The sequence below is a fragment of the Aquamicrobium zhengzhouense genome, assembly GCF_016124105.1.
GTDB classification, from domain to species: domain Bacteria; phylum Pseudomonadota; class Alphaproteobacteria; order Rhizobiales; family Rhizobiaceae; genus Aerobium; species Aerobium zhengzhouense.
In genome coordinates this window covers 57672-114013 of sequence record NZ_JADGMQ010000007.1, presented here as the reverse complement: position 1 = coordinate 114013, position 56342 = coordinate 57672, and the positions used below count along the sequence as shown (strand labels likewise).

The 56342-nt window shown below is 60.1% G+C and carries 55 protein-coding genes (2 of these 55 cut by a window edge); 13 read left to right on the top strand and 42 right to left on the bottom strand.

What is annotated here, in order from left to right:
• From IOD40_RS11565 to IOD40_RS19865, 8 genes are all read right to left on the bottom strand, one after another.
• Window positions 1-667, bottom strand: the 5' portion of a protein-coding gene (locus IOD40_RS11565; RefSeq protein WP_198476689.1) for a PQQ-dependent catabolism-associated beta-propeller protein. 311 nt of this gene lie to the left of the window's left edge; the window shows 667 of its 978 coding nt (coding positions 1-667); it begins with the start codon at window positions 665-667; the stop codon falls past the left edge of the window.
• Between the two features lie 23 nt (window positions 668-690).
• Window positions 691-1923, bottom strand: a complete 1233-nt coding sequence (locus IOD40_RS11560; RefSeq protein WP_198476688.1) for an ABC transporter substrate-binding protein — start codon at window positions 1921-1923, stop codon at window positions 691-693.
• 62 nt (window positions 1924-1985) lie between these two features.
• The gene (locus IOD40_RS11555; RefSeq protein ID WP_198476687.1) at window positions 1986-2423 is read right to left on the bottom strand and encodes a cupredoxin domain-containing protein; all 438 of its coding nucleotides are present in this window, start codon (window positions 2421-2423) and stop codon (window positions 1986-1988) included.
• Window positions 2424-2486: 63 nt separating this feature from the next.
• Window positions 2487-3110 carry a hypothetical protein gene (locus IOD40_RS11550; protein WP_198476686.1) on the bottom strand — a complete coding sequence of 208 codons (624 nt, stop codon included), beginning with the start codon at window positions 3108-3110 and terminating at the stop codon, window positions 2487-2489.
• Window positions 3111-3121: 11 nt separating this feature from the next.
• A complete protein-coding gene (locus tag IOD40_RS11545; protein ID WP_198476685.1) occupies window positions 3122-3970 on the bottom strand; it encodes a quinoprotein dehydrogenase-associated putative ABC transporter substrate-binding protein in 849 nt (282 codons plus the stop codon).
• 74 nt (window positions 3971-4044) lie between these two features.
• Window positions 4045-4506: a c-type cytochrome gene (locus tag IOD40_RS11540; protein WP_198476684.1), complete on the bottom strand. Its 462-nt coding sequence runs from the start codon at window positions 4504-4506 to the stop codon at window positions 4045-4047.
• Window positions 4507-4591: 85 nt separating this feature from the next.
• The gene (locus IOD40_RS11535) at window positions 4592-6409 is read right to left on the bottom strand and encodes a PQQ-dependent dehydrogenase, methanol/ethanol family (protein ID WP_198476683.1); all 1818 of its coding nucleotides are present in this window, start codon (window positions 6407-6409) and stop codon (window positions 4592-4594) included.
• 3 nt (window positions 6410-6412) lie between these two features.
• Entirely contained in the window at window positions 6413-6610 is a 198-nt protein-coding gene (locus IOD40_RS19865; protein WP_210336876.1) for a hypothetical protein, read from the bottom strand.
• A gap of 139 nt (window positions 6611-6749) precedes the next feature.
• On the opposite strand from IOD40_RS19865, the gene IOD40_RS11530 reads away from it, so the two are divergent.
• On the top strand, window positions 6750-7391 hold the full coding sequence (locus IOD40_RS11530) for a response regulator transcription factor (RefSeq protein ID WP_325099723.1): 642 nt from the start codon (window positions 6750-6752) through the stop codon (window positions 7389-7391).
• 7 nt (window positions 7392-7398) lie between these two features.
• On the opposite strand, the gene IOD40_RS11525 is transcribed toward IOD40_RS11530, so the two are convergent.
• The 3 genes from IOD40_RS11525 to IOD40_RS11515 form a co-directional block, all read right to left on the bottom strand.
• Window positions 7399-9666, bottom strand: coding sequence for a hybrid sensor histidine kinase/response regulator (locus tag IOD40_RS11525; protein ID WP_210336875.1), 2268 nt, complete (start codon window positions 9664-9666; stop codon window positions 7399-7401).
• Window positions 9666-10829: an FIST signal transduction protein gene (locus IOD40_RS11520; protein ID WP_210336874.1), complete on the bottom strand. Its 1164-nt coding sequence runs from the start codon at window positions 10827-10829 to the stop codon at window positions 9666-9668. Before IOD40_RS11520 ends, IOD40_RS11525 begins: the two co-directional genes overlap by 1 nt.
• 144 nt (window positions 10830-10973) lie before the next feature.
• Window positions 10974-11351, bottom strand: a complete 378-nt coding sequence (locus IOD40_RS11515) for a c-type cytochrome (RefSeq protein WP_233713950.1) — start codon at window positions 11349-11351, stop codon at window positions 10974-10976.
• A gap of 225 nt (window positions 11352-11576) precedes the next feature.
• Between IOD40_RS11515 and IOD40_RS11510 the strand changes: the two genes are divergently transcribed.
• The 4 genes from IOD40_RS11510 (at window position 11577) to IOD40_RS11495 (ending at window position 14662) form a co-directional block, all read left to right on the top strand.
• The gene (locus tag IOD40_RS11510) at window positions 11577-12020 is read left to right on the top strand and encodes a GFA family protein (RefSeq protein WP_198476680.1); all 444 of its coding nucleotides are present in this window, start codon (window positions 11577-11579) and stop codon (window positions 12018-12020) included.
• 173 nt (window positions 12021-12193) lie between these two features.
• Window positions 12194-13177: an ABC transporter substrate-binding protein gene (locus IOD40_RS11505; RefSeq protein ID WP_198476679.1), complete on the top strand. Its 984-nt coding sequence runs from the start codon at window positions 12194-12196 to the stop codon at window positions 13175-13177.
• Between the two features lie 2 nt (window positions 13178-13179).
• Entirely contained in the window at window positions 13180-13950 is a 771-nt protein-coding gene (locus IOD40_RS11500) for an ABC transporter permease (RefSeq protein ID WP_407649192.1), read from the top strand.
• The gene (locus IOD40_RS11495; RefSeq protein ID WP_198476678.1) at window positions 13910-14662 is read left to right on the top strand and encodes an ABC transporter ATP-binding protein; all 753 of its coding nucleotides are present in this window, start codon (window positions 13910-13912) and stop codon (window positions 14660-14662) included. Before IOD40_RS11500 ends, IOD40_RS11495 begins: the two co-directional genes overlap by 41 nt.
• A 6-nt stretch (window positions 14663-14668) precedes the next feature.
• Here the strand turns inward: IOD40_RS11495 and IOD40_RS11490 are convergent, their stop codons facing one another.
• A complete protein-coding gene (locus IOD40_RS11490; protein WP_198476677.1) occupies window positions 14669-15586 on the bottom strand; it encodes a LysR family transcriptional regulator in 918 nt (305 codons plus the stop codon).
• A 120-nt stretch (window positions 15587-15706) separates the two neighbouring features.
• Between IOD40_RS11490 and IOD40_RS11485 the strand changes: the two genes are divergently transcribed.
• A complete protein-coding gene (locus IOD40_RS11485; RefSeq protein ID WP_198476676.1) occupies window positions 15707-16321 on the top strand; it encodes an FMN-dependent NADH-azoreductase in 615 nt (204 codons plus the stop codon).
• A gap of 90 nt (window positions 16322-16411) precedes the next feature.
• Here the strand turns inward: IOD40_RS11485 and IOD40_RS11480 are convergent, their stop codons facing one another.
• Together IOD40_RS11480 and IOD40_RS11475 are read right to left on the bottom strand one after the other, a co-directional pair.
• Window positions 16412-16909, bottom strand: a complete 498-nt coding sequence (locus IOD40_RS11480; RefSeq protein WP_198476675.1) for a VOC family protein — start codon at window positions 16907-16909, stop codon at window positions 16412-16414.
• A 166-nt stretch (window positions 16910-17075) separates the two neighbouring features.
• The gene (locus IOD40_RS11475; RefSeq protein WP_198476674.1) at window positions 17076-17408 is read right to left on the bottom strand and encodes a BLUF domain-containing protein; all 333 of its coding nucleotides are present in this window, start codon (window positions 17406-17408) and stop codon (window positions 17076-17078) included.
• 229 nt (window positions 17409-17637) lie between these two features.
• On the opposite strand from IOD40_RS11475, the gene IOD40_RS11470 reads away from it, so the two are divergent.
• Window positions 17638-18609, top strand: coding sequence for a UDP-glucuronic acid decarboxylase family protein (locus IOD40_RS11470; RefSeq protein WP_198476673.1), 972 nt, complete (start codon window positions 17638-17640; stop codon window positions 18607-18609).
• Window positions 18610-18612: 3 nt separating this feature from the next.
• Here the strand turns inward: IOD40_RS11470 and IOD40_RS11465 are convergent, their stop codons facing one another.
• Genes IOD40_RS11465 through IOD40_RS11430 form a run of 8 tightly spaced genes read right to left on the bottom strand, consistent with a single transcriptional unit; the run spans window position 18613 to window position 28241 of the window.
• Window positions 18613-19710 (bottom strand): CgeB family protein, encoded by a 1098-nt coding sequence (locus IOD40_RS11465; protein ID WP_198476672.1) that lies wholly within the window; start codon window positions 19708-19710, stop codon window positions 18613-18615.
• Entirely contained in the window at window positions 19707-20801 is a 1095-nt protein-coding gene (locus IOD40_RS11460; protein WP_198476671.1) for a CgeB family protein, read from the bottom strand. Before IOD40_RS11460 ends, IOD40_RS11465 begins: the two co-directional genes overlap by 4 nt.
• Entirely contained in the window at window positions 20798-21931 is a 1134-nt protein-coding gene (locus tag IOD40_RS11455) for a CgeB family protein (RefSeq protein ID WP_198476670.1), read from the bottom strand. The genes IOD40_RS11460 and IOD40_RS11455 overlap by 4 nt, the downstream gene beginning before the upstream one ends.
• Window positions 21931-23004: a glycosyltransferase family 4 protein gene (locus tag IOD40_RS11450; protein ID WP_198476779.1), complete on the bottom strand. Its 1074-nt coding sequence runs from the start codon at window positions 23002-23004 to the stop codon at window positions 21931-21933. The genes IOD40_RS11455 and IOD40_RS11450 overlap by 1 nt, the downstream gene beginning before the upstream one ends.
• 29 nt (window positions 23005-23033) lie before the next feature.
• Complete coding sequence (locus tag IOD40_RS11445) at window positions 23034-25046, bottom strand: NAD-dependent epimerase/dehydratase family protein (protein ID WP_198476669.1); 2013 nt, start codon at window positions 25044-25046, stop codon at window positions 23034-23036.
• Complete coding sequence (locus IOD40_RS11440) at window positions 25043-26236, bottom strand: NAD-dependent epimerase/dehydratase family protein (protein ID WP_198476668.1); 1194 nt, start codon at window positions 26234-26236, stop codon at window positions 25043-25045. Before IOD40_RS11440 ends, IOD40_RS11445 begins: the two co-directional genes overlap by 4 nt.
• Window positions 26233-27234, bottom strand: coding sequence for a Gfo/Idh/MocA family protein (locus IOD40_RS11435; RefSeq protein ID WP_198476667.1), 1002 nt, complete (start codon window positions 27232-27234; stop codon window positions 26233-26235). The genes IOD40_RS11440 and IOD40_RS11435 overlap by 4 nt, the downstream gene beginning before the upstream one ends.
• Window positions 27231-28241: an MDR/zinc-dependent alcohol dehydrogenase-like family protein gene (locus IOD40_RS11430; RefSeq protein WP_233713949.1), complete on the bottom strand. Its 1011-nt coding sequence runs from the start codon at window positions 28239-28241 to the stop codon at window positions 27231-27233. The genes IOD40_RS11435 and IOD40_RS11430 overlap by 4 nt, the downstream gene beginning before the upstream one ends.
• A 129-nt stretch (window positions 28242-28370) precedes the next feature.
• Between IOD40_RS11430 and IOD40_RS11425 the strand changes: the two genes are divergently transcribed.
• The gene (locus tag IOD40_RS11425; RefSeq protein WP_198476666.1) at window positions 28371-29747 is read left to right on the top strand and encodes a UDP-glucose dehydrogenase family protein; all 1377 of its coding nucleotides are present in this window, start codon (window positions 28371-28373) and stop codon (window positions 29745-29747) included.
• Between the two features lie 50 nt (window positions 29748-29797).
• Here the strand turns inward: IOD40_RS11425 and IOD40_RS11420 are convergent, their stop codons facing one another.
• The 6 genes from IOD40_RS11420 to IOD40_RS11395 form a co-directional block, all read right to left on the bottom strand.
• On the bottom strand, window positions 29798-30784 hold the full coding sequence (locus tag IOD40_RS11420; protein ID WP_198476665.1) for a diaminopimelate dehydrogenase: 987 nt from the start codon (window positions 30782-30784) through the stop codon (window positions 29798-29800).
• A 124-nt stretch (window positions 30785-30908) separates the two neighbouring features.
• Window positions 30909-32195, bottom strand: a complete 1287-nt coding sequence (locus tag IOD40_RS11415) for a TRAP transporter large permease (RefSeq protein WP_198476664.1) — start codon at window positions 32193-32195, stop codon at window positions 30909-30911.
• 3 nt (window positions 32196-32198) lie between these two features.
• The gene (locus IOD40_RS11410) at window positions 32199-32690 is read right to left on the bottom strand and encodes a TRAP transporter small permease (protein ID WP_210336873.1); all 492 of its coding nucleotides are present in this window, start codon (window positions 32688-32690) and stop codon (window positions 32199-32201) included.
• An 82-nt stretch (window positions 32691-32772) separates the two neighbouring features.
• On the bottom strand, window positions 32773-33750 hold the full coding sequence (locus IOD40_RS11405; protein ID WP_198476663.1) for a C4-dicarboxylate TRAP transporter substrate-binding protein: 978 nt from the start codon (window positions 33748-33750) through the stop codon (window positions 32773-32775).
• A 37-nt stretch (window positions 33751-33787) separates the two neighbouring features.
• Complete coding sequence (locus IOD40_RS11400) at window positions 33788-34855, bottom strand: Ldh family oxidoreductase (RefSeq protein WP_198476662.1); 1068 nt, start codon at window positions 34853-34855, stop codon at window positions 33788-33790.
• On the bottom strand, window positions 34852-35595 hold the full coding sequence (locus tag IOD40_RS11395; protein WP_198476661.1) for an SDR family oxidoreductase: 744 nt from the start codon (window positions 35593-35595) through the stop codon (window positions 34852-34854). Before IOD40_RS11395 ends, IOD40_RS11400 begins: the two co-directional genes overlap by 4 nt.
• A gap of 165 nt (window positions 35596-35760) precedes the next feature.
• Here IOD40_RS11395 and IOD40_RS11390 point away from each other — a divergent pair, with 165 nt between their 5' ends.
• Complete coding sequence (locus IOD40_RS11390; RefSeq protein WP_198476660.1) at window positions 35761-36777, top strand: GntR family transcriptional regulator; 1017 nt, start codon at window positions 35761-35763, stop codon at window positions 36775-36777.
• Window positions 36778-36787: 10 nt separating this feature from the next.
• Here IOD40_RS11390 and IOD40_RS11385 read toward each other — a convergent pair whose 3' ends face one another.
• The 6 genes from IOD40_RS11385 to IOD40_RS11360 are packed head-to-tail and all read right to left on the bottom strand — an operon-like array spanning window position 36788 to window position 43491.
• Entirely contained in the window at window positions 36788-37486 is a 699-nt protein-coding gene (locus IOD40_RS11385) for a FadR/GntR family transcriptional regulator (RefSeq protein WP_198476659.1), read from the bottom strand.
• Between the two features lie 4 nt (window positions 37487-37490).
• Window positions 37491-38516, bottom strand: a complete 1026-nt coding sequence (locus IOD40_RS11380; protein ID WP_198476658.1) for a four-carbon acid sugar kinase family protein — start codon at window positions 38514-38516, stop codon at window positions 37491-37493.
• Window positions 38509-40122: an ABC transporter ATP-binding protein gene (locus IOD40_RS11375; RefSeq protein WP_198476657.1), complete on the bottom strand. Its 1614-nt coding sequence runs from the start codon at window positions 40120-40122 to the stop codon at window positions 38509-38511. The genes IOD40_RS11380 and IOD40_RS11375 overlap by 8 nt, the downstream gene beginning before the upstream one ends.
• The gene (locus IOD40_RS11370) at window positions 40115-41035 is read right to left on the bottom strand and encodes an ABC transporter permease (RefSeq protein ID WP_198476656.1); all 921 of its coding nucleotides are present in this window, start codon (window positions 41033-41035) and stop codon (window positions 40115-40117) included. Before IOD40_RS11370 ends, IOD40_RS11375 begins: the two co-directional genes overlap by 8 nt.
• A gap of 9 nt (window positions 41036-41044) precedes the next feature.
• Window positions 41045-41959 (bottom strand): ABC transporter permease, encoded by a 915-nt coding sequence (locus IOD40_RS11365; protein ID WP_198476655.1) that lies wholly within the window; start codon window positions 41957-41959, stop codon window positions 41045-41047.
• Window positions 41960-42018: 59 nt separating this feature from the next.
• Complete coding sequence (locus IOD40_RS11360) at window positions 42019-43491, bottom strand: ABC transporter substrate-binding protein (RefSeq protein WP_198476776.1); 1473 nt, start codon at window positions 43489-43491, stop codon at window positions 42019-42021.
• A gap of 330 nt (window positions 43492-43821) precedes the next feature.
• Between IOD40_RS11360 and IOD40_RS11355 the strand changes: the two genes are divergently transcribed.
• The 4 genes from IOD40_RS11355 to IOD40_RS11340 are packed head-to-tail and all read left to right on the top strand — an operon-like array spanning window position 43822 to window position 47993.
• On the top strand, window positions 43822-44994 hold the full coding sequence (locus IOD40_RS11355; protein ID WP_198476654.1) for a sialidase family protein: 1173 nt from the start codon (window positions 43822-43824) through the stop codon (window positions 44992-44994).
• Window positions 44991-45941: a 4-hydroxythreonine-4-phosphate dehydrogenase PdxA gene (pdxA, locus tag IOD40_RS11350; protein ID WP_198476653.1), complete on the top strand. Its 951-nt coding sequence runs from the start codon at window positions 44991-44993 to the stop codon at window positions 45939-45941. The genes IOD40_RS11355 and pdxA overlap by 4 nt, the downstream gene beginning before the upstream one ends.
• Window positions 45938-46867, top strand: a complete 930-nt coding sequence (locus IOD40_RS11345; RefSeq protein WP_198476652.1) for a dihydrodipicolinate synthase family protein — start codon at window positions 45938-45940, stop codon at window positions 46865-46867. The genes pdxA and IOD40_RS11345 overlap by 4 nt, the downstream gene beginning before the upstream one ends.
• A complete protein-coding gene (locus IOD40_RS11340; protein WP_198476651.1) occupies window positions 46860-47993 on the top strand; it encodes an iron-containing alcohol dehydrogenase in 1134 nt (377 codons plus the stop codon). The genes IOD40_RS11345 and IOD40_RS11340 overlap by 8 nt, the downstream gene beginning before the upstream one ends.
• Before the next feature lie 73 nt (window positions 47994-48066).
• On the opposite strand, the gene IOD40_RS11335 is transcribed toward IOD40_RS11340, so the two are convergent.
• The 8 genes from IOD40_RS11335 to ehuD form a co-directional block, all read right to left on the bottom strand.
• A complete protein-coding gene (locus IOD40_RS11335; RefSeq protein WP_198476650.1) occupies window positions 48067-49545 on the bottom strand; it encodes an aldehyde dehydrogenase family protein in 1479 nt (492 codons plus the stop codon).
• Window positions 49546-49857: 312 nt separating this feature from the next.
• Window positions 49858-51228, bottom strand: a complete 1371-nt coding sequence (locus IOD40_RS11330; RefSeq protein ID WP_198476649.1) for an aspartate aminotransferase family protein — start codon at window positions 51226-51228, stop codon at window positions 49858-49860.
• 25 nt (window positions 51229-51253) lie between these two features.
• Complete coding sequence (locus IOD40_RS11325; RefSeq protein ID WP_325099719.1) at window positions 51254-52738, bottom strand: NAD-dependent succinate-semialdehyde dehydrogenase; 1485 nt, start codon at window positions 52736-52738, stop codon at window positions 51254-51256.
• Window positions 52739-52851: 113 nt separating this feature from the next.
• Complete coding sequence (locus IOD40_RS11320) at window positions 52852-53340, bottom strand: Lrp/AsnC family transcriptional regulator (protein WP_198476647.1); 489 nt, start codon at window positions 53338-53340, stop codon at window positions 52852-52854.
• Window positions 53341-53354: 14 nt separating this feature from the next.
• Window positions 53355-54347: a cyclodeaminase gene (locus tag IOD40_RS11315; RefSeq protein ID WP_198476646.1), complete on the bottom strand. Its 993-nt coding sequence runs from the start codon at window positions 54345-54347 to the stop codon at window positions 53355-53357.
• Complete coding sequence (eutB, locus tag IOD40_RS11310) at window positions 54337-55344, bottom strand: hydroxyectoine utilization dehydratase EutB (RefSeq protein ID WP_198476645.1); 1008 nt, start codon at window positions 55342-55344, stop codon at window positions 54337-54339. Before eutB ends, IOD40_RS11315 begins: the two co-directional genes overlap by 11 nt.
• A complete protein-coding gene (gene ehuA, locus IOD40_RS11305; RefSeq protein ID WP_325099718.1) occupies window positions 55341-56162 on the bottom strand; it encodes an ectoine/hydroxyectoine ABC transporter ATP-binding protein EhuA in 822 nt (273 codons plus the stop codon). The genes eutB and ehuA overlap by 4 nt, the downstream gene beginning before the upstream one ends.
• Window positions 56162-56342 carry the 3' portion of an ectoine/hydroxyectoine ABC transporter permease subunit EhuD gene (gene ehuD / locus IOD40_RS11300; protein WP_198476644.1) on the bottom strand. It continues 488 nt past the right edge of the window, so only the last 181 of its 669 coding nucleotides appear in the window; its start codon lies beyond the right edge, outside the window — the gene reads right to left on this strand; its stop codon occupies window positions 56162-56164. Before ehuD ends, ehuA begins: the two co-directional genes overlap by 1 nt.

Below are 56342 nucleotides of genomic sequence, written 5' to 3'. Positions count from 1 at the left end.
CAAAGTTGATCGTGTGCTTGATCTCGAACTTGTCCATGTCGATGACCGAAACCGTCGCGCCGATCTCGGAGGAGACCCAGACCTCGCTGCCATCATGCTTGAACTCGGCATGACGCGGACGGGCATCGACGAGGACGTTCTGCGTCACACGCATTTCTTCGGTGTCGATGAAATGCGCCATGTTAGTCGTCTCGGTGGTGTTGACGACCCAGCGCCCGTCCGGGCTAATGCCGATGCCTTCCGGCTCGACCCCGACCGGAATTTCGGTCACGCGGGTGCGCTTTTCATAGTCGATGACGGTGACGATGTTATCGTCCTCGTTGGAGATATAGATGTAAGGCCGGTTCGGATCGACGCGGATCACCTCCGGATCTGGACCGGAGCTGAGGGTCTGCACCAGTTCGTGCGTCGCAATGTCGATCATATCGACCGCTTCGTCATCACCGCCTGCAACGAACAGGTACTTCTTGTCGTTGCTGAGCGCCATGGCGCGAGGCCGACGGCTGACATTGATCGTATCAACCACCTCAAGGCTGTCGCCATCAATGACCGAGACAGTGTTGTCCTGTTCGTTGGAAACGAAGATCTTCTCCGCATGCGCTGGAACCGCCATCGCCAACACAAGGGCGCCGATCAAGGCCGTCGCTGTTTTCAACCTGTAGGCCATCAATAATCCTCCCAAAAAATCGATTAGTTCTTGCAACCGGTCTCGGCTTCGTCATCACCCAGCGTGTCCAGCAACGTTCGGGGGTGCAAAAAGCCTTCCTGTGGGGACACAGAGACAACCATGCGCGGGCCTGCAACAAGGATCGGCTGGCGTAGCTGGCGATCCCACGACCGGAACGTGACGGGTTCACCCATATAGGCGCCGAGCTGGAAGCTCTCGCCCTTGAGATAGTCGAGCATCGGCCCTTCCTCGACAGAACCCGCGCGTGTCGCCGCCTCTCCAAGAGAGCGTACGGCCACCCATGCCGCATAGTCGACTGGCGACATCCATCGGTTGGCACGCCGCTCAAAGCGGCGGTGAAGTTGTACCGCCCCCCAAGATTCATGGGCGCGATGCCAAGCCGCCGCCGTCAGTCCTTGCGTGCCGCCGACCGGGCGCGGCACCCATGTCTGATGCGGGATGTACTCGCCGAAATAGTCGGTCTCATCGATCACCAGAAGGATGTCGTGATCCTCGAGGTCCTGGAGGAAGACCGGCACTTCACGCTGGATCGCATGGAAGCCGCCTTCCGAGCGGCGCGCTAGCGGTGTGTGTGGCCACTTTTTCTCACTGACAATCTCGGCTCCGAAACGCTCGGCAGATTGCTTCAATGCTTCGGCACCCTGCTCGTCCTCTGGCGTATTGCCAACGACGAGCGCCCAGCGAGTCCACCGCTTGTAGATGAGGAACTGGGCCAGCGCGTCCGTCAGCATCCGGCGGCTCGCAACGGTGTGGTAAAGGTTCGCCCGGCATTCCTCATTGCGCAGGACATTATCTGGTGCTGCAACGTTGAACACCGTGGCATCGCCTGCCGCGTCGAGAAGCGTGTTCAGCTTTTCGCGTGGCAGCGCGCTCAGTATCCACTTGACGTCACCGTTCACGAGTTCGACGGCGGCAGCGGCAACGTCGCCATCACGCGGCAGGATTTTTTCCTCGAGGATGAACTCCTGGCCCATGAAGGTGCCAGTCGCGTTGTTATCCTCGATCGCAAGACGGGCACCCGCAAGACCGTCATCTTCCGCAACGACATCAAGCAGCGAAACAGGCTCCTGCCCGTCAGGTTCAAGCCCGATGAAGCCGATGCGCACCTGATCGTTGGCTGCTGCCAATGCCGTCGCCATCAGAAGCCCTGCAGCCGTCCCGACAAGTCGGCTGCAGACATTTGATGAAAAAAACCGGCGTTCTCGCGACTGTTCGTGAGAATCGTTCAAATACATGGTTCGCGCTCCTCACCCGCGCCGCCTTTCGGCGGCACGCACGCATCAATGCAAAGCTGGAATTATTCGACGATGATCTTGCCGACCATGCCGCGCGATTCCATGCCGCGTACCTTGAACTCGTAAGTTCCAGGACGGACCATAACGAAGAACAGTTCCGCTTCGCCTTCATCCTCGAACTCGATCTCATCGAGACTGGAGGTCTTGATCTCGGCATCACCGACTTCGATCTTGCGGATCCAGATATTGCGGAAGAACTCAGGCGCCACCACGCCGTATTCAAAGTCTGCTGCTGCCTTCAGAACCCAGCGATAACCCTGACCGACCTTGAGCCGGTACTCCTTCGGCTCCATGTAGAAGTCGTTGTCTTCCGATCCGAGAACCAGAGGTTCAAGGCGTTCAAGGCCGTGATAGGCCGGGTCAAGGGTCTGCGCCTGAGCTGCAATGCCTCCGCTGACCAAAAGGCCGACCGCCAAGGTCGCTGCTTTGAAAATCCGCATGCATTCCTCCTTGTTGCTTTCGTTCTAAAAATTCTGGCGCCGATCAAAACCACCAGCATTTGATCACTTCTTGGCAGGCTGCATCGCCCGAACCAGACGGCTCAGCCGCTCTTCCAAAAGGTAAGGCTGTTCACATAGCGCCCGCAGCGAAGCCTGGCGGCTGTCGAACAGCCGCTTCTCCCAGAAAATCTCCTGCTCAAGCCGGGCGATCTTTTCGGCATCCTCAGCACTGCGCGCTGCTTCCAGATCGTCCACGATGGTGCCGATCGCCTCGAGCTGCCGGACCTGGCCGCGGGAATAGCTCCTGATCTTGTCGATGGTGCGCGTTCGCTCCGTGCTGATCTTCTCGAAGAGGCCGGAAAACAGCATCGTTAGCCGAGTATCCTTTTCCTCCTCCGGCATCTGCTGCGCAAACGCGGACACGCGCGCGAGCGCATCTTCCTGCGAGGTCGCACGCGCTACGGCGAAGCGGACCAGCGGGCCAATCTCGCTGTCGCTCCACCACTTCTTGTCGAGGGAGTCGATTGCCGGGCCCCGCCAGATGGCGCTTGCGGAAAGCTCGGGGACAAGCCGTTGCACACATGGCCAATCCGGCGGCCCTCCAGCCGCTCTTTGTGCAAGCGCCGCACCCGGCGCAGCGATCGAGAAGATCGCGACGCCGGCAAATATCCAATTACGCATGCTCATTCGAACCTCCCCTAGCCCTTGCCATCATCGCTGGAGGCCTGAATGAAATTGCCTCGCTCATCGAGCAACGGCACTTCATACTCATGTAGAATATCGTTGATTTCGTTCTGGTACCGGCTGATGAAATCGTTGATCCAGTCTTTCCACTGGGGCTCGTTTCGCCGGATGCCCATCGTGATACGATAGTCCAGACGCGCATCGCCGGCCTCGGCAGGCGCGATCGAATAGACCTTGAGAGGCGGATCCTGACGTGCCGCGAAATAACCGGCGATCGGTCCCCAGATCACCGCGGCATCCGTTTCCCCTGCTGCAACGTCCTTGATCGCGTCGCGGACGGGGTGGACGGTTCGCGTATCTGTGTGAGCACGGTAGAGCTCGATGTTCGCGCCGGACCTACGCAGCGGCATCATGGCTGGCGTGTCATGCACCACGCCGACCCTCAGCCCGCGAAAGCCGTCATCCTTGAGGCTGTTCGGCTCGAAGGTGGAATCTGCAGGGAGCACGACGGAGTAAGTCGAGCGGTAGTAGGAATTTGTGTTCTGAACCAGCCCATACCCCGCGACAATGCCGATGATCACGTCGCAGATCCGCAATTCAAGCGTATTGCGGACAAAGCCCATGACCTGGGGAGCCCAGACATAAGTCAGCGGAAGATCAAGATCTTCAGCCATCAGTTCGGCGATCTTGTTTTCGAACCCCTCGCCGGCCTGATTTGAAAAGGGAAGGTTGTTTCCGTCCGCGCAGACCCGCAAAGCACCGCGCTCTATCAACTCGGGCGGGTTGGCGCTCGCTGCCGACAACATGCCGATCGAAATTGCAGCGAAACCACACAGTAAGATTTTCGTTCTGAAAAAGCTCATGTCAGCGCCAACTCCTACCCGTATTTTCCTCGTCTCAACGAGCCCCCCGCTGACAGGGAACCGCAGCGAGATCATCAGCCCTTCTTGTCTGCCGCCGCTTCTCCATTGTCGGCGTCAAGCGCACGTGGCCGCCCTCGACCCAGACCGCCTTCGGCGCGCGCGCCAAGATAGTTCCACAGATCTTCAATGTGGCTCATCACGCGCATGTCTTCGCCAAAGGATGGCATCACCATTCCCGGCTGCAAGGAGCGGCCACCGGCGATGGTCTGCGCAAAATCTTCGAAAGTGCGGCGCTGGACAGCCCTCACAAGGCTTGGGGCAAAACTGGAGCCGAGACCGTCCGGGCCGTGGCAGGCCATGCATGAGCCGCCATAAATGTTGTAACCCGTCAGGGTGCTCTCATCGACTTTCTTGCCGTCTACAACCGTGTAATTGAACTTGCTTTCGGCGCTGTCTTCTTCCTGAGCAGCGGCGAAATTGATGCCGATGGCCAGCGCTGAGAATATAGCGACGCCAAACAGGGCGGTTTTTTTCATACTTTGGGCTTTCATCGAAAACTGTTCGCAGTGTCACGAAATGGCCGAAGGCAGGCCGCATGAAGCGGCCTGCCTGGCTTTCGGTTTAGCTTTCCGGAAGAGCAAAGAGCGTGAGAACGCCACCGAGATTGGTGTAGTCGGACAGCTGCCCGAAGACGCCAACCGCGCCGAGACCTTCGTCGGACTCCGTCAGGCCAGCGGCCAGACCGATACCTGCCCAGCCTCCGACGCCCGAGAGAACGCCGATATACTGACGGCCTTCATGCTGGAACGTGTTGACGTTGCCGATGACGCCCGACGGGGTCTTGAAGCTCCAAAGCTCCTTGCCAGTTTCCTGGTCGACTGCCTTCACGTAGCCTTCGAGCGTTCCGTAGAAGGCAACGTCGCCACCCGTGGTCAGCGCACCACTCCAAACTGCGAACGGCTCGTCGATCTCCCAGACGGTCTTCATCTCGACCGGATCCCAGGCAATGAAGCTGCCCAGACCGCCATGGCCGCCCAACTCAGTCGGAGACGGATGCATGGCCAGGGTCGCGCCGACGTAAGGCTGACCGGCAACATATTCGACTTCCCATGGCTCATAGTCCATGCAGATGCGGTTGATGCCGGCGTAGATCAGACCCGTCTTCTGCGAATAGGAAGATGGCTGCATGTTCTTGGCACCCATCGCGGTCGGGCAGATGCCAGTGGTGTTTACGTCTACGCCCTGAGTGAAGGTGCTGAACTTCGGATCAAGCACCGGACGACCGGTCTCAAGATCATAGCTCGTCGCCCAGTTGGTCTCCGGAGCAAACTTCTCGATCTTGATCGGCACGCCCGTTTCACGATCGATCAGGAATGCGAAGCCGGTGCGGTCGATGATGTGGAGCGCCTTGCGCTGCTCACCGTCGATCTCCAGATCAACGAGGACGTTTTCGTTGACGCCGTCATAGTCCCACTCGTCAAACGGAACCTTCTGGTAGACCCACTTGACCTGGCCGGTATCTGCGTCACGGGCCATCACCGAAATCGACCACAGATTGTCGGCAGGTTTCCCGTCGACCGCGCGCTGCGCCGGGTTCCAGCTGCCCGGGTTACCGGTCCCATAATAGATCAGGTTCAGATCCGGGTCATAGGTGATCCAGCCCCATGGGGCGCCACCACCCAGCTTCCACTCGCCTTCAGGCCAGGTGGACACGCCCTTGTCGGCTTCGCCAATCGGCTTGCCCATCATCGTGGTGGTGTTCGGATCGAGCAGCACCTCGGAGTCCGGGCCCTGTGAATAGCCGCGCCATTCCATTTCGCCGGTTTCAATGTTGTACGCGGTCATGTGCGCACGCACGCCATATTCACCGCCGGAGATGCCGACGATGACCTTGTCACCAACGACGAGCGGAGACATGGTCTGGGTTTCGCCAATGGTGTGATCGGCGTTCTGAACGCTCCAGAGAACCTCGCCATTGTCCGCGTTGAGCGCAACGAGTTCGCCAGCCGCCTGTGCAATGAAGATCTTGCCGTCAGCGTAGGCGACACCGCGGTTGACGGTATCACAGCACATCACCGCAATTGCGCGCGGGTCCTGATCCGGCTCGTACTTCCACAGCATGCGCCCGGTGTCGATATCGAGCGCAAAAACCTTGTTCGGGAACGGCGTATGAATGAAGATGCGGCCATCGCCGATGTAGAGCGGGCCGCCTTCGTGACCGCGCAGCACGCCGGTCGAAAACTGCCAGGCGACCTGAAGGTTACCGACGTTGTCCTTGTTGATTTGATCGAGCTCGCTGTATCGCTGGCCCTGGTAATTGCCGAGCTGCGTCGGCCAAAGATCAGGATTTTTCTGCAGTTCCAGCAGACCGTCATTTGCATAGGCGCAGGTCGCAGCGAGCAATCCTGCCGTAGCAGAAAGCACGGTAGAAAATTTCATTTCTCATCCTCCCAAGACGCTGACCTTCAGAAGCCGATCGGAGAGGCTGTCGGCGCGTAGGACCAGCCAAGTCGTGCGCAAAAAGGTGTACGCGGCGAAAGACTGACGCTGCAGGAAGTGGTTGTCGATAGCACCTTGGTACAACGCGCGAGCATAGATCCTGTCGTTCCGCCCGTCGCGCATGTATTCGCAGCGCAGCATTTTATATTGCGGCGCATCATTAATCGATTTTAATAGCCCGCACCGAAATATTTCGGTTCGTGTTGCGCGTTTCGTCTCGATTGATATGATCGACGACGGGGGAATACATCATTGTTAATTGGGAGGTAGGGCATTGTTGGTGCTGATTGTCGACGATCACCCGATTGTCTGTTCAGCCCTGGAAGCGACGCTGACGAACGCGCTCTCGTGCCGGGTGATGTATGCACATTCTGCGGCGGAAGCGCTCAAGACTGTCGAGCTGCTGCCAGACATCGATCTTGTCCTTCTGGATCTGAAGCTTCCCGACGTCGAAGGCTTCGACGGGCTTTCCCAGCTGCGTAAGCAGGCTCCGAAGCTGCCCATCCTCGTCATTTCCGGCCTGGAAGACGGAAGGATCGTTCAGTTCGTGCGCGGCTATGGCGCTATGGGCTTCATCAGCAAAAAGGCGAGCGCGGCAGAGGTCATCAATGCGGTGCGCAAGGTGCTGGCTGGTGATACAGCGTTCCCGGAAATGCCGGACGACGGATCAGCGCACGACAGTAACCGGGTACCAAAGCTCATCTGTCGTCTGACGCCGCAACAGCTGACCGTTCTTTCAATGCTTGGCGAAGGCAAGCTCAACAAGCAGATCGCCTATGAGCTTTCGATCAGCGAATCGACGGTAAAGGCGCATGTCTCGGCGATCCTTGGCAAGCTGGAGGTATCGTCGCGCACCCAAGCCGTGCTGATCGCGCAAGGCGGCATGTTCAACAACGCGCCGCACTTCGCCGCCGCAGAGTAAGGCCCGCTCAAAGCTCCAGATGAAGGAGATAGGCGCGCAACTGTGCCGGCTTTAGCGGCTTTGAGAAGTACTCGATGTTGTTGGCCTTGGCGCGCTCCTGAATCTCTCGCGACTGCTCTGCAGTTACCAGGGCCGCCGGTATGTCCATCTTCAGATCGTTCCGCAGGCGCACAACCGCGTCGATGCCATCGACATCTTCATCCAGATGAAGATCGGCGATGATCATCTTCGGCATGATCCCGGTCCCGAGGACAGCACCGAGCATTCTGGAATAGGAGGGAGCAACGATACTGCGGTGGCGCCACTGATCGAAAAGCATGCCCATTGCCCCCGCAACGGCTTCGTCGTTCTCCAGAATCAGCATGTAACGATCATCGCCCGGCGTGGTGGCGAGCCTGACAGGGGCATCGTCATTTGCGCCGTCCAGAGCGTTCCAGCGCGTGTGAAGCTGGCCCGACGGCACCGAAAGGATGAACCTTGATCCGCGCCCAACGGCGGAATGAACCGAAAGCTTGCAGCCCAGCAATGAGGCAGCCCGCCTGGCCGTCGCCAACCCGAGGCCGAGCCCCGGTGGCTGGACACCGGTTGGCTGTCGCAACCTGCGGAATTCTTCGAAGACCACGGCCTGATCTTCAATGGCGATGCCCGGACCGTTGTCGATGATCTCGACGGTAATTCCAGCCTTCCGATGGCGCACGCCGACGAGAACCCGCCCTCCCCGGTCGGAATATTTGATCGCATTGCTGAGAAGGTTCTGAACGATGCTGCGCAGCAGCCGCGTGTCGGAATAGATCGATACCGATGAAGGCACGACGCGAAGCTCGACGCCCTTCTGGCGCGCCTGTGCTGAAAATTCGGTCTGCAGGGTGTCGAAGAGATCTCCCAGCGAGACCAGCGACAGCTTGGTGCGATAGCCGCCGGCGTCCATCTTCGAGATCTCGAGCAGCGCATTCAGCAGCGTTTCGATCGAAGCAAACGACTTGGCGATGTTATCGATCAGCTCCCGGCCGCCCGGTTCGACATAGGGCGACGTTTCAAGCGCCGACAGATACAGCCGTGCGGAGTTCAGTGGCTGGAGAAGGTCGTGGCTCGCAGCGGCGAGGAAGCGCGTCTTGCTGAGATTCGCCGCTTCCGCCGTTGCCCGCATCCGCTCAAGGTCCGCCGTCGTTTCACGATGTCGGCGAACCTCGTCCTGCAGCACACCGTTCAGCTTGAGCAGCTGTTGTGTCCGCTGCTCGACGTGGATTTCGAGCTGCTCCTTGCTCTGTTCCAAGAGGCGCGCGGCGCGCAATTGCTTGGAAACGTCGGTCATCGTCACGACGAAGCCGTCATGGGGCATGTCGCGGAAGTTGAGGACAACGCAGCGATCGCCGGGGAAAATCAGTTCGACGCGCAATGGCGTGCGGCTGTTCTTGTCGCTGATCCAGCTGCGGACTTCCTGACGCAACTTGGCCGGCAGGGCAGCGCGCTGCGCCCAGACCTTTCGCAAAAGCTCGCCAACGCTCTGGCCGGGCTGCACCTCGAAATAGGGCACCTTCAACAGCGTTGCCGCCTGCGAATTCCAGGTGACCAGCCGCGATTGCTGGTCAAACACCGCAACGCCGTGGGCAACGCTCGCCACCGTGCGCGCCAGAAGGCCGGCAGGCCCGCTCATCCCTTCAAGCTGGCTTTCCTCCAGCCGCTTGAAGTGGGTGATGTCGCTCACGGTCGTTACATGGCCGCCATCATCGGTGCGCCGGTCGCTGATCTGGATCCAGCGACCGTCGCTCAGCATCTGCTGGAACTGGCCATTTTCGCGGCCATGCAGTTCCTGGCGCATGGCAATCCACGCTTCAGGGTCTGTGACGGCTTCCGCAATCACACCGGTTTCCGCGGCTGCGCGGATCAGATCCGCAAACCGTGTGCCCGAATGCAGCAGAAGCCCGAGCTCCGGGAAGATGGCCCGGTAGTGCCGGTTGCACAGGACGATCCGGTCTTCAGCGTCGTAGAGGATGAAGCCTTCTGCGATCGCATCCACGGCTTGCTGGAGCTGGCGGCGGGCGATCTTGGCCTCGCTCACCGCCCGGGCGAGCTTCTTGATGCGCCGCTCCACGCCGGTCTCGACGTCGATGACGGGCTGCACCAGCATATAGCCTGCGCGACCGAGGTCGTTCTCGCCGTCCGCGCGTTGCATCAGCGCGTCGCGGATGGTGCGCAGCTTGTGGTTCTCGCGTTGCAGCGCCTCAAGCTGCTGGGATAACCCTAATTCGTCTCTTCCATCGAATGACGCGGTCATCATGCGCGTCCAATCGCTAGGCCGGTCAGTGTCTGGCTGAGGTGCAGAAACTGGAATTGCTCTCCGTAGGTGCTGAAGCCAACCATGCCGTATCGATCAAATATGTCCAGAAGATCGGGCTTGATGCCCCGGCGTTCGGCTTCAAGCCGTCTGAGGATGCAGTCGAAGCAGACGACCCCTTCAAGTCCGCCCAGCCGCTCGTTGAGGCGGTCCATGTTCTCAATGAGATTGTCTCGCATGTCCTCGGGCTCGGCCAGGGTGAGCACGCTGCCTGTGTCGATGGCGCAGTAGAAGTGCAGCGCTCCCTGCGCATCGACCTTCTGGACAGCGCGGATGTGGTAGTCGCCGCCTATTCGCACGAGAAGCGGATGTCCGGCATAAACCTCGGGGGTGAGTTCAGAAACTGGAATGCCGATCAGTCGGGCATATTCCTCCGCCGCCGGCTCCGCATCCAGCGTCTGAACTACGCGCAGTTCCGGATCTGCCGACGTTACCACCACCCGACGCGCGGTCGGCCGAAAATGCTCGATCTTGAAGACCTCGATCCGGCGACGCGAGGCGCCTATCGCCACAAGGGCAGCACCTTCAAGGACCGCGCCGCGGTAAAAGATCTGGGTCGCATCGAAGTTGAGATTGTCGCCCGCCGATGCGCCAAAGATCGGCACTTCCTCAAGTGCCGTATAGGCGCTCGCGGCCACCTGCTCTTCGCGGCGCGCAAGGCCGTCGAGGAGGAGCATGGCAAAAAAGTTCTCCTGCTCCGGCTCGCTCTTGCGCAATAGCTGAAGATAGGCGTTCTCGATCGCTTCACGCGCATCCACCGCTGAGAACTCATGCAGGTCTGTCAGAAGGCAGGTTTCAAAGCTGAACTCCTCGCTGTCGAAAGCGATGAGAACTGCACCTTCGGCATGGTAAAGCTCGGGGGCAAGGCTTCCCGCTGTGGTGCAGCCGACGAGGATGGCGTTTGGATAGGCCGCCGCAAGCGGCTTGACGATCTCGTCGGCGGGCAGGTGGGATGAGACGAAGACGGCCAGGAGCGAGGGATTGTCGCAACCGGCAATGCCCGACATCAGATCCTTCAAAATCTGTGAAGGTTCGCTTGCGGCAGACCACCCTCGCGCCAGGACTGCTGGTCTGGTGGCAGTACCCTCATCTGCATCGGACATGCCCGTTACTTTCAACATCACTGCGATCGCAACCCTCAGAAGCTCGCCTGGCTCATCCGCCTATGATCGAAAGACCCGAATGCCGGGGGATCAGCCCGTCATCCTCGGCGTGATTAAGCCCTGCGAGCGAACTGGACCCGCCGGTCAATCCGCCGAAAGCGTATGAAGATAGGCAATGATATCCGCCATGCGCTTGTCATCCCGAATTCCGGCGAAAGCCATCTTCGTTCCGGCGATCTTGTCGCGGGGTTTGGCCAGGAACTCCGCCATGGTTGCATCGTCCCAAGTCAGCCCTGAATCGCGCATGGCCGGCGAATAATCGTAGCCCTCGGCGGCCCCGGCGGGCTTGCCCATGATGGCGTGCAGCGAAGGCCCGACCCGATGCTTGCCCTCGTCAATGCTGTGGCAGGCGACACACTGCGCGAATGCTCGCTTTCCCTTCGCGGGATCACCTTCCGCGTGCACTCCGCCGGTCAAGAACATGATCCCCACTGCAGCGGATACAAACGTACGAATGCGCATAATTCCTCCTCGTCGCCAAGCTCGCGGCAAATAACCGCCTGCTACAGCAGTTCTTGCAAATCCTCATAAGACTCAAAATTCGACAAAAGTGCCAGTCGAGGAGACGCCAACATTTTGAGCTCATGCGACGTAAGTTCAATTTAACCCGAACGCGGCCAGTGGAATGATCCTGCTGTAGCCATCTAGTCCATGAGTTACGTCACCGATTGATCGGAGGGATCAGACATGACTGTACTGGCCAAAGGCGGATGTCGATGCGATACAAATCCTGTTCGTTTCAGTTACAACAAGGCTCCGGCTGAAGTTCATTATTGCCTGTGCACGGACTGCACCGATATTTCGGGTGGCGCCGTTGCCCTGATTGCCGTGGTCGAGCGAAGCGCGTTCACGATTACCCAGGGCGAAGACAAGATCGCCAATTATGATACCAAGCCAACCTGCCACCGCCGCTTCTGCCAAGATTGCGGCTGTCACATGTTCCTCTATGTAGATGCTTTCCCCGATCACCTGCTGATCCACGTTCCGACACTGGATCGAGATAGCGATGTTGGCGTGAAGCCGGATCGCTGGGTGTTCGTCAATTCGAAGCATCCGCTTGTGACAATTCCGGATGATGGACTGCCTCGCCATCCGGGCTGGGCCGCCAGCGGCGATCCCGTCGCGGCCTGACAAGACGCGCTCCCGAGCCAAGACCACGGGGCCGACGAGATTTTAGCGGTGCATCCGCTTGATCCGTCGGCCCCCGCGCAGAGCATCCTTCAATGGTACTATTCCCCCGAGGAGCTGCCACAAATAGAGTGGCGGAAAGGCTCGTGCATGATACGGGATCAGGGGAGGATACGATGCGCCTGAAACTCTTTGTTGGGGCCATAGCGCTTACAGCCCTTATGACGGCTTCCGTTGCCGCGGCTGAAAGAACCATCCGAATCGGCATACTTCAATTTGGCACCGCCAGTTGGGAGCTGGATACGATCCAGCGCAACAAGCTCGATCAAAAGCATGACATCGAGCTGGACATTGTTCCCTTGGCTGGCACCCAGGCGACGACCATTGCGCTTCAGTCCGGCGAAGTTGACCTGATCGTCTCCGATTGGCTCTGGGTGTCGCGCCAGCGTGCCGAAGGCCAGGATTTCACGTTCGTGCCCTTCTCCTCATCAGTCGGCGCAATCATGGTGCCGGCAGATTCCGACATCGCTGCACTTGGCGATCTGCGCGGCAAAAAGATTGCCGTTGCGGGCGGTCCGCTCGACAAGGGCTGGCTGCTGCTGCGCGGCCTCGCCGAGCGGGAATACGATCTGGATCTGAGCGGCGAAAACGAGGTGCTGTTCGGTGCTCCCCCGCTTCTCGTGCAAAAAGCACTGCAAGGGGAAGTCGACGCAATCCTGAACTACTGGCATCACAGCGCGCGGCTTGAAGCGGCCGGTTTCAAGCGCATAATCGACTCCAATGAGGGTGCGATCGCTCTCGGCGCGAAAGGTCCGATATCGGCCATCGGCTACGTTTTCGACGAGAAATGGGCGGACGCCAACAAGGATCTCGCCATTTCCTTCTTCGAGGCAGCACGGGACGCCAAGGAGATCCTCGCAACCTCCGATGAGGAATGGGAGCAGTTGCGCGAGATGACCGGCGCCGAAAACGATGCCGAGCTTGCCGCTTTGCGCGACCGGTTTCGCGAGGGCATTCCCACGCGCCCGCTAAGTGAAGAGGTCGAGGACACCGCTACGGTTTATGCGCTTCTGGCGGAGCTCGGTGGCGAGGAGCTGGTCGGGCCGTCAAAGACGATGGCACCTGGAACGTTCTGGACGGTTCTTGTCGACGGCTTCTGACCGTGCGCACAAAACTGTCGTCCCAGTCGCGGGTTTATCTCCCGGTCCTGTCGACCCTCGGCTTCCTGTTGATCTGGGCGCTGGCTGCATTTCTGGCGGATTCAAGGACCGTTCCGAGCCCCCTCGCCGTTGCAAGCTTCATTGTTTCGGAAGCTTCATCCGGACCGCTTTTTCATCATCTCGGCGCGACCCTTGCCAGGGTTCTCGCTGCCTTCATCATTGCCATGTTGATTGGCTCGGCCATTGGCATCGCCATGGGCCGCAGCCGCAGCGCCAACCAATTGCTTGACCCCTGGCTAGTGCTCACGATCAACATGCCAGCCTTGGTGATGATCGTCCTTTGCTACATCTGGATCGGCCTGACCGAGACAGCCGCCATCACTGCCGTTGCCCTGAACAAGATCCCGAATGTCGTCGTGACGCTTCGCGAAGGGGCAAGGTCGCTTGACCCGAAGCTGATGGAGATGGCGCAAGTCTTCCGGTTTTCCCGCTTTCGTGTCGCGTGGAATGTCGTCTTGCCGCAATTGCAGCCCTATCTTGCCGCCGCAGGCCGCTCCGGGCTCGCGCTCATCTGGAAGATCGTCCTGGTGGTCGAGTTTTTGGGGCGGTCGAACGGCGTCGGCTTCCAGATCCACCTTTATTTCCAACTCTTCAATGTGACGGCGATCCTTGGATACGCCTTCGCATTCGTGATCGTCATGCTCGTGATCGAGTACGCAATGGTGCAGCCTCTTGAAAACCGTCTTAACATCTGGCGCAAGCGGCCTGCTTGACCTCAAGATCAGCAGCAAATCCTTCACGTCAGCCGATGGCCGGACGACGGAGGTGCTGCGCGACGTCACATTCAACCTCGCGGCGGGATCCTTCACCTGCCTCATCGGCCCGTCCGGCATCGGCAAGACGACAACATTGCGCATCCTGATGGGCCTTGAGCGCGATTTCGAGGGCTGGGTGAATATTGGTAACGGAGAGAAGCGCATCGCGGCGGTGTTCCAGGAGCCAAGGCTGCTGCCTTGGCAGACGGTGGAACAAAACATCACCCTTGCTCTGCCAAAGGGGGAGCAGGCTGACGATCTAACCGGACTTTTGACGACGCTGGGTCTAGAAACAATCACGCAGCGCTATCCCGGCGAACTGTCGCTGGGCATGGAGCGGCGGGTGGCGCTTGCGCGTGCTTTCGCGGTGAAGCCGTCGATCCTTTTTCTGGACGAGCCGTTCGTTTCGCTCGACGAGCATACGGCGAGCCGCCTGCGCAACCAGCTGCTTCAGCTTTGCGAAGCTCACAAAGTGACGGTCCTCATGGTCACGCATAATGTCCGCGAGGCCGCGCAGATGGCTGACCGGTTGCTGCTGATGAACGGGCAGCCGGCTCGCGTCATTGCCGAGGTGGACGTACCGCTCCCGCGAAGCCAGCGAACTGCAAGCGCGATCACGCCCTTCATCGAGGAGATGAGCAGAAGATACCCCGAGACGATCCAGAGCTAGGCGACCTCAGCCTGCCCACGCCTCATCAACCTTTGAAATCTCATTTCGCAGTTTTTGGATCAACCAGCTGGTGGCAGGCCCCGGCGCGTAAGAGTTGCGACGCAACACATAGATCGGATATTCCGCCGCTTTATACGCATCAAGATCAAGGGCAACCAGCCGCCCCGAGGAAAGGTCCTCACGAACGAGGGAGATGGGCAGGCCGCCCCAGCCGAGCCCGCCTCGGATAAGCTGATGCTTGGTCGCAATGTCGCCGACGCGCCATGTCCTGTAGGAATGAACGTTAAAGTCGCGGCCTTTGGTCAGACCACTTGAATCCATCACGACAATCTGAACTTCTTCACGCACATCCCTGATCGTCAATGGGCGTCCGAGCTTTACCAGCGGATGGTCTCCGGCCGCGACCGGCACCATGACGGATTCGCCGATCTTCTCGGAAAAAACCCGGTCGTCCTGGAGGAGCAGCGATCCGCTGAAGCCAACATCCGCCAAGCCATTGCGCACCCAGTCATTCACCATGCCAAGTTCGCCAACGGTCAAATTCAGCGAGACCGACGGGAAGCTTTCGCGAAAGGCGCGCAGCGTAACGACCACCGCGTCGGATGGCACCATGACGCTGATGGCGAGCGAGATTTCCGCTTCGACGCCGCTCTTGATGCTGTTCACCTTTGCCCGCAACGCTTCAAGGTCGGCGATCAGGCGACGTGCATCCGTCAGCAGCGCCTCACCCGCCTGCGTCAGCTTTGGCTGGCGCGCACCCTTGCGGTCGAAGAGCTCCACCTGAAGCTGGGCTTCAAGGTTGGCAATCGTATAGCTGATCACTGATTGCGCGCGGTTGAGGGCGCGGGCAGCGGAGGAAAAGCTGCCGGTTTCCGCCACCTTCAGAAAGACCTGAAGCTGGTCGAGGGTCGGATTTGCGTCCAATCAATCCATCCAGATTTTCGATATAATCCTTCGATCTTTTACAGGTTTTCCTGATGGATCACCACGACTATCTAGGGCTGGTCGGGGGCCCTGCCCCCTCCCCAATTCAAGGAAGTACCCATGTCCTCCATCTTGCTCATCACCTCCAGCCCCCGTGGCAATGAGTCGGTCTCCACCAAGGTCGCGACCGACCTTGCCGAGAGCCTGAAGTCGAACAGCGGCGCGTCAATCGTTCACCGCGATCTTGGCAAGTCACCGATCCGCCATCTCGACGAAGTCACCACCGCAGCTATTCGCAAGCCTGCAGAAGAGCGCACCAACGAAGAACAGGCTGCTGCCGAACATTCCGACCTTCTGGTCTCAGAGTTGCTGGCAGCTGACACGGTTATCATCGGCACCGGCCTCATCAACTTCAACATCTACTCCACGCTGAAAAGCTGGATCGACAATGTGGCGCGCGCCGGCCAGACGTTCCGCTACACTGAAGAAGGTCCGATCGGACTGGCAAGCGGCAAGAAGGTCTACCTCATCGTTGCTGCCGGCGGCATCTACTCCAGCGGCGCTGCGACCAGCATGGACCACGCCGTGCCCTATCTGAAGACCGTCCTCGGCTTCATGGGCATGACCGACATCGAAGTCATCTATGTCGAAGGCATCGCCTTTGGGGCCGAGGCAGCGGAAAAGGCCATCGCCGCAGCCCAGCAGCGCACCAAAGAATTGGCTCTGGCCGCTTAATTCATTAGCCAGCGATTGCTGCCGCTTTGTCCCAGGCGGCAGCGATCGACAGAAGATTCAGCTCCAGGAACCCTCCTGAACGCTGATCTTTCAGGGCGCGTTTATATCTTCGCCCCGACGCGCGGCTTCGATCGTGGCGACATCGATCTTCTTCATGTCCATCATCGCATCGAAGGCGCGCTTTGCCTCGTCACCTCCAGCCGCCATTGCCTCAGTCAGTGCGCGCGGTGTGATCTGCCAGGAAATTCCCCATCTATCCTTGCACCAGCCACACACACTTTCCTCGCCACCATTGTTGACGATCGCGTTCCAGTAGCGATCCGTTTCCTCCTGATCGTCGGTTGCGATCTGGAACGAGACGGCCTCGCTGTGCTTGAAGATGGGACCGCCGTTTAGGCCGATGCAGGGAATGCCGGCGACGGTGAATTCGACCGTCAGCACCTCGCCTGCCTTTCCCGCCGGAAAGTCGCTCGGCGCGCGGTGGACCGCACCTAGAGAACTGTCAGGAAACGTACTGACATAGAAGCGGGCCGCCGCTTCAGCTTCCTTGTCGAACCACAGGCATATGGTGTTCTTGGCTGTTTTCATCGCACCGTTTCCTTCTTGATCAGGATCGATAGCGAAGCGCGCAACGTTTTCGCGCCGGCGCCTGCACATTTCTAAAGCGCAGATGGCAGGCGCATGTTCCCGGCGTCGACCGGATTACGTCGGAGTTCAGAGCGCTCGTCAGCGGATGTGACGTCTCCCGGATGCGTCAGCTTGAGAGCGCGTAGATGGCGATATCGACCATGTCGCGTCTCACCATTCCCCAGTCCTCGAACGAGGTTTTTGCGATCGGCTGATGCACGATCTTTGCCACCCCATAATGGCGTTCATCTTTCTCGATCGACGCGTAGAGAGAACCCACCGCTTCGGCGGGGCCTTCCAGAATCTGGCAGATCCGCTGGCCGTCGATAGCGAGCAAGCCGGTGATAGTGTTCGCCTTGTTGAAACGGGCCGCATCAGCAACCATCGCATCAATTTCGGCAGCGGGCAGTACGGTGCGCAGGGTCGAGACGTAGCTCAGTCGAATCAAGTTGTCGTGCATGGGAAAGCCCTTGTGGATTGGCACAGTTCGCACACACAGAAGCAATGCGAAAGGGCTGATCAGCAATGTACTGATATGAAAGTAGCTGTTCCTTGCCTTTCCGGCGGCAATACAAAGGCCCGAACAGAAAAGCTGCCGGTGGCGTTTGCCTCAGATTGCGGGAGGAACATTCCGCCGCCCCTGCGGTTCGACCTCGGAACATCATGTTCAACACGAGATCGGACGTTAGATGAATTTTCAGGATCTGAGCGGTCGACGAACGGTACTTCTGGCCGGCGGAGCGGGCTTTCTAGGCTCCCACTTTTGCGAGGCGCTTCTTGACCGAGGGGACCGCGTCATCTGCGTCGACAGTTTCCTCACCGGCTCGCGCAACAACATCATCAGCTTCGCCAATCATCCGCGCTTTCGCCTGGTACGGCACGACATATGCGAGGTTCTGGAAGTCGAAGAGCCTTTGGATGATGTGATCAATCTGGCCTGCGCCGCATCGCCTCCCCGCTATCAGGCAGATCCGATCCACACCATGATGACCAGCGTGCTCGGCACGCGCAATCTGCTGGATCTGGCGCAGCGGCACGACGCCCGCTTCTTGCAGGCTTCAACCAGCGAGGTCTATGGCGACCCTGAGGTTCATCCGCAGAAGGAAACCTATCTCGGGCACGTCAACTGCACCGGTCCACGCGCCTGCTATGATGAGGGCAAGCGGGCGGCGGAAGCACTTTGCTTCGACTATCTGCGGCTAGGTCGCGTCGATGCGCGGATCGTGCGCATCTTCAACACTTACGGGCCGCGCATGCAGGCCGATGATGGCCGTATCGTCTCCAATCTCGTGAACCAGGCCCTCAACGGTGAAGCGCTTACAATCTATGGCGATGGGGAGCAGACGCGCTCCTTCTGCTATGTCAGCGACCTGATCGAGGGCATGATCCGCCTCCTGCGCATCTCGGAAAATCCGGGTCACCCGGTCAATCTTGGCAATCCGCGTGAGTTCACCATCAACGAACTGGTCAAACTGGTCGCGCGTTACACCGAGCGGAATGTCTCGATCGTCCATATGCCGCTGCCTCAGGACGATCCTCGCATGCGTCGGCCTGACATTACGCGCGCTGTAGAGCTCCTTGGTTGGGAGCCGCAGGTGCATCTGGAGCAAGGCCTGCCGCAGACAATCAACTGGTTTCGGCAGGCAAGCGAAGTCGCGTAGGCGTTACGCGATGCGTTTCTGCAAACCTCGCTCGTCCAGCAGGGCGTCGATAGCAGCAGTGAGTTCGCGCGCACGCCCTTCCCCTGTATGCGTTGCAAGAACGATGCTGCGCGCGGTTTCGGCAATTTCCCTGCTGCGCTCTGCGGAGGTGCGCTGGAGTACGTCGACCACCTGATCGGCCCTGTCGGCAATGAGGATTGCATCACCGTCGGGAAGCAATTCGTCCAGCCCATCCCACCGGTCGCTGATGATCGGTACGCCGCACGCTGCCGCCTCGAACAGCCGGACGCTGGGCGAGTGCCCAAGCTCGATCATGTCGGCACGGGTGACGTTCAGCGTGAAGCGCTGGCGGCTATAGAAGGATGCGTGTTGCGAAGGAGGCAGATGCTCTATCCGCTCCACATTATCGGGCCATTCAATGTCGTCCGGATATTGAGGACCGGCGACAACGAAATTCAGATGCGGCAATTGCCGGGCTGGCTCGAGCAGCAGACGTTCAAGGGCAGGCTGCCGGTCCGGAGTGTAGGTTCCAAGATAGCCAAGATCCCAATGAACCGCGTCGCCCGTTGCAGAATAATGTGCCGGGTCCACCGAGCAATAGAGAGGAACAGCCTTTGCTGCCCCAAAATCTCGCTCCAGTTGCTGAAGGGCGCGCCCGCCAGCGAAGGAAAAGTAGAGATCGAACATTGAAACCTGCCGCCGCGCGAGGAACTCCTCATCCCCTCGCGAAAGCTTTGCAAGCGTCACGGGCGTGTCAATGTCGTAGAAGCCGAAGATGTCGGGCTTCTCGGCAGCGATCATGTCAATGATCATCACGCCTTCCGGAACATATGAACCGACGATCACGGCATCGGCATCCTGGTGTGCCGACAGAAGGCGGCGCAACTCATCAACGTCGCGGTACAGCGTCAGTGTGCAAAAATCCGGATGAGGCAGGTCGCGATGGGCCGCATACCACTCAACGTCGCGCTCGAGGAACACGACCTCATGCCCCAGCGCCCTCAGACCCTTGATCAAGGCACGGTAGGTGGTCGCGTGACCATTTCCCCAGGACGATGACAGGGACAGCCCGACAAAGACGAGCTTGAGGCGCTTTCTCATCCGACGGCCACCTCCCGCTCTTTTTCGAAGAAGCGACGAAAGATCGTGTCAGCCTTCTCTGCCCGCTGCTCATAGGTGTGTTCACGACGCACGCGTTCGAGCGCCTTTTGGCCGACAGCTCGCGCAATATCTGGCGTTAGACCTTGCAGAATGTCCGCAACATCCTTGCCATCTCGCGCTGCGAACACTTCTTCCCCATCCTTCAGAAACAGGTCTAGCCCAACCCAGTCATCCGTGATGAGGCAGGCTCCTGCGCCAGCCGCTTCAAAGACGCGGGTAGCAGGAGAAAAGCCGTTCCTCGCCATGCTTTCGCGGTTGATATTGAGCACCGCCAGCGGCGAGACGTTGAACGCGTTGTGATCCACCGTTCGAACGTGGCCAACCAGATGCACATTGCGCGGCATAACCTTGTCGCCCCATCCCGAGCCACCAAGCAGGAATGCTTTCTGCGGCGCAGCGCGAGCGGCTTCGAAGAAAAACTCATCGACCCGTGCCTCGCGGTCGGGAAGGCGGTTTCCGAGGAAGGAAAGGTCGGCATTGAAACGTGCAGTGGGTGGCACAGGGTGATGCGTATCCGGGTCGAGCGCATTGTAGATTGGGATGCAGTCGCGCGCCCCGAACGCCCGATATCCTTCAATGACCGGTTCACCACCGCCATAGGTCAGGACCATGTCGATCTGACGCAAATCCGTATGAAGCTGATGGTCAGGTTCTGCAGCCAGTTGCTGCAAGGTTGCCGGGGCATCGACATCCCAGAAGATGCGCGCGGCACCCGGCCGCGCATTGCCATAGACGAGGCGGCGGATCGTATCGTCCTCAAAACCTATGCCGCTGGCAACAACCACGATATCTGCGTCAGCCGCATGGCGGGTCACTGCCTGAACAGCCGCTGAGGTTCCGGGATAAACCACCACACGGCACCAGTCCGGCTCATCCATGTCGCGGTTCTGCTGGCGCTCGTAAACGTCAGGCTCGTAGAAGGTAATGTGATAGCCGCGGCGCGACAGTGCATGCAGCAGGCCCCGATAATAGGTCGCCGCCCCGTTCCAATAGGAAGAAAGGAGGCTCGATCCATAGAAGGCGATCTTCATTCTGCAGCTTCCTTTGTTGCTGGGGATCGGGATGGCGGCTGCACCAAGCCGAGAGTTGCGAGGTGCCCCAAAAGCTCTTTCACCCGGTGGCGGCACGTGTGACGGGAAAGAACGGTCTCAAGCCCCGATGCCGCGATCTCCTGCGCGGCGGAAGGCTCATTGAGGAGCATCGCAAGTTGCGCTTCCATCTCACTTCCATTGTTCGCAACCAGAAAATCGGTGCCGGGTCGGAACAGGCTCTCGCTGTCGCGCCATGGCGCGGAAACAAGAGGAATGCTGCATGCGAGCGCTTCAAAGACGCGGATCGTGGGAATGCCGGGCAGAGATTCGACATAGGGCCGGCGCGGGATATGGACCGTTGCCCGGTACCTTGAGAACACCTTCGGCACCTCGGCATTGGCAACCCAGCTGCCGTAGGTGATCCCGGCATCCTTCAACGCTTCGAGGGCATCATCCGGGTAGCGGACGCCGTGGATCTTTGCTGTGAGGCCAAGTTTTTTGACCGGCTCGATCAGGAAATGGTTGATCTCGCGCGTCCGTTCGCCATCGCCCCAATTGCCGATCCAGACAAGGTCGCCCTCCTTCTCCGGATCCGCAAAGGGCCGGAAAAGAGCGGTGTCCGCCGCCTCGTGCCAGGTTACCACCTGACGCCCCCAGCCAGCCCGCAAATATTCTTCCCGCAGCGCCTCACCGAAGGCGAGAACCAGGTCATAATCTCTCAGATCAAACGCCGCGATCTCGGCATTGGCAGAGACCGCGCGGTGGTGCGTATCGTGGAATAGCAGCTTGAACCTGGCGCCCTGCCGTCTCATCAGCCCAATCCGTGCGGCAAGGGCGGGGTCGGTCCATTCATGCACAACAACGACATCGGCGTCAGCCAGAGCTGCGTCATGATCGAAATTCTCGGCGTAGGTGATCGCCTCAAGCTGCGGAAAGTCACCGGCAAAACGCTGCTCGGCTTCCCTGCCTTCATTTGCGACCAGATTGGCCCGGCTCCAGCTGTTCGCTGGTTCAAGCGCAACTGCCTGATGCCCTTCCGCGATCAATTCGCGCATAATCCCGCGCAGGAAATGCGCGTTGCCGTGGTTCCAGTCGGAGACGAGGGAGTGGGTATAGAAGACGAAACGCATCAGGCTCTCCTCGCCATCGGGCTTTTTGCCTCCGCCAGCAGATTCTCGTAAAGAGCCGCCATGGCGCCTGCTTGGCGCTCGGGGCTGTAGGTCAAGGAGCGCGCCAGAGCGCTGCGGCCCATCTCTTGGCGCAGCTCACGATCCCGAGAGAGCCGGGCAAGAACGGTTGCCAGCGCATCCGCGTCATGCGGATCGAAAAACAAAGCACACTCAGCCCATAATTCCCGGTAAGTCGGGATGTCAGCCAAAACGAGGGCTGCGCTTGCCCTCGCCCCTTCAAGGGCCAGAAGGCCGAACGGCTCGTAGATCGACGGCGAAACCACGATAGCCGCGCGCCGCAGCTTATCGATAAGCTCGACGTGGGAAAGCTCGCCCAGCTGGGTGACATTCGACAGGAAAACCTCTCCGCCCGAGGGGCTTCGCGTGCTTCCTGCAACCTTGATCTCCCATGGGCTCAGCGGCGCAGCCATATCGAGGATGCGGGCGTTCTTGCTCTCATCCCACCAGCGCCCTGCGGCAAAGGCATAGGGCTCTTTCGCCGCGCTGTTCAGATCACATGCCATCGCATTGTGAACGATCGACACCTCATCAATCTCGTAACAGGCACGAAGGAGAGCCGCATGGCTCGCGCTTGGGGAGATGATCGCGTCAGCCGCCTCAAACCCCTTCTGGTTGAGTGCCCTCTTCCACTGCCAATCGACAGGCAATGGCTCTGAACGCATTGCCTGCCACCAGGTCACGACACAGGAATGCGACACGGTGACAATCCGGCGACCTGACCGGATCTGCGCTGCCTGAGACGGCAGGTTCAGGTGAAGAAGGTCGATCTGATGCGTGTCGGCAAGCGTCTCAAGCACTTCCCCGACGCCACCGAGTTGATGCTCCGACTCTGCCATCCAGTCGAGCGGCTGCTTCTGCCAGACGATCTCACCGATGCATTCCGCCTCATGTCTTTGCGCAGGGCTCGGTTCGGGGCCGAAGCCGACGAACAGCGTTTCGTAATTCACGGCCTTGAGCGAAGCAGCGAGCTCCATTGCGTAGCGCCAGACGCCTCCGACTGCGTCGACAGTCATCAGAATACGACGTGGCCGGGCATCGATCATCATGCGCTCGCCCGCCCACGAAAATGTTCGGCGCTGCCCTCAAGGTCGCGGTGTTCCCGAAGCCACGCGGCAAGATCCGCCAGCCCTGCCTTCCAGCCGATCTTTGCCTGCCAGCCAATGCGCTCCCGCAGCTTGGTCGTATCAGCCACGAAGTAGGGTTGATCCCCTTGGCGCCAGTTGTCGAAGTTCAGCTTCGGGCGCTGGTTGGAGAGGACGCCGATCTGCTGCAACACCGTTTGGAGACTGACCGCGTTCCCCGGCCCTCCTCCCAGATTGAAAGCCTCGCCGTTCACATCCGCGATCCGGGCTCTCAGCATCCGATAAGCTGCGACCGCATCGTTGACGTGAAGGACATCGCGAACCTGCTTGCCGTCGCCATAGACGGTGATCGGTTCACCCTTCAGTGCCTGAATGAGGAAGTGGGCAACCCAGCCCTGATCTTCGGTGCCGAACTGGCGGGGCCCGTAGATACAGCTCATGCGAAGCACAGCAGAGCGCAGGCCAAAGGACCTTGAATAGTCGAGCACATATTGATCGGCGGTGCCCTTGGAGCAGCCATAGGGCGTGCAAAGATCAAGGGGGCGCGCCTCGCCGATTCCATGCTTGCGTGTAGCCTCGTCCGCCGGAATGTAGCGATCCTCGAGCTCGATCATCTCAAGGTCGTCGAGCGAGCCATAGACCTTGTTGGTCGAAGCGAAGATGAGGGGGGCAAGGCCTCCTGCGCGGCGCACGGCCTCGACCACGTTAAGTGTCCCACGCGCATTGACTTCAAAATCATCGATCGGCTGATCAAGGCTGGTCGTCACGGCGGTCTGCGCTGCAAGGTGAAACACCGAGGAAGCGTCGGCAAAGGCGGGCTCGATCATTGGAAGGTCGCGGATATCGGCAAGAAAGGGGTGGAGCCGGTCGCCGAACTCGTCCTTCAGCCATGCAAGGTTCTCGTGAACGCCGGGCCGTGAGAGATTATCGAGAATGATGACCTCTTCGCCATCAGCGAGAAGCGATGCTGCCAGATTGCTGCCGATGAAGCCCGCGCCTCCGGTGATCAGTGCAGGAGATGCGCCAGTGATGAGGCTGGGGGAGGCGATCTGAGAAAAGGCCTGAACTTCCTTGACCCCGCCGTCGATCAGGAGACGGGCGAGCAGCTTTTTGCGCCCGCCGGCTTCGACCGCGCCCAGATGATAATGCCTCGCGTCGAACCAGAAGCCTTCCTGCACGGGAACGTCATGCGGAACGTCGCGCCAGGAATACCAGTAGACGCGGTCGGCTGGCACGGCGAGCGCAGCCGCAAACCTTCTTGCCTGCTGGAACTCATCGTTGCGCCACGTTGAGTAGCCGGTTTCCGTGACCCATAATTCGGCATCCGGATTGTACTGGTCGAGGATCCTCCGCATTTCGCCAAGGTGGAGATCCCAGCCACCCCAGCTCCCCATTTCACTGTCCCAGGTTCCGGGAAAACCATGAAATCCGACCGCACCGCATTCGGCGAGGACGCCGCGTTCACCCATCAGATCGACCCAGTAAGGATCGAACGGGCAAGGACCACCCAGCACCGCGCGCCATCCGCGCTTCTTCACCCAATAGGCCGCCCCGCCTACCATCTCGCAAAAGAGGTTGAAGTCCGTGTCCTCTCGCCAGTCCCAATCGAGAAGATTGTTCGGCTCGTTCCACAGTTCAATATCCCGGAAGTGCTTCCCGTAACGCGTTAGGACGTGATCGATGAAATCGGCATAATCCTGCAGCCGCTGCGGTGCGCCGGAAGTCTTTCCCGTTCTCGACAGGGAGGGCGGTGTGTAATGAACACAGGGGAGGACTTCGAGGTTTTCCGCCAGCTTCGGCAGCAGCCAGTCGAACCATTCCTCGCCACCGGGCGAAAGATACTCCGCCCACGACAGATGCGTTCTCAGCCACGAGGCGCCGGATGCTACGATCTCGGGCAGGATCGCCTCGGTTCGTTCGTATTCTCCGGGGCGGAACCACTCGACGAAGCCGAAGCGCGGATTGTCGATCATGAGACCAATCCCCGCTCCTCAAGCTGGCGGCGCATTTCAGGGCCACGGTCGACGCTGCCCGCCTCGCGTACCCATGCGGCGAGTTCCCCAAGGCTTTGATCAAGCGGAAATTGCGGCTGGTAGCCGAGCAGTTCGCGAGCCTTCGAAATGTCGGCGAAGCAGTTTCGGATATCGCCCGCCCTCGCCTTCTGCAAAATTTCCGGCGCTATCTCCGAGACACCCATCGCCTCGGCGAGCAGGCGGGCGACCTCCTCAACCGACCATGAGACGCCACTTCCGATGTTGATGACATGGCCGGATGCCTGCGGCTTCTCCAGCGCCTGCCGGAACGCGCGGGCAACGTCTCGCACATGCACGAAATCGCGCCGCTGGCGGCCATCTTCGAAGATCATCGGGGCTTGGCCAGCGGCAAGGCGCGATGCGAAATTCGCCAGAACACCGGTGTAGGGGTTCGAGAGCGCCTGGCCCGGCCCGAACACATTGAAGAGCCGTAGCGCCACCGCCTCGCGGCGATAGGCTTCCGCAAAAATCAGCACCGAACGTTCCTGCGCATATTTTGTCAGCGCGTAGATGGAGGCAAGATCGACCGGCTTTTCCTCGTCGGTCGCAATCGGTGAGAGTGGATGTCCCTGAGAATCCAGAGGCTCCCAGGCGGAAGGTCCGAGACGGGAGAGGTTGCGCCGAACATTGTTATGCAGGCGTCCGCCCTGATCTTCGTAAAGACCCTCGCCGTACACGCTCATGGATGATGCAACGACGATCCGCTGGATTTGCGTTCGGGCGATTTCCTCCAGAAGTACCGCAGTTCCGAGATCGTTTGCGCCCACATAGCGGGCGATCTCGTACATGGATTGGCCGACACCAACTTCGGCTGCCAGATGGACCACCATGTCGATGCCATCAAGCGCCTGGCGCATCGCCATCGCATCGCGAACATCGCCGCGAAGAAGTTCTATTCTCGGGTCAATCGAGGCATCGCCTTGCCCGTGAACCTGTTCAACGAAACTGTCGAGGACACGGACCTGATAGCCGTTCTCGAGAAGTTCGCTGGTCACGTAGCGACCGATGAAACCACAGCCGCCGGTTACCAATACTCGTTTGTTCACGGATAGCTCCCGGGAGGGGTTGAAGAAGCCTCCGAACCAGACTTGCGTGGAATTGTTCCGGCTGGTCTGGGGCTTCTTCTTCATCTTGCGTGGGCGCGGTAGACCTGATCGAGAACCCGGGCCGTGCTCAGGTGCTGTTCAATTTGAGGATCAAAGCGGCTTCCGCTCGCCAATTGCCTTCCCCATTCAACAATGGTCCGGCCTCCCCAATCATCTGGCGGTCCGCACAAGACACGGCGCTCAGTGCCAACCAGATGCTCGGCCTGAAAATCGTAGAACGAACCGTTGATGTTGCGGAAGCGGGCAGCTCCCTTATCGCCATAGAAGGTGGCCGAGATATCCGCGTCCTGGCCGGCATTCAGGTTCCACGAACACGCGATGATCACCTCAGCGCCCGTCTTCAGCAAAAGCCGCACGGTCGCGTAGTCCTCGACGTCGTTCGGGCCTGCGATTTGCGCCTTGGCGTAAAGCCTGCCGCTGACAGTTCCGATTTCGGGAAAACCCAGGGCCCAGAGCGAGAGGTCGACAAGGTGGGTGCCGAGATCCATCAGACACCCGCCGCCTGCAAGCTGGCGGTCGTGAAACCATGCCTTGTCGGGGCCATAGGCGTTGTGGAACGTCAGGTCGGCAGCGAACACACGACCGATTTCGTTGCCTTGGATCAGGGTGCGGATTTCCTTCATCCCGCAGGTCTCGCGGTAGGAAAGATCGACGCCGAGAAGACGGTCCGCCCGGCGAGCCGCGTCGATAACCGCTTGAGCCTCTTTTTCCGAACGGCCCAGCGGCTTTTGGCAGAAGACGGCAAGACCTGCCTCGAGCGCGCTGATCGATTGCTCGGCATGAAGCGCACTTGGCGTTGCGATGACGATGCCATCAAGATCAGCCGCAAGCAGATCTTCAAGCGCCATCATCGGTGTCGCCTGCGGCGCTTCAATCAGCGCAGCTGCAACCATTTCCGGGTTGGGATCAGCGACGGCGCAAATTTCAACAAACCCCGAAGCTGATAGCGCTTGCAGGCGGTTCAGGCCGATCCAGCCCACGCCGAGAAAGCCGATCTTGGGAAGACGCGCTGCCGTGGTCATGAGATCGACACCGTTGCCTTGAGGAACCCGTCTTCGCGGTCTCGGGTCGCATTGAGCGCATCGCCCAGTCGCTCGAGCGGAAAACTGTGGGTCAACAGCGATCTGAGTTGAATGCGGCCATCCTCAACGGCCTGAATCGCTTCGCGAAGACCGCGATAATAGATGCGCTGATCTCGCTCATGGGCGTTGATCACGTCGATGCCGCGCCAGTTCCACTGCTGCATATCCACCATGCGGGGTCCGTCCTGATGGTACCCGGCGATGATGAGCCGGCCCCGTTCGCCAATGATGTCACCTGCAAGATCAAGCGGCACCTGCTTGCCAGTCGCTTCGATGACGCGGTCGAACATCTGGCCGGACAGGCGGTCGGCGATCTCCTCCCTCGTCCGATGCCGCTCTTCAAGGGCGAAGGTTTCGTGCGCCCCCATCCGCTGCGCCACCTTCAGCGAAAACTGGCGGCGGGAAATCGCGATCGTCTCTGCCCCTGCAAGGCTTGCAAGCCGTGTCAGAATTGCACCGAGAAATCCGATGCCGATGATCGCGACACGCTGGCCAGGCCGGATGGCGGCGCGCCGGAAAATATTCATCGCACATGCCAGTGGCTCGCCGGGAAACTCCGTCCCCTCAAGAAAACGCGGCAGCTTCATGACGGCTTCGGCGGGGCCGACATCGTATTGCGCATAGCTGCGGTAAAACAGGGTCGCGACTTCGTCGCCCTCGCGGATGCTGGGCACACCCTCTCCCACTGCATCAACGAAGCCCCACCCCTCATGTCCAAGATCGCCGGGCGCGGTTGGGAAACTCATCCATTCCGGGCCCGCCCACGGGCCGAGATTGGACGCACATACCCCGCAGCCCAACATCCTGACCCGAACTTGACCCGGTCCTGGCTCCGGCTTCGGCACCTCCTCGATCCGCACTTCGCCGGGGCCAGCGACGACAGCCGCCAGCATGAGTTCGGGCTTGGTGCAGTTCGTTCTTTGCCGATCCGGCAGCAGAATGGTCATCGTGTCTCCTGTCTCTGACGCTTTCGGGGAAGGCGCCCCTAACCGCAGACGGGATCATCTTGTTCCTCTGCAGCCTCAGGAACATGATCCGGAAGTGGTGGTTAGGGCGCGTCTGCAAAGGAGAACCAGATGCGCATAGCCATCGTCGGTGCGGGATATGTTGGACTCACAACCAGCGCGTGTCTGGTCAAGCTGGGGCACAAGGTGACGTGCTGCGACGCTCTGGAAGATCGCATTGAAAAATTGCGGCACGGGCGAGTGCCTATCTATGAACCGGGCCTTGAAGACCTGCTGAAAGAAGGGATCGCGAGCGGCGATCTGACCTTCACCTCCTGCGGCCGCGAATGCGTCGCGGATGCAGACGCGATCTTTCTCGCGGTGGGAACGCCAAGTCTTCCCAATGGCGACATTGATCTTGGCCAGTTGGAAAATGCCAGCCGCGGGATCGCACCGCATCTGAAAGGCGGTGCGGTGGTGATCGTGAAGTCGACTGTTACGGCGGGCACGTCTTCGCGCATCCGTGAGGTCATTGCCGAAACGCGGCGGTCCCTCGATTTCAGCGTGGCTTCCAATCCGGAATTCTTGCGTGAGGGAAGCGCGGTTGACGACTTCATGTGCCCGGACCGTATTGTCTTCGGCACCGATGATGCGCGCGCGGCGGCGATCATGCGCGAGATTTACGCTTCTCTGAGCGAACAGGGCGTGCCCATCCTCGCCACGACCACCACGAACGCCGAACTCATCAAGCACGCCGCTAATGCGTTTCTTGCCCTGAAGATCGGCTTTATCAACGAGGTCTCCGATCTATGCGAGCGCAGCGGCGGTGATGTTACCGCGGTGGCGCGCGGAATTGGCCTCGACAAGCGGATCGGGCAGAATTTCTTGACTCCGGGACCCGGCTTTGGTGGCTCCTGTTTTCCGAAGGACACACGCGCTTTTGCAGCAGCGGGGCGCCGCCACGGCACGCGTCAGGCATTGGTCGAACTTCTGATCGAACGGAACGAACTGCGCAAACGGCGTCTTGCCGAACGGATTGTGGCGGAGGCAGGCTTGCGGCGCGGATCGCGGGTCGCAGTGCTCGGACTGGCCTTCAAGGCAGGGACCGACGATGCGCGCGAATCTCCAGCGCTGCCAATCATCGAACATCTGCAGCGCGCGGGAGTGCACGTAACAGCACATGACCCGCAGGCCGGCGAAAACGCCCTACGTCAAAACCCCGCTATCGAACTTGCGCCAACGCCATACGAGGCAGTCCGTGGGGCGGATGCGCTGGTGGTGCTGACCGAGTGGGAAGATTATGCCGTGCTCGATATGGCACGTATCGCCGGAATGATGCGCGGGCGCTATCTGTTTGACTTCCGCAACGTGCTGCCGATCGACCAGAAGAACCGTCACAACTTCCATTGCATCCGTCTGGGGCGGCGAAGTTTTCGCCCGGGCGATGCAGCGCCTAGCGGATCAGGCGCAGCCTATGCCAGCCGCTCCGTCGCAGCTCCTCCAAGCTGAAGCTCAGGCTCGCCCTTCGGCACGAGCCTGAGATAAAATCCTGATCAGGATCAGAGAAGCTCGGCGCGAAGCTCGGCAGCGCTCTTTGGCGACAGAAGTCCCGGCGCGACATCGAATACCGTCACCGCACCGTACTGTCCCATCTTGTTGAGGCGGTAGACGGCGCGCGCATAGGCAACCAGCACGCTCGACGTGAATTCCGGGTTGCTGCCGAGGCGCAGCGCATATTCGATGACCTGGGTGTTGGCAGGGGAAGTGTTGCCGCTGCGAATGACAAAGCCGCCATGGACCATCGCATGATGATCGCGGGCAAGTTCTTCTGCGGTGATGAAGTTCACCGTCGTGTCATATTCATCGAAATAGTGAGGCATCGTCACGATGGCCTCACGCACCTTGTTGGCGTCGGCGCCCTCTTCAAGCACGACGAAGCATTCGCGCTTGTGCTTTTCGCGGGTGGTCAGCGTCGGCCTTGCGCCGCTGCGAACCTGATCGACGGCTTCCTTGACCGGGCGCGTATATTGGACCGCGCCCGCAACGCCCGGAACGCGGCGCACCGCATCCGAGTGCCCCTGACTGAGGCCGTCGCCCCAGAAGGTGTAAGTCGCACCGTCAGGCAAAAGCGCTTCGCCGATGACGCGGTTGATCGAGAACATGCCCGGATCCCAACCCGCGGAGATCAGCGCCGTTCGGTTGTTTGCCTTTGCCGGTTCGTCGACGGTGGCGAAATAATCCGGGATACGAGCATGGGTGTCGAAGCTGTCGACGGTGTTGTAGAGCGCTGCGTATTCCGGGCCCTGCTGCGGCAGGTCTTCCTTTGAGCCACCGCAAAGGATCAGCACGTCGATCGCATCGGTGTGGTCCTTGAGCGCGGCAATTTCATATACCGGAGTTGCCGCGTCCTGCGGCTTGATCTGTTCTGGCGGACGGCGGCTATAGATGCCGACCAGGCTCATATCCGGATTTTTAGCGATCGCAGCCTCTAAGCCGCGTCCAAGATTACCGTGTCCGGCAATGGCGATCCGGATCTGCTCTGCCATGTCGATTTCCCTAGATGATTGTCATGAGGTCGGGGTCATTTAGACCATCGCCGCATCGCTTGCCAGACCAGTTGGGGCGCCAAGTTGCCTCGGCGCCCCATCAAAATGATGCGTTCTGTACCGCCTACCACCTGTTGAACAGGAGATTCGGAAGCCAAAGAACAACCGCGGGGAAGAAGATCAGCACCAGCGCAACCACGCTGACCGCAAGGAAGAGCGGGATCGACTCCTTGGTGTACTCGCTCACCGGAACCTTGAGAATCGAGCACACCGCATACATTGCCGCGCCAACCGGGGGCGTGAAATTGCCGATCGTCGCCGCAACCACGAACACGACGCCAAAATGAACCGGATCGCCGCCAAGCTGCCGCACCAGTGGCAGGAAGATCGGGGTCAGCATGATGATCATCACGGTCGCATCGATGAAGAAGCCGCCAATCAGGATGAAGAGCACGATCAGGATCATGACGAAATTGAGGTTGTCCGTCAGGCCCAGAATAGATCCCGCAATCAAGTCTGGAATGCGTTCCAGAACAATGCCGTAGCTGAACATGGCCGACAGCACGATCAGGAACATCACCGCGCCGATGTCCGCGAGGCTTCCCTCAAGCGCTTCCATGAAGGGCTTGGCCTTCAGCTGGCGATAGACCGCAACGCCGATGAAGGCAGCATAGATGACCGCGAACGCGCCAATCTCGGAGGGTGTGAAGACACCCATGCGCAGGCCCGCCAGAAGAATGATGGGGAAGAGCAGCGCCCAGATGCCGCCCCTTAGCGCCGTTCCGACCTCAGCGACGGTAGCGCGCTTTTCGCGAGCAGCCGGATACCCGCGACGGCGCGAGATGACCGCGACGGTCGCGGCGAGCCCGACCCACAGAAGGATCGCAGTAACGAGACCTGCTGCGAAAAGGCGGCCAATCGAGACCTGCCCGATGGTTCCGTAGATGATGAAACCAAGCCCCGGAGGAATGATCGGCGTCAGAATTGACGAGAAGGACAGGACGCCCGCAGTGAAGCCGCGCGACATGCCGCGCTTGATCATCTCGCTGCCGAGCATACGGCTTTGCATCGCCGCATCCGCGATGGCCGAGCCGGAAACACCGCCCATGAGCACCGAAAGAGCAATTGAAACCTGAGCCAGACCACCTTTCAGGCGCCCCGCAATCACCGTCGCGAGATTGAGCAGCTGAGTGGTGATGCCGGACTTGTTCATCACATTGCCCGCCATGATGAAGAGCGGGATCGCGAGCAGCGCAAAGTTCTGAGTCTGCGACACTGTCTGCTGCGCAGGAATGGTGAACGGCAACTCCGGATGCTGCAGGAAGAAGATGATGCCGGAAATTCCGATGGCAAAAGCCACCGGCATGCCGATGATCAGGAATATCGTAAAAGCAATGGCGACGAGCAGCATGACTCAGCCTTCCTTAGCGACCGGCTGGCCGCCCGATTTCAAATCGTCAGCGATCTTTATGAGCGTCGTCAGCAGTAGGAAGAACGCGCCGACCGGAAGGCTCATGGAAATCCAGGAATAGCTGATCCACGGAATGCCCTGGAAAGCGCGCGCGCGGCTCACCCAGGAGACCCAAAGTCCTGCATAGATGATGTAGCCAAGGAACGCGCAGATCAGCACATAATTGACGTGTTTCAGGACGCGCTTGCTTTTGTCGGACAGACGCTCGGTGAAGAGATCTATCGACATCAGGCCATCGCGGCGCCAGGCGATGTCTGCGCACAAGAAGCAGGCCCAGGCAAACAGGCAGGTCGCAAAGTCGATGGTCCAGTTCTGCGGCATTGCCATCAATCGCGCGATGCCAGCGAAAAAGATCAGGCCGACCATGATGAGCAGGAACGTCGCGGCGACGACGGCCTCCACCTTGCCCAGCCGCCTGTGAAACTCGCGTATCATGGCGCTCCCACTTTCTTCCAAGCTCAAAAGATTAAAGCGCGGCGGCCCGTATGGACCACCGCGCTTCCCCGCCCAATTGGCTTTATTCTGCGTCTACAGCCGCTTTGGCTTCGGTGATGCCGAGGACCTCGTATGCGGTCTTTCCGGCTTCGCGGAAGGCGTCGAGATCAACGTCGCTGATCACTTCCATGCCCTTCGACTGCAGGTCAGCCTTGATCTCCTCGTTCATCTTGGCGATTTTCGCCGAGGTTGAGCGACCGGCTGCCTGGCACTCTTCAACAAGTGCTGTCTGCTGGTCTTGCGGCAGGCCGTTGAACCACTCCGAGGAAACAACCTGGAAGTTGATCAGCAGGATGTGCCCCGTCTCGTTGGCGTATTTCAGCACTTCGTAGAAGCGGCCGCCTGGAATGTTGGCGTAGACCAGTTCGACGCCGTCGATCGCCTGCTGCTGCAGCCCGGGATACATGTCACCGAAGGCCATTGCAGTCGGCGCTGCGCCAAGCGCGCGGACCGACTCCTGCCAGATCGGTGCCGGTGGGGTCCGGATGCGCAGACCTGACAGATCCTCTGGCGAGCGGATCGGCTTGTTGGTGAAGAAGTGGCGCTCGCCCTGAACCCAGTCGAAGCAGACCACCTTCAGGCCGTGCTGAGCTGCCAGCTCATCCTGCCATGCCTTCACAGTCGGGGAGTCGACGAGCTTCCACACGTCTTCCAGCGTCTCGGCGAAGTAAGGTCCGTTCATGACGGCCATGGCCGGCACATAGGAGCCGAGGCGAGCGGAGTCGGTGTTCTGGCCGATGTTCGCGCCCTGACGCATCTGCTCGATGATGTCTTCCTCAACACCGAGCTGGGCGCTGTGGAACACTTCGATCTTCAGCCCGCCATTGGTGCGCTCCTCGACGCGCTTGGCCCATTCGAGGAAGCCCTCGTGATACGGCTCGGACGGTCCGAGAACGTGGTTGAACCGCAGCGTGTTCTGCTGCGCGTTTGCGGCGGTGCCGCAAAGCAGTGCGGCAGCGAGAGCTGCAGCTGCCATTCCAATGCGTTTGCCCAGTTTCATAATTTCCTCCTGTCTTCCTTCACCTTCTGCCCTCGCCTCATGCGAAAGGCAGGCCCACTCCAAACCGGCCGGACAGCGTGCGGAACGACTGTTCGGTGACCGGATCAATCGGAATTCCCTTGATTGCGCGCAGGTCCGCTTCCGCCCATTCCCGATCGCCGGGAGCGAGCACTTTTTGCCCTTCTCGCGCCGGCGAGTTGCGCAGCGTGTCGACGTAGCGACGCATGCCGTCGTCAAAGTCCGTGCGGCTGATGAACGCTTCCGGGTTGATCGCCATGACGAATGCGCCAAGGTCGCGGGGCGTCGAAAAATCCGGCCCCGGCATCGGTGCGATATCGAATGAAAGCGTTGCACCCGAAAGAACGGCGCTGAAAATTTCGACAAGTCCGGCAAGGCCCGCACCCTTGAAGCCGAACGCGGCTCCCAGCGGAGCCAGCATGTCGGCCAGGGCCGGATCGGCGACGTCAATACCGCGACTATCCGAGGCCGTACCGTCTGGCAGCGAGAGGCCGAGGCTCTTGTAGAGTTGCACGCGGTTATAGGGGATGGCGCTGGTGGCCATATCGAGCAGCCACGGGCGCTCCCCTGCCAGCGGAACTGCGCACGAAATCGGATTGGTGCCGTGGAACCGCATCGCGCCGTCATGAAGGCGCACAAAACTGTCGGAGTTGCAGAAAGCAAGGCCGATGAACCCGGCCTTTGCAGCCTCGGTCGCGAACGCTCCGGCTGGACCGAAATGCGAGGAATTGCGGATGGCGACGGCGCCGATGCCGAACTTGCCGGCAAATTCCATGGCGTGATGCATGCCTTCATAGGCGGCCAGCGCGCCATGAGCCGCGTCGGCATCCAGCGTACCAACAGCACCGAGCTGTGCCGCGAAGCGGATCACCGGCTGCTTTTTGATCCGTCCACCTTCAAGCGCGGTGACGTAATGATCCAGGAGCCGCACGCCGTGGCTGTCAATGCCATGGCGCGACCCGTGCATCATCGCATCAGTGGCGGCGTTGGCAGTTGCTTCATCAGCGCCGCAGCCAACAAAAATCGCACGGCAGAACGCGTCAAGGGCAGCTGCGTCGACCCGGGTGGAGTTGACTTGATCGGTCAAAGTGTCTGGCCTCCATCGACCACAATTACGGTTCCGGTGGTGAAGGCTGATTCATCGCCAGCAAGGTAAAGGGCGGCAGCGGCCATCTCCTCGACGGTGCCGAGCCGCCCCATCGGCTGCCGCTCCACGAAGCTGCGGCGCGTGGTTTCCGGATCAGCTGTCGCCTGAATGCGCTCTTCAAGGGACGGCGAAAGAGTGGTTCCGGGTGCAAGTGCATTGACCCGTACGCCAGACTGGATCACGTCGCGCGCAACCGCTTTCGTCAGGCCAATGACAGCCGCCTTGCTCATGCCGTAGGCAGCGCGATTTGCAACGCCGGTGATCGACGAGGCGACTGAGGCGACGTTGATGATCGAACCTTTTTTGCGCTCGAGCATGCCGGGCAGGACCGCGCGGATCGTATGGTAGATGGAGGTAACGTTCTGGTCGAAGCTCTTCTGCCAGTCGTCCTCGCTTGCATCGAGAATGGTGCCGGAATGAACAAATCCGGCGCAGTTGAAGAGGATATCGACCTCGCTTGCCGCCTCGATTGCTTTGCGCACTCCCGCAGCGTCCGTCACGTCGAGCGCTATCGGCTGGATCGAAGGAGCGAGCTGCGGAAGATCAGCCATCTTGGAGAGGGTGCGGCTCGCAGCAACGACACTGGCTCCTTCCCTGGCAAAGGCAAGCGCAACCGCGCGACCAATGCCCTGACCGGCTCCGGTGACAAAGGCGCGCTTACCCGCAAGGCGACCTGTCATTCCAATCTCCCAATATCCAGATGACGATTCCGTCCTCTGTCTACACTATACCGTCTTTTGTGTACACTAGACACATGTGGCAGGATCGCGCAAGACGGATGTGGATAGTCGCCATTGCGCGCAATGGCTTTCGGCGGCATCTTCTCGCGGTCGATGGAGTAGGTCGTGCAGCGTGAAACTGTTGAAATGACTGGCGATGAGCCGGCTGAGCCCGGATCAACGCCGCGCCTTTACCAGCGCGTCTATTCGATCCTTTCACAAGAGATCGAAAACGGTGTGCTGACCCCTGACGATCCAATCACCGAAACTGGGATTGCCACCCGGTTTGGCATCAGCCGCGCGCCTGCCCGCCGCGCATTGTCCGAACTGGAGGCGTCCGGACATGTCGGCAGGAACGAAACGCGAGGCTACACGGCCAGAAGTGGCGGCTGGAAGGCTGCAGACACCACCAACGCCGCATCAGACCAGCTTTCAGACGACAAGCTCGTTTCGCTTCCCACATGGGAGCGCATCTACGGCGAGGTCGAAGCCGAACTCATCGCGCGCATCTCGTTCGCGACGTGGCGGGTCAATGAGGCGGAACTGGCTCGATACTACAAGGTGAGTCGGACGGTGGCGCGTGACGTCATTGGCAGGCTGCAACAAAGTGGCCTTGTACAAAAAGACGACCGTTCGCGTTGGTATGCGCCGGCGCTCGCAGCCGATCACGTCGGCGAACTTTACGAGCTGCGCTGGGTTCTTGAACCTGTCGCGCTTGAGAAGGCGGTTCCGAATCTGCCGGCAGACTTACTGCCACGTCTGCGTGACAATCTGGTGCGCGCAATCGCGATGGGCGATCAGATCGGCGGCGGAATACTGGATGCCCTCGAACATGATCTGCACAAGGAGTTGCTTGGCTATTGCGGCAACCGCGCGCTGATGCAGGCCATCACCTACCCGCAATCGCTGCTGGTTGCTCACCGCTTCCTCTATCGCTGGACAGCGCTCCTTTACGAACGCGAACCGTTCCTGCCCGAGCATCTGGACATCATTGATCGTCTAGCCGCAGGAAAGGTCGCGGAGGCGAAGTCGGTACTGGAGGCGCATCTGCGAATTTCACGCGAGCGCGCAATTGAGCGTATCGACCTGATTGCGCAAGGCGCGCTGCCCGATCCTTTGCCTTACCTCGACCAGATGGGCTGACCGTTTTAGGTCAGTGCGAGGGCGCAAAGAGGCGGTCACGCGAGCTGGCAAGGTGCGCTTGCATCAGCGCGCGTGCCTGATCGGAATCGCCATTCGCGATCGCATCGGTGATCGCAGTGTGCTCGACAAAGACATGTTCGAGGCCGTCCGCAGTCCGCCGCAGCGAAAGCCCGTGAAGACGCATGCCAACTGCAATATGCTCTTCAAGCGCCTGCATCGCCGTTACGAAGTACGGATTGGCCGAGGCCTGGGCGATCGACAGATGAAACATGAAATCCGCGTCCGCGCGGTGAGCCTGACGATTCGTCGCTTCGCGTAGAAGTTTGAGGGCCGCCCGGATCTTCTCCAGTGCGTCGGGGCTGCGGCGCTGCGCGGCCATTGCTGCCGCTTCCGGCTCGATGGTCAGGCGGAAATCAAAGCAATGCTGAAGATCAGCCAAATTCTCCATCTGACCGAAGCCAAGCGGCTCGCGGATGCCTTGTTCACGGACAAAGCTGCCAGCTCCCCGCCGCGAATATATCAGGCCCTGATCGCGCAGCCGTTGCAGTGCCTCGCGCACAACAGGGCGCGAGACCTGGAATTCGGCTGCAAGCGCGTGTTCGGTCGGCAGGCGCTCATCGACCGAATAAGCGCCGGACTTGATCGATTTCTGTATCCGCTCGAAGACAGTATCTGCGAGACTTCGCCGACCGGACAGACTTTCCGACATGCGTCTACCTGGCTCCTGAAGATGACGGAATAACAAGATCAACTAAGGTTGCGGATTGGCCAAAACCGCCTGATTTGGACACAACAGTCAAGCCGTTCCGTGCACGCGATACGGGAAGTCCCGGAAGTGCCTCACCCAGCACCTCCAGCGAGGTGATACCCATATGGCGAAGGATCGACTGCGCGGTTGCTCCCCCCGACAGCACCAGCAGACCATCTTGAGCAGGAGAAAGCCGGTCGAGGCTGGCAGCAAGTGCCGACGCCACCTCTTCCCCGCTGCGCTTTGATGCACCCGGCGTTGCCTGTATCAAGATGATATCTGCATCACTTTGCGCGTCAGATGCGACTTCGCCGTTCGGGGCGGGAAAATAGGCCAGTTCCGGTTGCGCCGCACGCAACGCATCGATTTGCGCCAGGGTTATCGGATCCGTCGAGCCGATCACGAAGCAGGCAGGCTTCAGCGGGTAATCCGGACGCGCTTCCTGATCGGAGCAAAGTCGCCTGGCAAGCGCTTCTGCAAGGCCACGAGCGCCGATGTAAAGGTCCGCGCCCTCACTCAGCGCGGCCTCAATGTCCGCCTGGCTGCCCGTGTCAGGGATGATTGCATTTGCGGCATGAGCGCCAAGTGCTCCGGCGACCGAAATTGGCTCGTCCACGCCGAAACCCGTGACGTTCCCGTTCTCGACGAAGCGGCCAAAGTCGGGGATGGCAGGGACAACCAAGCTGCGAGTATGCGGCAATGCGTCAAGTTCGGCGGAGATATTGCCCTTGAGGCGAGAATCCACCTTTTTGAAAATTCTGGTTCCGTCTGGCAAAGCGCTGACAAGCGCTGCCACGCGCGCTCGTGCCGAGCCAGCATCGATTTCTCGGCTGTCGGAGGAAATGGCAAGGATTCGCGGGCGTGCGGCAAGCGCAGCTTCGAGGCCTTCAAGCCCCAATGCTGCATGCGTTGCGATACCTCGCATCGCGAAGGGCGCGGCTGAATCCAGCGCGCCCGTCAGATCATCTGCAATGATCGCAAGTTCAAGCATCGGTCAAAGCTGCGCGACGCTCGGCCTGGACGTCGGGATCAGGGTCAAGGTTAGCCGCGAGCAACCTTTGCGTGTAGGGCTCGCGGGGCGCATCAAAGATCTGCTCCGTGGGGCCCATCTCGACGATTTCACCCGACTTCATCACGATGACCGTGTCGGCAAAGTCACGGACGACGCCAAGATCGTGCGCGATGAAGATGAAGGAAATGCCCAGGCGCTGCCGCAGGCCATCAAGCAGGGCAACGACCTGCGCCTGGATCGACACGTCCAGCGCAGAGACCGCTTCGTCACAGATGATTAGTTCCGGCTCGAGAGCAAGCGCCCTTGCAATGGCGATGCGCTGTCGCTGACCACCCGAGAATTGGTGCGGATAGCGATCGACATGCTCTGCTGCGAGCCCGACCTGCTCAAGAAGCTCGATGACCCGCTTGCGGCGTTCGGCCTTGTTGGGCATCAGCTTGTGAATGTCCCAGCCTTCCGCGATCAGATCGTAAACCGACATGCGCGGGTTGAGCGACTGGGTAGGGTCCTGAAAGACCATCTGGATCTCGCGGCGGACGGTGAGCAATTCCCGCTGGCCGATCGTGATGAGATCCTTGTCTTTCCAGTAGGCGTGGCCGCTATCGGCGTCTTCGAGCCGCAAAAGCGTGCGTGCAAGCGTCGACTTGCCGGAGCCGCTTTCGCCAACGACGGCAAGGCTCTGGCCGCGTGTAAGGTTGAAAGAAACGCCCTTCAACGCATCGAAATTGCCGTAGGTCTTCTGCAGCTTCTCAACCCGCAGCAGAACAGGTGAGGTTTCATCGAGAAGCTTGATCTCGCCCTTGCCAGGCGCCGCCGAGATAAGGCGCTGCGTATAGGGATGCTTGGGCGCGTGATAGACCTCGCGCGGGGTTCCCGTCTCGACAATCACGCCCTTGTTCATGACGACGACCCGGTCGGCAATCTCGGCCACCACGCCAAGGTCGTGGGTAATGAGGACCATCGCCATGCCGGTCTCAGCCTGAAGCTCCTTCAGAAGAGCGAGGACTTCGGCCTGAATGGTCACATCCAAAGCCGTGGTCGGCTCGTCAGCGATGAGGATATCCGGCTTCAGCATCAGCGCCATGGCGATCATCAGCCGCTGCCTCTGGCCGCCAGAAAACTGGTGCGGGTACTTCTTCATCGCCTTTTCGGGCTCAGGAATACCAACGCGGGCGATCAGCTCCAGCGCGCGCTTGCGCGCAAGATCCTTCGGCCGGCCATGAGCCGTCATCATCTCGATGATCTGCCAGCCCACCGAATAGACCGGGTTGAGATGCCCGAGCGGATCCTGAAAGATCATGGCAATCTTCTTGCCATTGAGCGCACGGTGTTCCTCGGGGCTGACCTTGAGAAGGTCCTTGCCTTCATAAAGGATCTCGCCGGAGACGATTTCCGCCGGGGGAATGTCGAGCAAATTCATCACGGCGCTCGCGGAAACGGATTTGCCGGATCCGCTCTCGCCAAGGATCGCCAGCGTCTCGCCGCGCGACACCGACCAGCTCACATTGCGCACCGCGTGAACGGTGCCGCGAGCGGTATGGAAATCCACCGTGAGGTTTTTGACGGTCAGCAGGGCGTCAGACATTCTTCTTCCTCTTGGTTTCCAGGCGCCAGCGCTGGGCGGGATCAAGAGCAACGCGCATCCAGCTCGACAGAAGGTTCAGCGACAGCGCGGTGAGGACGATCATCAGACCGGGCCAGAAAGCGAGCCACCACGCGGTGTTCAGGTAAGGCCGGCCCTGGCTGACCATCAGGCCCCAGGTAATGCCCGGAGGCTGAACGCCGATACCAAGGAAGGACAGCGAGGATTCGGCGAGCATGACGAACGCGAAATCGAGCGTCGCAATCGTCACCAGGGTTGGGGTGACCACCGGCAGGATGTGCTTGAGGATGATGCGTGTGTGCGTTGCGCCCATGACCTTTGCGGCCTGAACGAACATGCGTTCGCGCACTTCAAGCACTTCGGCGCGCGTGGTGCGCAGATAGATCGGGATACGCGTGATCGCGAGGACCAGGATCATGTTCGGGATGGATGGCCCCAGCACGTAGAGCACCACGACCGCGATCAGCAGCGACGGGAACGACATGATGACGTCGGCAAGCCGCATGATGATTTGTGAGACGTGCTTGCCCGCATAGCCAGCCACCAGGCCAAGCGTCGCGCCAATGGTCAGGGCAACCGCCACGGTACCAAGCGCGATGAGGATCGTGCTGTGTGCCGCAACGATGAGGCGCGCGAGCATCGAGCGGCCAAGCGAGTCTCCCCCGAGGAAGAAGGCCCAGCCCCGATCAAGGCTGAACGGGGGGAAGTTACGCCCGCGCAGGTTCTGCTGGGTTGCAATGTCGCCCAGCAGCGTTGGGCCGATCAGCGCCGCAACGATGATCACCAGAAGGATGATCGCGGAAGAAAAAGCCAGCTTGTCCCGCCACAGCATCGACAAGAGCGATGGGCCTTTATCAGCGACCGTCGACTGCGGTCCAGAAATCACTTCAGCCATCGGTTTATCCTAATTCCGAATGCGCGGATCGAGCACGCTGTAGGCGATATCAATCAGGATATTCATGACGAAAATTGCCAGCGCCGTGATCATGATTGCCGCCAGGACGACGTTGAAGTCGCGCTGCAGGATGGAGTCGATCATGAGCTTGCCGATGCCGGGGAAGCCAAAGATCGTCTCGACAATGACAGCACCGTTCAACATCGCGGCTGCCTGGTCACCAATGACCGTGATCACCGGCAGCATGCCGTTGCGCAGCGTGTGCACAAAAATCAGGCGGGTGTTCTTCACGCCCTTGGCGCGCGCGGTCTTCACGTAGAGCGACGACAGCGCCGAGAGCATCGAGCCGCGCACGACCTGCACCACAAGACCGAACGGGCGGATGAAGAGAACAGCGATCGGCAAAATCCAGTGCCAGGGCGTGCCGACACCGGAAGTCGGCACCCAGCCAAGGCCGATCGAAAATACGACAATCGCAACAATCGCGATCCAGAAATCCGGAGCCGAGGCGCCGATAAGGGAGATGATCGAGACAAGACGGTCGAAAAACCCGCCCACATTGAAGGCAGCGAGCGAGCCAAGGACAATCGCGGCCACCACGACGAGGCTCATCGTGATCAGGGCCAGCGGCAGGGTCCAGGCGTAAGCTTCAAGAACAACGTCCAGAGCCGGGCGTGCCTTGCGCAGGCTGTCGCCAAAATCCAGCTGGGTCAGATCTACGATGTAATGCCAGAACTGTTGAATGATTGGCAGATCGAGCCCGTGCAAGCGCCGGAACTCTTCCTTCATCTGCTCCGTAGCATCGATGGGCAGGAACAGTACGGCCGGATCGCCGGTCAGTCGCGACAGAAAGAAAACAAGCACCATCAAGACGAGCAGCGAAAGGATGCTCGCGATGGCGCGTTGCCCGATCATCTTGATCATTTGCATAGTCCTTGGACGGGAAGCGATGCCGGGCGGACCCGGCATCGCCTGTATGCGGCTTATTTGAAGCCGATTTCACTCAGCTGAAGCTGCTGATTTGTCGCGATGGTCGGCTTGAAGTCCAGACGTTCGCCAACACGGCTGTGACCAACCATATGGAAGAGCAGAGCGTCAGCGACGATCTCGTCGTGGACATAGGCAAACAGCTCGGACCAGCGAGCTGCGCGCTCTTCGCCGGTTGCAGCGGTTGCTGCTTCGATCAGCTCATCGGCCTTCGGATCGTTGACGCCCGACTGCGTGCCCTGGCTGTGGTACTTGAAGTACATTGAGAACACCGGGTCACCACGCGAATTGTCGTGCTGTGCGACGACGAGCTGCGCCGGACGGCCTTCCGGATACGGCTTGGAATAGTACTGCTCATGCTCGGCAACTTCGACCATGCGCAGGCTTGCGTTGAAGCCGACATCGTTCAGCATCTGCACCAGCGCCTCGCCAACTTCAGCGACGTGCGGGAAGTTCTCGGTACGCGCAATCACCTCAACCGGCGCCTTGACGTTGACGCCATCGGCTTCCGCCTCGGCAAGCCATGCCTTGGCCTGCTCCGGATCAAAAGCGTGCGGCTTGAGGTCCGGGTTCCAGCCGAGGGTGGTCGGCGGGGTCATTGCCGTTGCAAGCTCGGTGCCTTCAGCCAGAACGGTCCCGATGAACGCCTCACGATCGATCGCAGCGTTAAGCGCCTTGCGGACGCGGATGTCGCCCATCGGCTCAACGGTCTGGTCGATGCGCAGATAGACGGTTTCCGAGTTCGGATAGGTGAAGTCGGTTTCCGGGTTCGTCGCCTCAAGCTCGGTGATCTGCGGAGCAATGTCTGCCTCGCCGGTTTCAACCATTGCCGCGCGGACGGCAGGCTCGGAACGGAATACGTAGGTCGCCTTGGTGACGGCAGGCAATTCGCCCCAATAGTCATCACGACGCTCAAGAACGATCTGCTGACCGGCGGTCCAGTCAGTCATTGCGTATGGACCGGTGCCGATTGGCTCACGAACGAATTCGACCGGGGTCTCGGACGGCACGATCGTCACCAGCGACATCAGGAGCGGAAGAATCGGCTGCGCCGGCTCTGCCTTGATGTTGATGGTGTGCGGATCGACAACGTCGAGGGTCAGCTGCGTGTCAGCGAAATAACGCTTGCTCTCGCAGGTGATCTGATCGCTGAAAACGCGGCCGAACGAGTGCTTGACGTCGTTCGCATCAAAGTCGCTGCCGTCAGAGAATTTGACGTTCTGACGAAGCTTGAACTGCCAGGTGCCGTCGCCGAGATCTTCCCAGCTCTCCGCCAGTCGACCGGTCAGACCCTTGTCGCCACGAACGTCCAGCTCGGTCAGCGTCTCGCTGATGTTCTGCATGATGACACGACCGATATTGGAGCGGGTCGCCATGCACGGCTCGACGAGATCCAGCTCCTCGCTGAGCACCACGGTGATGTCGGTATTGGCCTGCGCCAACGCCGGAACGATGGATGTGGTCGCCATCAAGGCGCCAAAGAAAATAGGCTTGAGATTCACATTCGCCTCCCGTCGCAGTTGCCGATTTCAACATGCGCCGCTGCGGTCGACTCATGCTGATCGCACTCGTGAGCCGCTCTCCCGGCGCTGGTCGCCACTATCCAAAAACCACCCAATGTTGTCAATTACAAATCCTTACACAGCGAACAGCCACCGCGGGAGACATTATAAAATATTGATTTTACGTTATTAATTTAATCGACAAAGGCGGAGATAGGGTGAGTGACAAATTTGCAAACTTGACAACATGTTTCGTACGCGAGAATTTGCAGCGAATTTTCAGCCTCAGGAGGGGATATGCTGCCGGATGAAATTGCAGCTCTTATGAACGGGCAGTTGCATGAGGGTGCGGACCAGCGGTTGGAGGCATTTCTGCCCTCCCCCATGGTTCAGAATCACGCCGCCTTCCTGGAGACCCTCGATGACGGGTCCGTCGTCTGCCTGTGGTTTGGCGGTACGCTCGAAGGGAAGTCGGACATCTCGATCTACGCCTCGACGCTCGCACCCGGAGCGAAGGCATGGAGCACCTATAGCCAGCTGAGCGACGACCCGGACCGCTCGGAGCAGAACCCGGTGCTCTGGAAAAACGGCAACGGCGTATGGCAGCTGCTGCACACGGCGCAGCCTTCCGGAAACCAGGACGAATGCATTCTGCGTGCACGGAAGATTTCGTTCCACGACGGTCTCCTGTCAGGTGACGAGCCTCGCGTGATCGACCTGCCGCGCGGCTGCTTCATTCGCGGACGCTTCGTGCGCCGCAAGGACGGCGCGTGGATGATGCCCATTTTCCGGTGCGTCTCGCGTCCGGGCCAGCGCTGGAATGGCAGCCACGACACTGCCGCTGTCGGCATCAGCCATGACGAAGGCGCGACCTGGACGCTTCACGAAGTGCCGGGTTCGATCGGTTCTGTCCACATGACGATCGTTCCAATGGACGGCGATCACATGGTCGCCTTCTACCGCCGGCGGCAGTCGGACTTTGTGCATCGTTCGGAAAGCCTCGATGGCGGCATGACCTGGTCAGAGCCGCAGCCAACGGATGTCCCGAACAATAATTCCTCGATCAACGTCATCCGCCTCAAGGATGGCCGGCTGGCAATGATCTGCAACCCGGCCTCGGCAGCGACTTCGGATGCTCGTCGCGTCTCGCTCTATGACGAGATCGAAGAAGGCGACGATCGACCAGACGCAATCGGCGGCTGCAACCCGATCTGGGGCGTTCCGCGCGCACCCTTGACGCTGTGCGTGTCGGATGACACCGGCATCAGCTGGGGAACGCGCCGCATCGTTGACACCAGCTCGGGAGCCTGCCTGTCCAACAATTCGGAAGACGGCCGCAACCAGGAACTGTCCTACCCCTATATTCTGGAAGGCAAGGACGGCGAATTGCACATCGCCTACACCTACTTCCGGCGCGCGATCAAATATGTCCGTCTCCCCGCGGGATGGATCGACGGAGGCAATTCGTGACGCAGATCATCGGAATAACCATGGGCGACCCCGCTGGGGTCGGCCCTGAAATCTCGGTCAAGGCGGTAGCCGAAATGTCGCCGGAAGAGCGCGCCCTGACGCGCATCTATGGCAATCGCGCAATTCTGGAAAAGGCTTGCGCGGTGACCGGTGCGGCCATCAATCTGGATGAGATCGCAGTTGACCTGCCGATCGAAGGCCCGGAACTGGAGTGGGGCAAGCTCGACCCGCGCGGCGGCGATGCAGCTTTCCGCTTCATCGAAAAGGCCGTGCGCGATGCACAGGCAGGCGAAATCGGCTGCATCGTGACAGCACCGATCAACAAGGAAGCGCTGAACCTTGCCGGTCACCACTATGACGGGCACACCGGGATGCTCGCTGCCCTGACCGGGCAGAAGTCGGCATTCATGCTGCTGGCCTCCGAGCGGCTGAAGGTCATTCACGTCTCGACCCACGTTTCGCTTAAAACCGCTATTGACCGTGCAACGCCCGAGCGGATCCTCGCGACGATCCGCGCCGGCAATGATCACCTCAAGCGGATTGGCTACGAGAACCCGCGCATTGCGGTGGCTGGCATCAACCCGCACTGCGGTGAATCGGGCCTGTTCGGCAACGAGGACGATCTCCAGGTCGCCCCGGCTGTTGCCATGGCTCAGGCGGAAGGCATCAATGTTGTCGGCCCGATCTCGGCGGACACCGTCTATCACCGTGCCTACTCCGGCGCGTTTGATCTGGTGATCGCCCAGTATCACGATCAGGGGCACATCCCGATCAAGCTGGTTGCCTTCGACACCGCCGTCAACGTCTCGCTCGGCCTGCCAATCGACCGTACCTCGGTCGACCATGGCACCGCTTTCGACATTGCCGGCACCGGCAAGGCAAACCACGTCAACATGAAATCCGCGATCGCCTATGCGCGGCGCCTTGTTGCGGGAGCATCAGCATGAACCCTGCCCTGAACCTACCCGTCCATGGCGTATTCTGCGCCGCAGCTACCCCGGTTCTCGAAGATGGAACGCCCGATCACGGCGCATTCTCGCAGCACTGCAAGGCGCTGATCGAAGAAGGGTGCCACGGCGTTGCCCTGCTCGGGACGACCGGCGAAGCCAATTCGTTCAGCATCGACCAGCGCATGGCGATCCTCGAAAACCTGATCTCGTCGGGCGTCGAGGCTGACCGGCTGCTGCCGGGCACATCACAGACCAACGTGGCCGACAGCGTCAAGCTGGTGCGCCACGCGGTTGATGCGGGCGTCAAAGCCTGCGTTGTCCTGCCGCCCTTCTATTACAAAGGCGTCAGCGATGAAGGCCTGTTCCGCTTCTATGCAGAACTGGTCGAGGGCGTTGGCAGCAACGATCTGCGTGTCATTCTCTACCACATCCCGCCGATCGCACAGGTTGGCATCTCGCTGGAACTGACCGCACGCCTGCGCGACGCCTTCCCCGGCATTTTCGTTGGCGTCAAGGACAGCTCCGGCAAGCTCGAGAGCATGCAGGCATTCACGCAGGCCTTCGAGAACTTCTCGGTTCTGGCCGGCGCTGATCCGCTCATGCTGCCGCTCCTGAAGGCTGGCGGTGCGGGCTGCATCACCTCGAGCTCCAACCTCATCGGCAAGCACCTGCGCGACGTCTTCGACAATTTCTTCGATGAGAGCCAGGCGGAGAAAGTCGAGAAGGCGCAGGGCCGGATCAACGCATGGCGCGATTTGTCCAACGCCTATGTTCAGCTGCCGACGATCAAGGGAATGCTTGCGCGCCGCCGCAGTCATGCCGGCTGGACGCGTGTACGCCCGCCGCTCGTCGAACTGAACGAAGCCGAACTGGCAAATGTCTGGGCGCAGATGGATCGGCTGGAGGCGGAAGACAATGGCTGATACGTCCCTCACTCTTGCAAGAGCCATCACCGTCGTTCAGCCACCGCGGCTGGAGATCGGGGCCGGTTCAATTTCGCGCCTCGGCGAATGGGCTGCCGCTTACAAGCGGGTCTTCGTCATCGCGATGGGCCCTACCGTCGACTTCGTCGAGCGGCTGAACCTCAAAAGCGAGCTGACGATCTACAGCGACCTGCCACCGGAGCCGGATCTGCCGTCGTTCGATCTGGCACTTGATGCAGCGCGCTCCTTCAAGCCAGACCTCGTTGTCGGTCTTGGCGGGGGCTCGGTGATGGATGTGGCCAAGCTGATCGCCGCGCTTTGGGACAAGGATCTCGCGCTCCCCGACGTCGTTGGCGCGGGCAAGATTCCCGGCAGACAGACGGCCCTTGCCCAGATCCCGACCACCGCAGGCACCGGCTCTGAAGCCGGCATCCGCGCGCTCGTCACCGATCCGCAGACACTGGCGAAGATGGCGGTCGAGAGCACGCACATGCTTGCCGACATCGCGATCCTTGATCCGGAGCTCACCTATTCGGTTCCAGGTCCCGTCACTGCCGCAACCGGCGTTGATGCCATGGCACACTGCGTCGAGGCGTTCACGAACATCAAGGCGCATCCGCTGATCGACGGCTATGCGCGTCAGGGCATCGAGCTTGTCGGACGTTATCTGGCACGCGCGGTCGCCGACGGAACGGATACTGAAGCCCGCGCGGGCATGATGCTGGCCTCCTATTATGGCGGCATCTGCCTTGGCCCGGTGAACACTGCCGGCGGTCACGCCCTTTCCTATCCGCTCGGCACCAGGCTGAAATTGCCGCATGGCCTCGCCAATGCGATCATCTTCCCGCATGTTCTTGCCTATAATGCGCAGGCGCGGCCGGAAAAAACGCAGGAAATCGCGACCTGGCTTGGCTTCGACAATTCAAGCCCGGAGGCCCTGCTTGCTTCCAGCGTCAACTATTGCCGCCAGCTCGGCGTCGAGATGAGCCTCGAAAAGCATGGCGCGAAGGCCGAAGAATTGGGTCTGTGGGCCGAAGAAGCCTTCGCCATCAAACGTCTGATCGACAACAATCCACGAGCATTCACGCTTGAAGACGTAGAAGCGATCTATCGCGCTGCGTTCTGACAGAACATGAAAAACGGGGCCAGATCGGCCCCGTTTTTTTGTTTCTCAGCGATGATGCTGCCAGCCTTGCGGCTTATAGCGGGTATTGGGCAACGCCGTCTTCCTGCACCGTGATCCAGTGGGTGCGGGTGAACTCTTCCAGGATCCAGTTTCCGTTGAAGCGGCCAAGGCCCGAGTTCTTCTCGCCGCCAAATGGTGCGTTCGGCTGGTCACCGACCGACATGTTGTTGACGTGGGTCATGCCGGCCTCGATCCCGCGCGCAAAGCGCACGCCGCGCTCGAGATCGCGGGTGTAGACGCAACTCGACAGGCCAAACTCGGTCGCATTGGCAAGTTCCAGCGCATGCGCCTCGTCACGCGCCTTGATGATCGGCAGGACAGGACCGAACGTCTCATCCTTGGCGATCGACCATTCAGGATCGACATCGACGAGCACGTGCGGAGGCAGGACATTGCCTTCTGCTTCGCCGCCAACGATCTCGCGGGCGCCGTCCTTGAGGGCGCGCTCGATGCGGCCTTGCACGTCGGCAAGCTGCTTTTCGTTGATGATCGGGCCGATCACGTTTTCCATCAGGTCCGGATTGCCCCATTTCAGCGCCTTGACGCGCTTTTCGACGGCGGCAACGAACTGGTCATGCACCTTCTCGTCGACGATCGCCCGGTTGGTGCTCATGCAGATCTGGCCCTGGTGCAAGAAGCGCCCCGCAACGGCACCAGCGGCGGCATCCTCAATATCTGCATCGTCCAGAACAACGATTGGAGCATTGCCGCCAAGTTCGAGAGCGACGCGCTTGATGGACTTGCCGCCGGTGGCGATCCGGCCAATGCCCTGTCCTACCGGGGTCGAGCCGGTGAAGGAGATGAAGCGCGGAATTTCATGTTCCACGAAGGCGTCGCCGATCTCGCTGCCTGCGCCGACGACGACATTCATGGTACCGGCTGGCGCGCCTGCCTCTTCAAAGATAGCGGCGAGAAGCGTGCCGCCAGACACCGGCGTGTCGCTTGCAGGCTTGAGCACCACCGTATTGCCCGTTGCCAGAGCCGGAGCGACAGAACGCATGCTCAGGTGGAACGGGAAGTTCCACGGGCTGATGACACCGATCACGCCCAAGGGCGCACGGTAGACCCGGCTCGACTGGCCGGGGAAAATCGATGGCAGGATTTCGCCCTGCATACGGGAGGGGAAGCTTGCGGCCTCGAGCACGATCCCTTTCGCGCTCATCAGTTCGATGGTCGCCTTGAGACGTGTGCTGCCGGATTCGCGAATGATCCAGCTGATGATCTCTTCTGCGCGGCTGTCCAGAACCTGCACAACGCGCATCATCAATTCGGCGCGTCCCTGCGGCAGCGACTTGCCCCAGCTTTTCTGCGCAGCTAGCGCCGCCTGATAGGCCTGATCCAATTGCGCCCTGGTGGCTTGTTGAATCTCCAGCAGGGTCTCGCCGTCATAAGGATTTATGTCGGTGTTAACGCGGTCGGATTCACCTGCCACCCACTGGCCCTCGATAAAGAGCTGATGCAGATTTTGGTAGGCACTGGACGAAGCTGTCATATTGTATGCTCTCCAATATTGAGATGAACCGACCGTCTTTTGCGACACGCGCAGCACTGGATGGCGCGACAGCCTGATGGCTGGAATGAGTTGAGCCTGACCAACAGGCGAGGTCCGGTCGATTGCGGCATGTCATGCGGCATGAGGGTAAGATCGGCAATCGGTTAAAGCCCGCATCGCTTCAACTCTCGGTGAAGTGAGCCGACCAACGCTTCATCAAAGCGGGGGGCCGAACAGTTCAGCGCCTGCCTGAAGACGAAAAAGGGCGAGACGATGGATCGCCCCGCCCCCCTGACGAGAAGTGTGTGCCCCCTAGCCCAGCACTTCCCGAACAGCTTCCGCCGTCTTGCCGACGACTTCTTCGGCCTCTGCCCTCGTCAGGCAAAGCGGCGGAGCAAAGCCCAGAATATCACCCTGCGGCATGGCTCTGCCGATAATGCCGCGTTTGAGGAGGGCCGCAGTCACACTTGGCCCGACCTTCTTTTCAGCGCCGAAGAAGCGACGCTGCTCGCGATCTTCGACAAACTCGATTGCGCACAGCATGCCCTCTCCGCGGATCTCGCCGACATGCGGATGATCGCCAAGCGCTGCCTTCATCGCTTCGTTGAAGAACGCGCCGGTCTCGCCTGCATTCTTCACCAGCCCGAGTGAATCGACGAGCTTGAGGTTGGCAATCCCGGCTGCTGCGCCAATCGGATGGGCAGAATAGGTCCAGCCATGGCCGATCGCGCCATTTTCATCCGTTCCACGCTCAAGAACGCTCCACATGCGCTTCGATATGATCGATCCTGACAATGGCGCGTAGGCCGACGTCAGTCCCTTAGCGATGGTGATGATATCGGGCTCGATGCCGTAATGGTCCGAGCCGAACATCGAGCCAAGGCGTCCGAAGCCGGTGACGACCTCATCGGCGATCAGCAAAATGTCGTGCCGGTTCAGAACTTTCTGGATCGCAGGCCAGTAACCGGCGGGTGGCGGAACGATGCCGCCCGTGCCCAGAACCGGCTCAGCGATGAAGGCCGCGATGGTGTCGGCCCCTTCGCGCGCGATCATCTTTTCAAGCTCGTCGACGCAATAGGCGACGAAGTCAGCCTCGCTCATTCCAAGATCCGGCCTGCGGAAAAAATACGGCGCCTCGGTATGGAGGATGCCCTCCAGCGGCAGGTCAAACTTGTCATGGAAGAGCTTCAGCCCGGTCAGCGAGCCAGTGACGAGACCGGATCCGTGATAGCCCCGCCAGCGCGAGATGATCTTCTTCTTTTTCGGCCGTCCTAGAATGTTGTTGTAATACCAGATCAGCTTGACGTTGGTTTCATTCGCGTCGGACCCGCCAAGGCCAAAATAGACCTTCGACATGTTCTTCGGCGCGCGCTCCAGAACCATCTTGGCAAGGGTGATGGAGACTTCGGTGCCATGACCGACATAGGCGTGATAATAGGCGAGCTCCTTTGCCTGCGCGGCAATTGCTTCGGCGATTTCCTGCCGGCCATACCCGACATTGACGCAGTAGAGGCCCGCAAATGCGTCGAGCAGCCTCTTGCCGTCGCGATCTTCGATATAGACGCCCTCACCGCCCGAGATGATGCGGGTCGGAGTTTCACCGCGCGCATGCTGGGCAAGATGGGTGGATGGGTGGAAAAAGTTCTCGCGATCCCACTGGTCCAGAACGTCGTTGGTCAGCATTGGTATTCCTCCTGCAATTCCCGCATCAAGAATTCGAGCGGCAGACATATTTGAGGTCGGTGTAGGCTTCGATGCCGTGGCGGGAGCCTTCGCGGCCGATGCCAGCCTGCTTGAAGCCACCAAACGGCACCGGCGCACCGGTGATCTTGGTGCGGTTGACCGCAACCATTCCGAAATCCAGTTGGCGTGTCATGCGCTCAATCCTGCCAGCGTCTGCCGTGTGCAGATAGGCAACAAGCGCAGTTTCCGTGCTGTTGGCTTTCGCAAGCACTTCGGTTTCATCATCAAACGGCGCGAAAGCGGCGATGGGTCCGAACGTCTCCTGGCGGAAAATGGCAGCGTCTTCAGGAACGTCCGCCAGAACTGAAGGTTCAAAATAGAGCGGGCCAGCTTGATGAACCTTGCCGCCTGCGATGAGCCTTGCACCGCGTGCCATCGCATCCGTCACATGTTCGATCTGCTTTTCGATGGCTCGGCCATTGATGAGGGGGCCGATATCGGGATCACTGAGCCCCGGCCCGATCCGCATGGCTCTGACCTTGTCGGCGAAGGCCTCGACGAAACGATCATAGATGGGCCGCTCGATGTAGAGGCGGTTTGCGGCAAGGCAATCCTGGCCCGAGGTAGCAAACTTTGCCGCTATCGCATGCTCCACGGTGCGCTCAAGATCGCAATCGGCAAAAGCGATGAACGGGGCGTGCCCGCCAAGCTCCATGACGAGGCGCTTAATCGTCGGGGCGGACTGGCCGTAAAGGAGGCGTCCCACTTCGGTTGACCCGGTGAACGAAACGATCCGCACTATAGGCGAAGCGGTGAGAACTTCGCCGATCTGCGGTGCATGACCGGTCACAACGTTGAACACGCCGGGCGGGAAACCAGCCCGCTCCGCAAGCTCGGCAAGGGCGAGCGCCGAGAACGGCGTTTCCGACGATGGATGAGCCACGATCGTGCAGCCCGCAGCAATCGCAGCCGCTGCCTTGCGCGTCAGCATCGCCGAAGGAAAGTTCCACGGTGTGACCAGCGCGGCGACGCCGAGTGGCTGGCGGGTGATACGCATATCCGCGCCGGCAAGATGCGATGTTACGCTCTCGACATTGAGACGCTTCGCTTCCTCAGCATAGAATTCGACGAAGGATGCGGCATAGTCGATCTCGCCGAGAGCTTCGGAGAGCGGCTTTCCCTGCTCCTGCACCATCAGGCGAGCAAGATCATCGCGCGCAGCGACGATCTGATCATGCCAATGGCGAAGCAATTTCGACCGCGTGCCGGGGCTCTCATTCGACCAATCGGCGAAGGCCTCTTGCGCCATTTCGATCGCGGCTTGCGTATCGACCTTATTGAGCGCTGGCACCGTCCCGACGCGTGAGCCGTCTGCCGGATTCGTAACGTTGATCGTCTGTTCGCTCGAGCCCTGGGTCCATGCCCCGCCGACATAGGCGAATTCGCGAAACAGTCGCGGGTCTTTCAAGGCCGAGAGATTGGCCTTTTCGAATATGGCGAGTGAAGTCACGGCAGGTCCTCCCAAGGATGATCTGCTACGATCATGCCCTGCCCGGTGCCGATGATTGTTGGGTTCGAAGGAGCGCGCGCCGAATTTTCTTCGGTATGTGAGGCCAGCAGGGTTCATTCCTTTGCCTGCCCTTCAAGCAGCTGTTCCAGGGGCAGCGATGCGCTTTTGACAGCCTTGGTGACGACATAGGTGAAGTAGCGCGCAAGGCCGACACGGGCCTCCAGCAAATGGTCAACGAGACGCTGGTAGCTGTCGATATCGCGGGTAACGATCTGCAATATGTAGTCAAAGCCACCGCCTACGGCCCAGCAGAAGACAACTTCGTCCAGCGGCGCGATGGCTCGCTCGAAGAGCTGAAAGTCCTGAACGCGATGTGTCTCCAGTTCAGCCGCCATGAAGACGGTTACGTGCGGCGACAGTTTTCGCAGCTGAATATCGGCCCGATAGCCCGTGATGATGCCGGCATCTTCGAGCCGCTTCAGGCGCTCCCAGGCTGGCGCTGCCGAAAGGTTGACGCGCTTGGCCAGTTCCGCCTTGGAAATCCGACCTTCCCGGCTGAGGATGGCTAATATCTTGAGGTCGCGGTCATCCAGCTTCAGCATGCCCTGGCATCTTCTCAGGTGATGATTGCCGTTCCGGAACGCTTTTGGCGTGCCATCTCGATTGCGAAAGTCGCGATCGCGGTGTCTTGCGCGCCGGTTCCGGTCAGGTCGCAGATCGTGATTTCGTCGTCGGAGGTTCTCGCGCGATGCTTGCCGGAAAGGATGTCGCCAAGTTCAGGGGGTGTGCCCTTCTGCCAGACACCGGAACTGATCGCGGCACGTAGTTCGCCCAGCACTTCAACCTGGCTGAGCCGGTCGCAGACATAAAGATCTGCAGCGGCAAGCGCGGCAGGGTCGATCTCGTTCTTCCCTGTCTGATCCGAGCCCATCGCGGTGATGTGCAGGCCGGGGTGAAGCCAGCCCGCTTTCAGGACGGGCTCCTCTGCCGGTGTCGTTGTCACCACCAGCTGGCTTTGGGCAACGACTTCCTCAGCATCAGCAACCGCGAACGCTTCGATCCCAAGCTTCCTACCTATATCGTCGGCACAGCGTTGCGCCTTTTGCGCATCCCGTCCCCACACAAGCACACGGCTGAACGGGCGAACGAGATGTGCCGCCTCGATTTGCAACCGTGCCTGAACACCGGTGCCAATTACGCCTGCCGTCGTGACCTCGCGGGGTGCGAGATGGCGGGCTGCAACGGCACCTGCCGCAGCGGTGCGGATGTCCGTGAGATAACCGTTATCGAGCAGCAGCGCCTCGACCAGACCTGTCTTCGCCGAAAAAAGGATCATCAGCCCGTTGAGGCTGGGAAGCCCGAGCGCCGGATTGTTGAAGAAGCCGGGGCTGACCTTGATGGCGAAGCCGTCGAAGCCGCGAATATAGGCCGTTTTTACATCGACCTCGCCATTTGCTTCCGGGATCGCCATGGACAGGATCGGCGGCATGACGACGTCGCCGGAGCCGAGAGCGCGAAACGCACGTTCAACCACGTCAATCGCCTCAAGGTCGAGCTTCACCAGCGCGCGCAGTTCAGTCTCGGTGAGGATCTTGATCTCATGCGCCATAGGCTCGCCCCTCCACCGTCACGGAGCCCAGCGTCACCCTCTTCCCGGTAACCACATCGGTGAACGCTGCCATATCGAGGTTGCGTCCGGTGATGATCGTCGCGACGGGACCGCGAAGAGAAGCGATCCTGCCCGCCTTCATGGCAGCGATACCGACAACGCTCGCTCCCTCGGCAACCAGCCGGTCTTCGAAATAAAGCGTCTGCATCGCGTCATAGATCTCGCCTTCCGAGACGAGAATGACATCGTCGAGAAGGTCGCGGCACATCGCGAAGGTGAAACTGTTGTCCACGCCGATACCCCCGCCAAGCGAGTCGGCGAGGCTGGCAACTTCCTCGACCTCTATCGGGCGTCCGGCACGAATGGAGCCGTGCATCGCCGCGCCGCGATTCATCGACACGCCAATGACCTTGATCCAGGGCTTGATCTCCTTGGCGGCGAGCGCAATGCCGGCTGCAAGACCGCCCCCCGAGAGAGGGACCAGAATTGCCGAAAGGTCCGGACAGTCTTCGAGGAGTTCGAGACCGATCGTGCCCTGCCCCGCAATGACCAGCGGATCATCGAATGGCGGGACTTCAACGAGGTTTTCGTCCCGCGCCAGTCGCCTGCTTTCCAGAAGTGCATCGTCCTGGCTTCTGCCAACGATGCGCACCTCTGCGCCAAGCGCCTTGATGCCGTCCACCTTGGCCTGCGGGACCAGTTCCGACATGCAGATGACGGCGCGAAGTCCCCGCGCTCGGGCTGCGTAAGCAATTGCGCGTCCATGATTGCCGGTCGAGCAGCATGTAACGCCAAAGGCGCCTGCGGGAAGGTTGGCGAGCGCATTGGCTGCACCACGCAGCTTGAATGCGCCACTTGGCTGGGTGTTCTCCAGTTTCAGCAGGAAATCCTGGCCCGCAACGCCACTCATATACGGCGAAGGGATCAGCGGCGTGCGAATGACGCTCTTTTCGATGGTCTGCCGCGCTGAAAGTACATGAGCGATCTGAAGTTTCACATCGCCTCCTTCACGGCGCTGAGAAACTGCTGCGTACGTTCTTTTTGCGGATTGCTGAAAAGCTGATCCGGAGAGCCCTGCTCTTCGATCTTGCCGCCGTAGAAGAAGCAGATACGGTCGGAAATGTCCTTGGCGAAACCCATCTGATGGGTGACCATCAGCATGGTAAGGTTGTACTCCGACACGAGCTTGCGGATGACGTTGGTGACCTCGCCGATGACTTCCGGATCAAGCGCGGAGGTGACCTCGTCAAACAGCATCACCTTTGGTCGCATCGCCAGCGCACGGGCAATTGCAACCCGCTGCTGCTGCCCGCCAGACAGCCGCGAAGGATGCTGATCGCGCTTATCCGCCATGCCAACCATGGCGAGAAGGTCTTCGGCACGCTCACGCGCGTCCTTTTTGGACATGCCAAGGACGTGCACCGGGCCTTCCATGCAGTTCTCCAGCGCCGTCATGTGCGGGAACAGATTGAACTGCTGGAAACACATGCCGATCTTCGACCGGATCTGGCGTACATGGCGGCTGTTTGCCGGTACGAGATGGTCGCCCTTTGGCATGTGGGTCAGCGGCTCACCGTCGACATAGATCACCCCGCCATTAATGCTTTCGAGCGTCATCAACATGCGCAAGACGGTTGTCTTCCCCGACCCGGAGGGGCCGATGATCGTCACCATCTCTCCCTCGGCAACATCGAGATCCAGCGAGTCCAGCACGGTCAGGCTGCCATAGCTCTTGGTGACCTTGCGAAAGCTGACCATTGGCCGGTCCGGTCCGTCCAGGCTCAGGGGAAAGCCGCTCAGGTGCTTTTCGCTCATCAAATCATTCCCAGTTTCTTGCGCAGCCAGCTTTCGAAAATGCGGATGGCGGCTGCGGTCGGTAGTGACAGGGCCAGGAAGATGATCCCGACCAGCGTGTAGGGCTCAAGGAAGCGATAGGTCTCGGAGCCGATCGCATTGGCGGTGTGCATGAGTTCGGCAACGCCGATGACGGAAAGC

What these genes read in the sequence shown, in the direction of transcription:
- IOD40_RS11420 (WP_198476665.1), bottom strand. Translation starts at nt 30,784, where the DNA reads ATGGCAGAGCAGATCCGGATCGCCATTGCCGGACACGGTAATCTTGGA.
- IOD40_RS11515 (WP_233713950.1), bottom strand. Translation starts at nt 11,351, where the DNA reads ATGCGCATTCGTACGTTTGTATCCGCTGCAGTGGGGATCATGTTCTTG.
- IOD40_RS11510 (WP_198476680.1), top strand. Translation starts at nt 11,577, where the DNA reads ATGACTGTACTGGCCAAAGGCGGATGTCGATGCGATACAAATCCTGTT.
- IOD40_RS11320 (WP_198476647.1), bottom strand. Translation starts at nt 53,340, where the DNA reads ATGCTGAAGCTGGATGACCGCGACCTCAAGATATTAGCCATCCTCAGC.
- IOD40_RS11470 (WP_198476673.1), top strand. Translation starts at nt 17,638, where the DNA reads ATGAATTTTCAGGATCTGAGCGGTCGACGAACGGTACTTCTGGCCGGC.
- IOD40_RS11480 (WP_198476675.1), bottom strand. Translation starts at nt 16,909, where the DNA reads ATGAAAACAGCCAAGAACACCATATGCCTGTGGTTCGACAAGGAAGCT.
- IOD40_RS19865 (WP_210336876.1), bottom strand. Translation starts at nt 6,610, where the DNA reads ATGCTGCGCTGCGAATACATGCGCGACGGGCGGAACGACAGGATCTAT.
- IOD40_RS11545 (WP_198476685.1), bottom strand. Translation starts at nt 3,970, where the DNA reads ATGAGCTTTTTCAGAACGAAAATCTTACTGTGTGGTTTCGCTGCAATT.
- IOD40_RS11555 (WP_198476687.1), bottom strand. Translation starts at nt 2,423, where the DNA reads ATGCGGATTTTCAAAGCAGCGACCTTGGCGGTCGGCCTTTTGGTCAGC.
- IOD40_RS11505 (WP_198476679.1), top strand. Translation starts at nt 12,194, where the DNA reads ATGCGCCTGAAACTCTTTGTTGGGGCCATAGCGCTTACAGCCCTTATG.
- IOD40_RS11445 (WP_198476669.1), bottom strand. Translation starts at nt 25,046, where the DNA reads ATGATCGACAATCCGCGCTTCGGCTTCGTCGAGTGGTTCCGCCCCGGA.
- IOD40_RS11475 (WP_198476674.1), bottom strand. Translation starts at nt 17,408, where the DNA reads ATGCACGACAACTTGATTCGACTGAGCTACGTCTCGACCCTGCGCACC.
- IOD40_RS11450 (WP_198476779.1), bottom strand. Translation starts at nt 23,004, where the DNA reads ATGACTGTCGACGCAGTCGGAGGCGTCTGGCGCTACGCAATGGAGCTC.
- IOD40_RS11415 (WP_198476664.1), bottom strand. Translation starts at nt 32,195, where the DNA reads ATGCTGCTCGTCGCCATTGCTTTTACGATATTCCTGATCATCGGCATG.
- IOD40_RS11485 (WP_198476676.1), top strand. Translation starts at nt 15,707, where the DNA reads ATGTCCTCCATCTTGCTCATCACCTCCAGCCCCCGTGGCAATGAGTCG.
- IOD40_RS11355 (WP_198476654.1), top strand. Translation starts at nt 43,822, where the DNA reads ATGCTGCCGGATGAAATTGCAGCTCTTATGAACGGGCAGTTGCATGAG.
- ehuA (WP_325099718.1), bottom strand. Translation starts at nt 56,162, where the DNA reads ATGAGCGAAAAGCACCTGAGCGGCTTTCCCCTGAGCCTGGACGGACCG.
- IOD40_RS11335 (WP_198476650.1), bottom strand. Translation starts at nt 49,545, where the DNA reads ATGACAGCTTCGTCCAGTGCCTACCAAAATCTGCATCAGCTCTTTATC.
- IOD40_RS11385 (WP_198476659.1), bottom strand. Translation starts at nt 37,486, where the DNA reads ATGTCGGAAAGTCTGTCCGGTCGGCGAAGTCTCGCAGATACTGTCTTC.
- IOD40_RS11550 (WP_198476686.1), bottom strand. Translation starts at nt 3,110, where the DNA reads ATGAGCATGCGTAATTGGATATTTGCCGGCGTCGCGATCTTCTCGATC.
- IOD40_RS11520 (WP_210336874.1), bottom strand. Translation starts at nt 10,829, where the DNA reads ATGTCCGATGCAGATGAGGGTACTGCCACCAGACCAGCAGTCCTGGCG.
- IOD40_RS11405 (WP_198476663.1), bottom strand. Translation starts at nt 33,750, where the DNA reads ATGAAACTGGGCAAACGCATTGGAATGGCAGCTGCAGCTCTCGCTGCC.
- IOD40_RS11340 (WP_198476651.1), top strand. Translation starts at nt 46,860, where the DNA reads ATGGCTGATACGTCCCTCACTCTTGCAAGAGCCATCACCGTCGTTCAG.
- IOD40_RS11370 (WP_198476656.1), bottom strand. Translation starts at nt 41,035, where the DNA reads ATGGCTGAAGTGATTTCTGGACCGCAGTCGACGGTCGCTGATAAAGGC.
- IOD40_RS11315 (WP_198476646.1), bottom strand. Translation starts at nt 54,347, where the DNA reads ATGGCGCATGAGATCAAGATCCTCACCGAGACTGAACTGCGCGCGCTG.
- IOD40_RS11465 (WP_198476672.1), bottom strand. Translation starts at nt 19,710, where the DNA reads ATGAGAAAGCGCCTCAAGCTCGTCTTTGTCGGGCTGTCCCTGTCATCG.
- IOD40_RS11435 (WP_198476667.1), bottom strand. Translation starts at nt 27,234, where the DNA reads ATGACCACGGCAGCGCGTCTTCCCAAGATCGGCTTTCTCGGCGTGGGC.
- IOD40_RS11345 (WP_198476652.1), top strand. Translation starts at nt 45,938, where the DNA reads ATGAACCCTGCCCTGAACCTACCCGTCCATGGCGTATTCTGCGCCGCA.
- IOD40_RS11410 (WP_210336873.1), bottom strand. Translation starts at nt 32,690, where the DNA reads ATGATACGCGAGTTTCACAGGCGGCTGGGCAAGGTGGAGGCCGTCGTC.
- IOD40_RS11460 (WP_198476671.1), bottom strand. Translation starts at nt 20,801, where the DNA reads ATGAAGATCGCCTTCTATGGATCGAGCCTCCTTTCTTCCTATTGGAAC.
- IOD40_RS11540 (WP_198476684.1), bottom strand. Translation starts at nt 4,506, where the DNA reads ATGAAAAAAACCGCCCTGTTTGGCGTCGCTATATTCTCAGCGCTGGCC.
- IOD40_RS11560 (WP_198476688.1), bottom strand. Translation starts at nt 1,923, where the DNA reads ATGTATTTGAACGATTCTCACGAACAGTCGCGAGAACGCCGGTTTTTT.
- IOD40_RS11430 (WP_233713949.1), bottom strand. Translation starts at nt 28,241, where the DNA reads ATGACCATTCTGCTGCCGGATCGGCAAAGAACGAACTGCACCAAGCCC.
- IOD40_RS11330 (WP_198476649.1), bottom strand. Translation starts at nt 51,228, where the DNA reads ATGCTGACCAACGACGTTCTGGACCAGTGGGATCGCGAGAACTTTTTC.
- IOD40_RS11365 (WP_198476655.1), bottom strand. Translation starts at nt 41,959, where the DNA reads ATGATCAAGATGATCGGGCAACGCGCCATCGCGAGCATCCTTTCGCTG.
- IOD40_RS11375 (WP_198476657.1), bottom strand. Translation starts at nt 40,122, where the DNA reads ATGTCTGACGCCCTGCTGACCGTCAAAAACCTCACGGTGGATTTCCAT.
- IOD40_RS11455 (WP_198476670.1), bottom strand. Translation starts at nt 21,931, where the DNA reads ATGCGTTTCGTCTTCTATACCCACTCCCTCGTCTCCGACTGGAACCAC.
- IOD40_RS11425 (WP_198476666.1), top strand. Translation starts at nt 28,371, where the DNA reads ATGCGCATAGCCATCGTCGGTGCGGGATATGTTGGACTCACAACCAGC.
- IOD40_RS11525 (WP_210336875.1), bottom strand. Translation starts at nt 9,666, where the DNA reads ATGACCGCGTCATTCGATGGAAGAGACGAATTAGGGTTATCCCAGCAG.
- IOD40_RS11440 (WP_198476668.1), bottom strand. Translation starts at nt 26,236, where the DNA reads ATGAAGAAGAAGCCCCAGACCAGCCGGAACAATTCCACGCAAGTCTGG.
- IOD40_RS11395 (WP_198476661.1), bottom strand. Translation starts at nt 35,595, where the DNA reads ATGACAGGTCGCCTTGCGGGTAAGCGCGCCTTTGTCACCGGAGCCGGT.
- IOD40_RS11360 (WP_198476776.1), bottom strand. Translation starts at nt 43,491, where the DNA reads ATGGCGACCACATCCATCGTTCCGGCGTTGGCGCAGGCCAATACCGAC.
- IOD40_RS11535 (WP_198476683.1), bottom strand. Translation starts at nt 6,409, where the DNA reads ATGAAATTTTCTACCGTGCTTTCTGCTACGGCAGGATTGCTCGCTGCG.
- IOD40_RS11380 (WP_198476658.1), bottom strand. Translation starts at nt 38,516, where the DNA reads ATGCTTGAACTTGCGATCATTGCAGATGATCTGACGGGCGCGCTGGAT.